Annotated in this window: 61 protein-coding genes and 2 tRNA genes (1 of these 63 cut by a window edge); 32 read left to right on the top strand and 31 right to left on the bottom strand. The window is 36.6% G+C overall.

Translation table 11 applies throughout. The annotated features are described in order from the left end of the window. Positions 1-77: 77 nt before the first annotated feature. The gene (locus tag BGO88_RS05500) at positions 78-329 is read left to right on the top strand and encodes a DUF7218 family protein (RefSeq protein ID WP_286706218.1); all 252 of its coding nucleotides are present in this window, start codon (positions 78-80) and stop codon (positions 327-329) included. Here BGO88_RS05500 and BGO88_RS05495 read toward each other — a convergent pair. Beyond that, entirely contained in the window at positions 326-1153 is an 828-nt protein-coding gene (locus BGO88_RS05495; protein ID WP_286706217.1) for an O-methyltransferase, read from the bottom strand. The two genes, BGO88_RS05500 and BGO88_RS05495, sit on opposite strands and share 4 nt — an antisense overlap. Before the next feature lie 10 nt (positions 1154-1163). After that, on the bottom strand, positions 1164-3023 hold the full coding sequence (locus BGO88_RS05490) for an ABC-F family ATP-binding cassette domain-containing protein (RefSeq protein ID WP_056069866.1): 1860 nt from the start codon (positions 3021-3023) through the stop codon (positions 1164-1166). A gap of 218 nt (positions 3024-3241) precedes the next feature. Here BGO88_RS05490 and BGO88_RS05485 point away from each other — a divergent pair, with 218 nt between their 5' ends. From BGO88_RS05485 to BGO88_RS05420, 14 genes are all read left to right on the top strand, one after another. Next, the gene (locus BGO88_RS05485; protein ID WP_056071396.1) at positions 3242-3619 is read left to right on the top strand and encodes a DUF1801 domain-containing protein; all 378 of its coding nucleotides are present in this window, start codon (positions 3242-3244) and stop codon (positions 3617-3619) included. A 59-nt stretch (positions 3620-3678) separates the two neighbouring features. Next, positions 3679-4194 carry a DUF4833 domain-containing protein gene (locus BGO88_RS05480; protein ID WP_286706216.1) on the top strand — a complete coding sequence of 172 codons (516 nt, stop codon included), beginning with the start codon at positions 3679-3681 and terminating at the stop codon, positions 4192-4194. Positions 4195-4265: 71 nt separating this feature from the next. Continuing rightward, positions 4266-5426, top strand: a complete 1161-nt coding sequence (locus tag BGO88_RS05475) for a glycosyltransferase family 2 protein (RefSeq protein ID WP_286706215.1) — start codon at positions 4266-4268, stop codon at positions 5424-5426. Between the two features lie 147 nt (positions 5427-5573). Beyond that, a complete protein-coding gene (locus tag BGO88_RS05470; RefSeq protein ID WP_286706214.1) occupies positions 5574-6884 on the top strand; it encodes a dihydrolipoamide acetyltransferase family protein in 1311 nt (436 codons plus the stop codon). 120 nt (positions 6885-7004) lie between these two features. Further along, positions 7005-7781, top strand: coding sequence for a 3'-5' exonuclease (locus tag BGO88_RS05465; RefSeq protein WP_056069881.1), 777 nt, complete (start codon positions 7005-7007; stop codon positions 7779-7781). A gap of 30 nt (positions 7782-7811) precedes the next feature. Continuing rightward, positions 7812-8423 (top strand): fumarylacetoacetate hydrolase family protein, encoded by a 612-nt coding sequence (locus BGO88_RS05460; protein WP_286706213.1) that lies wholly within the window; start codon positions 7812-7814, stop codon positions 8421-8423. Beyond that, complete coding sequence (locus BGO88_RS05455) at positions 8423-8767, top strand: Hpt domain-containing protein (protein WP_286706212.1); 345 nt, start codon at positions 8423-8425, stop codon at positions 8765-8767. Before BGO88_RS05460 ends, BGO88_RS05455 begins: the two co-directional genes overlap by 1 nt. Positions 8768-8798: 31 nt before the next feature. After that, positions 8799-10061 (top strand): CinA family nicotinamide mononucleotide deamidase-related protein, encoded by a 1263-nt coding sequence (locus BGO88_RS05450; RefSeq protein ID WP_286706211.1) that lies wholly within the window; start codon positions 8799-8801, stop codon positions 10059-10061. A 116-nt stretch (positions 10062-10177) separates the two neighbouring features. Beyond that, entirely contained in the window at positions 10178-11080 is a 903-nt protein-coding gene (locus BGO88_RS05445) for a proline and serine-rich protein 1 family protein (protein ID WP_286706210.1), read from the top strand. A 154-nt stretch (positions 11081-11234) separates the two neighbouring features. Then, the gene (gene rpmB, locus BGO88_RS05440; RefSeq protein ID WP_056069897.1) at positions 11235-11471 is read left to right on the top strand and encodes a 50S ribosomal protein L28; all 237 of its coding nucleotides are present in this window, start codon (positions 11235-11237) and stop codon (positions 11469-11471) included. A 27-nt stretch (positions 11472-11498) separates the two neighbouring features. Continuing rightward, complete coding sequence (rpmG, locus tag BGO88_RS05435) at positions 11499-11681, top strand: 50S ribosomal protein L33 (RefSeq protein WP_056069900.1); 183 nt, start codon at positions 11499-11501, stop codon at positions 11679-11681. Between the two features lie 9 nt (positions 11682-11690). Beyond that, the gene (locus BGO88_RS05430; protein ID WP_008238127.1) at positions 11691-11843 is read left to right on the top strand and encodes a DUF4295 domain-containing protein; all 153 of its coding nucleotides are present in this window, start codon (positions 11691-11693) and stop codon (positions 11841-11843) included. A gap of 168 nt (positions 11844-12011) precedes the next feature. Further along, positions 12012-12965, top strand: a complete 954-nt coding sequence (gene ftsY / locus BGO88_RS05425; protein WP_286706209.1) for a signal recognition particle-docking protein FtsY — start codon at positions 12012-12014, stop codon at positions 12963-12965. Between the two features lie 41 nt (positions 12966-13006). Continuing rightward, complete coding sequence (locus BGO88_RS05420; RefSeq protein ID WP_286706208.1) at positions 13007-14239, top strand: hypothetical protein; 1233 nt, start codon at positions 13007-13009, stop codon at positions 14237-14239. Between the two features lie 233 nt (positions 14240-14472). On the opposite strand, the gene BGO88_RS05415 is transcribed toward BGO88_RS05420, so the two are convergent. Beyond that, positions 14473-15549 (bottom strand): serine hydrolase domain-containing protein, encoded by a 1077-nt coding sequence (locus BGO88_RS05415; RefSeq protein ID WP_286706207.1) that lies wholly within the window; start codon positions 15547-15549, stop codon positions 14473-14475. A 107-nt stretch (positions 15550-15656) separates the two neighbouring features. On the opposite strand from BGO88_RS05415, the gene BGO88_RS05410 reads away from it, so the two are divergent. After that, positions 15657-16097, top strand: coding sequence for a hypothetical protein (locus BGO88_RS05410; protein ID WP_056069915.1), 441 nt, complete (start codon positions 15657-15659; stop codon positions 16095-16097). Then, positions 16078-16374, top strand: coding sequence for a DciA family protein (locus tag BGO88_RS05405; protein ID WP_056069918.1), 297 nt, complete (start codon positions 16078-16080; stop codon positions 16372-16374). Before BGO88_RS05410 ends, BGO88_RS05405 begins: the two co-directional genes overlap by 20 nt. Before the next feature lie 72 nt (positions 16375-16446). On the opposite strand, the gene BGO88_RS05400 is transcribed toward BGO88_RS05405, so the two are convergent. Both BGO88_RS05400 and bshC read right to left on the bottom strand, forming a co-directional pair. Then, entirely contained in the window at positions 16447-16866 is a 420-nt protein-coding gene (locus tag BGO88_RS05400; protein WP_056069921.1) for a nucleoside-diphosphate kinase, read from the bottom strand. 110 nt (positions 16867-16976) lie between these two features. Next, a complete protein-coding gene (gene bshC / locus BGO88_RS05395) occupies positions 16977-18572 on the bottom strand; it encodes a bacillithiol biosynthesis cysteine-adding enzyme BshC (protein ID WP_286706206.1) in 1596 nt (531 codons plus the stop codon). 652 nt (positions 18573-19224) lie between these two features. Between bshC and BGO88_RS05390 the strand changes: the two genes are divergently transcribed. The 5 genes from BGO88_RS05390 to BGO88_RS05370 all read left to right on the top strand — a co-directional run bounded on the left by BGO88_RS05390 (position 19225) and on the right by BGO88_RS05370 (position 25029). Continuing rightward, entirely contained in the window at positions 19225-20616 is a 1392-nt protein-coding gene (locus BGO88_RS05390; protein ID WP_286706205.1) for an RtcB family protein, read from the top strand. A 12-nt stretch (positions 20617-20628) separates the two neighbouring features. Continuing rightward, positions 20629-21318, top strand: a complete 690-nt coding sequence (gene prfH, locus BGO88_RS05385) for a peptide chain release factor H (RefSeq protein WP_286706204.1) — start codon at positions 20629-20631, stop codon at positions 21316-21318. Continuing rightward, the gene (locus BGO88_RS05380) at positions 21305-21814 is read left to right on the top strand and encodes a tetratricopeptide repeat protein (RefSeq protein WP_286706203.1); all 510 of its coding nucleotides are present in this window, start codon (positions 21305-21307) and stop codon (positions 21812-21814) included. The genes prfH and BGO88_RS05380 overlap by 14 nt, the downstream gene beginning before the upstream one ends. Before the next feature lie 238 nt (positions 21815-22052). Then, the gene (locus BGO88_RS05375) at positions 22053-22748 is read left to right on the top strand and encodes a hypothetical protein (RefSeq protein WP_286706202.1); all 696 of its coding nucleotides are present in this window, start codon (positions 22053-22055) and stop codon (positions 22746-22748) included. An 88-nt stretch (positions 22749-22836) separates the two neighbouring features. Continuing rightward, complete coding sequence (locus tag BGO88_RS05370; RefSeq protein WP_286706201.1) at positions 22837-25029, top strand: B12-binding domain-containing radical SAM protein; 2193 nt, start codon at positions 22837-22839, stop codon at positions 25027-25029. On the opposite strand, the gene BGO88_RS05365 is transcribed toward BGO88_RS05370, so the two are convergent. The 3 genes from BGO88_RS05365 to BGO88_RS05355 form a co-directional block, all read right to left on the bottom strand. Continuing rightward, positions 25026-25454 carry a hypothetical protein gene (locus BGO88_RS05365; RefSeq protein WP_286706200.1) on the bottom strand — a complete coding sequence of 143 codons (429 nt, stop codon included), beginning with the start codon at positions 25452-25454 and terminating at the stop codon, positions 25026-25028. The two genes, BGO88_RS05370 and BGO88_RS05365, sit on opposite strands and share 4 nt — an antisense overlap. 84 nt (positions 25455-25538) lie before the next feature. Then, positions 25539-25709, bottom strand: coding sequence for a Z-ring associated ZapG family protein (locus BGO88_RS05360; RefSeq protein WP_286706199.1), 171 nt, complete (start codon positions 25707-25709; stop codon positions 25539-25541). Positions 25710-25752: 43 nt separating this feature from the next. After that, positions 25753-26298: a GNAT family N-acetyltransferase gene (locus tag BGO88_RS05355; RefSeq protein ID WP_286706198.1), complete on the bottom strand. Its 546-nt coding sequence runs from the start codon at positions 26296-26298 to the stop codon at positions 25753-25755. A 198-nt stretch (positions 26299-26496) separates the two neighbouring features. On the opposite strand from BGO88_RS05355, the gene BGO88_RS05350 reads away from it, so the two are divergent. Beyond that, a complete protein-coding gene (locus BGO88_RS05350; protein WP_286706197.1) occupies positions 26497-27051 on the top strand; it encodes a DUF2975 domain-containing protein in 555 nt (184 codons plus the stop codon). 3 nt (positions 27052-27054) lie between these two features. Continuing rightward, positions 27055-27267 carry a helix-turn-helix domain-containing protein gene (locus tag BGO88_RS05345; RefSeq protein WP_056069955.1) on the top strand — a complete coding sequence of 71 codons (213 nt, stop codon included), beginning with the start codon at positions 27055-27057 and terminating at the stop codon, positions 27265-27267. A 61-nt stretch (positions 27268-27328) separates the two neighbouring features. On the opposite strand, the gene BGO88_RS05340 is transcribed toward BGO88_RS05345, so the two are convergent. Then, positions 27329-27676, bottom strand: coding sequence for a nuclear transport factor 2 family protein (locus tag BGO88_RS05340; protein WP_101471617.1), 348 nt, complete (start codon positions 27674-27676; stop codon positions 27329-27331). 183 nt (positions 27677-27859) lie between these two features. On the opposite strand from BGO88_RS05340, the gene BGO88_RS05335 reads away from it, so the two are divergent. Next, a complete protein-coding gene (locus BGO88_RS05335; RefSeq protein ID WP_286706196.1) occupies positions 27860-28630 on the top strand; it encodes a tetratricopeptide repeat protein in 771 nt (256 codons plus the stop codon). 67 nt (positions 28631-28697) lie between these two features. Here BGO88_RS05335 and rimO read toward each other — a convergent pair whose 3' ends face one another. Continuing rightward, positions 28698-30014: a 30S ribosomal protein S12 methylthiotransferase RimO gene (gene rimO / locus BGO88_RS05330; protein ID WP_286706195.1), complete on the bottom strand. Its 1317-nt coding sequence runs from the start codon at positions 30012-30014 to the stop codon at positions 28698-28700. A 183-nt stretch (positions 30015-30197) separates the two neighbouring features. Between rimO and BGO88_RS05325 the strand changes: the two genes are divergently transcribed. Beyond that, positions 30198-31016, top strand: coding sequence for a M23 family metallopeptidase (locus BGO88_RS05325; RefSeq protein ID WP_286706194.1), 819 nt, complete (start codon positions 30198-30200; stop codon positions 31014-31016). 51 nt (positions 31017-31067) lie between these two features. Here the strand turns inward: BGO88_RS05325 and BGO88_RS05320 are convergent, their stop codons facing one another. Beyond that, a complete protein-coding gene (locus tag BGO88_RS05320) occupies positions 31068-32564 on the bottom strand; it encodes an OmpP1/FadL family transporter (RefSeq protein ID WP_286706193.1) in 1497 nt (498 codons plus the stop codon). A gap of 91 nt (positions 32565-32655) precedes the next feature. Then, the gene (locus tag BGO88_RS05315; RefSeq protein WP_286706192.1) at positions 32656-33645 is read right to left on the bottom strand and encodes a hypothetical protein; all 990 of its coding nucleotides are present in this window, start codon (positions 33643-33645) and stop codon (positions 32656-32658) included. 112 nt (positions 33646-33757) lie between these two features. On the opposite strand from BGO88_RS05315, the gene proS reads away from it, so the two are divergent. From proS to rpsT, 4 genes are all read left to right on the top strand, one after another. Continuing rightward, positions 33758-35236, top strand: a complete 1479-nt coding sequence (gene proS, locus BGO88_RS05310) for a proline--tRNA ligase (RefSeq protein ID WP_286706191.1) — start codon at positions 33758-33760, stop codon at positions 35234-35236. A gap of 78 nt (positions 35237-35314) precedes the next feature. Beyond that, positions 35315-35386: transfer RNA gene (locus BGO88_RS05305), tRNA-Glu, on the top strand. Between the two features lie 47 nt (positions 35387-35433). Beyond that, positions 35434-35505, top strand: a tRNA-Glu gene (locus BGO88_RS05300). A 32-nt stretch (positions 35506-35537) separates the two neighbouring features. Continuing rightward, positions 35538-35789, top strand: coding sequence for a 30S ribosomal protein S20 (rpsT, locus tag BGO88_RS05295; protein ID WP_056071401.1), 252 nt, complete (start codon positions 35538-35540; stop codon positions 35787-35789). 138 nt (positions 35790-35927) lie between these two features. Here the strand turns inward: rpsT and BGO88_RS05290 are convergent, their stop codons facing one another. From BGO88_RS05290 to BGO88_RS05275, 4 genes are read right to left on the bottom strand one after another with little or no spacing between them, the layout of a single operon-like run. Beyond that, positions 35928-36326: a response regulator gene (locus BGO88_RS05290; protein ID WP_286706190.1), complete on the bottom strand. Its 399-nt coding sequence runs from the start codon at positions 36324-36326 to the stop codon at positions 35928-35930. 1 nt (position 36327) lies between these two features. Further along, a complete protein-coding gene (locus BGO88_RS05285; RefSeq protein WP_286706189.1) occupies positions 36328-39825 on the bottom strand; it encodes a PAS domain S-box protein in 3498 nt (1165 codons plus the stop codon). 6 nt (positions 39826-39831) lie between these two features. Further along, a complete protein-coding gene (locus BGO88_RS05280; RefSeq protein ID WP_056069980.1) occupies positions 39832-40260 on the bottom strand; it encodes a response regulator in 429 nt (142 codons plus the stop codon). A 43-nt stretch (positions 40261-40303) separates the two neighbouring features. Next, the gene (locus tag BGO88_RS05275; protein ID WP_286706188.1) at positions 40304-41647 is read right to left on the bottom strand and encodes a sensor histidine kinase; all 1344 of its coding nucleotides are present in this window, start codon (positions 41645-41647) and stop codon (positions 40304-40306) included. 190 nt (positions 41648-41837) lie between these two features. Between BGO88_RS05275 and typA the strand changes: the two genes are divergently transcribed. Beyond that, the gene (gene typA / locus BGO88_RS05270; protein WP_056069986.1) at positions 41838-43634 is read left to right on the top strand and encodes a translational GTPase TypA; all 1797 of its coding nucleotides are present in this window, start codon (positions 41838-41840) and stop codon (positions 43632-43634) included. An 84-nt stretch (positions 43635-43718) separates the two neighbouring features. Here typA and BGO88_RS05265 read toward each other — a convergent pair whose 3' ends face one another. From BGO88_RS05265 to BGO88_RS05205, 13 genes are all read right to left on the bottom strand, one after another. After that, the gene (locus tag BGO88_RS05265; RefSeq protein ID WP_286706187.1) at positions 43719-44534 is read right to left on the bottom strand and encodes a hypothetical protein; all 816 of its coding nucleotides are present in this window, start codon (positions 44532-44534) and stop codon (positions 43719-43721) included. A 28-nt stretch (positions 44535-44562) separates the two neighbouring features. Next, complete coding sequence (locus BGO88_RS05260; protein WP_286706186.1) at positions 44563-45108, bottom strand: dihydrofolate reductase family protein; 546 nt, start codon at positions 45106-45108, stop codon at positions 44563-44565. 52 nt (positions 45109-45160) lie between these two features. Next, complete coding sequence (locus BGO88_RS05255; RefSeq protein ID WP_286706185.1) at positions 45161-46141, bottom strand: alpha/beta hydrolase family protein; 981 nt, start codon at positions 46139-46141, stop codon at positions 45161-45163. A 101-nt stretch (positions 46142-46242) separates the two neighbouring features. Beyond that, positions 46243-46797, bottom strand: a complete 555-nt coding sequence (locus tag BGO88_RS05250) for a hypothetical protein (RefSeq protein ID WP_286706184.1) — start codon at positions 46795-46797, stop codon at positions 46243-46245. 84 nt (positions 46798-46881) lie between these two features. Beyond that, entirely contained in the window at positions 46882-47268 is a 387-nt protein-coding gene (locus BGO88_RS05245; RefSeq protein ID WP_286706183.1) for a VOC family protein, read from the bottom strand. Between the two features lie 237 nt (positions 47269-47505). Further along, the gene (locus BGO88_RS05240) at positions 47506-47868 is read right to left on the bottom strand and encodes a rhodanese-like domain-containing protein (protein ID WP_056069992.1); all 363 of its coding nucleotides are present in this window, start codon (positions 47866-47868) and stop codon (positions 47506-47508) included. Further along, on the bottom strand, positions 47865-48167 hold the full coding sequence (locus BGO88_RS05235) for a DUF3817 domain-containing protein (protein ID WP_286706182.1): 303 nt from the start codon (positions 48165-48167) through the stop codon (positions 47865-47867). The genes BGO88_RS05240 and BGO88_RS05235 overlap by 4 nt, the downstream gene beginning before the upstream one ends. A gap of 1 nt (position 48168) precedes the next feature. Further along, positions 48169-48627 carry a hypothetical protein gene (locus BGO88_RS05230; RefSeq protein ID WP_286706181.1) on the bottom strand — a complete coding sequence of 153 codons (459 nt, stop codon included), beginning with the start codon at positions 48625-48627 and terminating at the stop codon, positions 48169-48171. Positions 48628-48707: 80 nt separating this feature from the next. Continuing rightward, positions 48708-49298 carry a TetR family transcriptional regulator gene (locus BGO88_RS05225; protein WP_286706180.1) on the bottom strand — a complete coding sequence of 197 codons (591 nt, stop codon included), beginning with the start codon at positions 49296-49298 and terminating at the stop codon, positions 48708-48710. 200 nt (positions 49299-49498) lie between these two features. Then, positions 49499-50821: a hypothetical protein gene (locus BGO88_RS05220; RefSeq protein WP_286706179.1), complete on the bottom strand. Its 1323-nt coding sequence runs from the start codon at positions 50819-50821 to the stop codon at positions 49499-49501. Further along, the gene (locus BGO88_RS05215; RefSeq protein WP_286706178.1) at positions 50811-51200 is read right to left on the bottom strand and encodes a hypothetical protein; all 390 of its coding nucleotides are present in this window, start codon (positions 51198-51200) and stop codon (positions 50811-50813) included. Before BGO88_RS05215 ends, BGO88_RS05220 begins: the two co-directional genes overlap by 11 nt. A gap of 649 nt (positions 51201-51849) precedes the next feature. Then, positions 51850-52374 carry a GNAT family N-acetyltransferase gene (locus BGO88_RS05210; protein ID WP_286706177.1) on the bottom strand — a complete coding sequence of 175 codons (525 nt, stop codon included), beginning with the start codon at positions 52372-52374 and terminating at the stop codon, positions 51850-51852. 2 nt (positions 52375-52376) lie between these two features. After that, on the bottom strand, positions 52377-53774 hold the full coding sequence (locus BGO88_RS05205) for a hypothetical protein (RefSeq protein WP_286706176.1): 1398 nt from the start codon (positions 53772-53774) through the stop codon (positions 52377-52379). A gap of 171 nt (positions 53775-53945) precedes the next feature. On the opposite strand from BGO88_RS05205, the gene BGO88_RS05200 reads away from it, so the two are divergent. Beyond that, positions 53946-54425, top strand: coding sequence for a DUF4348 domain-containing protein (locus BGO88_RS05200; protein WP_101471639.1), 480 nt, complete (start codon positions 53946-53948; stop codon positions 54423-54425). 90 nt (positions 54426-54515) lie between these two features. Here the strand turns inward: BGO88_RS05200 and BGO88_RS05195 are convergent, their stop codons facing one another. Together BGO88_RS05195 and BGO88_RS05190 are read right to left on the bottom strand one after the other, a co-directional pair. Then, complete coding sequence (locus BGO88_RS05195; protein WP_056070017.1) at positions 54516-55394, bottom strand: tetratricopeptide repeat protein; 879 nt, start codon at positions 55392-55394, stop codon at positions 54516-54518. A gap of 382 nt (positions 55395-55776) precedes the next feature. Next, a protein-coding gene (locus tag BGO88_RS05190; RefSeq protein ID WP_286706175.1) for a T9SS type B sorting domain-containing protein crosses the window boundary here: on the bottom strand, positions 55777-56232 show its end. Its footprint extends 1956 nt past the window's final position; the window shows 456 of its 2412 coding nt (coding positions 1957-2412); its start codon lies beyond the right edge, outside the window; it ends in the stop codon at positions 55777-55779.

The following is a 56232-nucleotide window of genomic DNA, read 5'->3' as shown; positions in this document are numbered from 1 at the left end:
TTAACTGACGATTAACAGGTTGAAAATTAAATATTTGGTAAATTTATATAATGTCTAACCAATAAATAATAGAAACCATGCCCAACAAAAGCCCAGGTCCGCAAATTAAAGATAAGGACCAATATGAAGCATTGCGTGACAAAGGTTATAGTAAAGAAAAGTCCGCCCGGATTGCAAACAGCAAAGGAGCCGAAAAAAGAGGAGGCCATGCTAAAAAATATGAAGACCAGACAAAAAAGGAAATTTATGCCGAAGCTAAAAAAGTAGGAATCGAAGGCCGTTCAAAAATGACCAAAGGCGAACTGATTAAGGCGTTACGAACGAATTAAGGCAATAAGCCCCATAATTTACGGAAGCCCAGCACGCTGTTCAGGAAAAAAGAATTTGAGGTACGAAGTATGAAATGTTCTTTCTCCTGTTCTCTTCTAAAAAAAACAAGACCCCATTGGAATGTGTCAATTGTGACAGTAACCTTTGGGTGTTTTTTTATGATTTCCCAGGCTTCTTCCATATCTGCCGACCAATGAATGTCATCAAAAATCCAGACAGTTTCGTTATGCGCAGTTGATAATAGGGAATCAAAATACTGCAATGTGGCTTTTTTGGAATGGTTCCCGTCAAAATAAATGAGGTCATAGGTACCTGACTTTTCGTTTTGCAAATACGATTCAAATTTGCTGACAACAGAATCAATGTCCAAATCAAATTTATCAAATTGCTGTCGGGCAATTTTTGCGGTTTCAGAACATCCTTCTAAGCTTGTGATTTTTGCTTTCGGGTTTCCTAAAGCCAAAGCAGAAGTGGCCAGACCTAGCGAGGTGCCTATTTCCAAAATAGTTTTTGGCTCGAAATAGTTTACAATTCGAAACAAAAGTCGGGCATCTTTTCCGGAGATACCTGCGTTTTGACCTATCTTGTTTATTGCCCGTATGTTGGATTTGAAAACCCTTGAACCGGCTCCGAAATCGGTAACTTCAATCGTGTTTTTGTTTTGCAGTAACGATTCGCGATACTTTTTTAAAAAAGTATATTCTGTATATTCATTTTTATCATAAAAGCATTTACGGAGCAAATCAAACACAAACGGTGAATGAACACCGTGAGAATTGTTTGAATTCCATAGAAATTTCAGATATGATTTCAGAAGATGCATGTTGTTTTAATTATTCTTCCATCTTGGCAGAAAGTTCAAACCAACGTTCTTCTTTCGCTTCGATTTTTAGAATGATGCCCTGAAGCTCATTGGCTTTTTTCTCAATATCGGCATCGGCAACCTTTCCATCAGAAAATAGCTGTTCGATTTTTGCTTTCTCAATTTCCAGATCCTTGATTTCGCGTTCAATTTTCTGATATTCTTTCTGCTCATTAAAAGAAAGACCGGAAGAAACATTTTGCTGTTTCCAATTGTTTTTTTCTTTAACGGTTTCTTCTTTAACGGGCTCAACGCTATCTTCATAAGCACGGAAATCAGAATAGTTGCCCGGGAAATTTTCAATAACGCCTTCGCCGCGGAAAACAAACAAATGGTCTACGATTTTATCCATAAAATAACGGTCGTGCGAAACAACCAGCAAACAACCCGGATAATCCAGAAGGAAACTTTCGAGTACGTTTAAAGTCACGATATCCAAATCATTGGTTGGCTCATCCAGAATTAAAAAGTTCGGATTCTGAATCAATACTGTACAAAGGTAAAGTCGTTTCAGTTCGCCACCACTCAATTTTTCTACATAGTCGTATTGTTTTTTATTGTCAAAAAGGAAACGTTCGAGCAATTGTGAGGCCGAAATAATCTTGCCTTTTGTTAACGGAATATATTCACCAAATTCCTTGATAACATCGATTACACGCTGGCCGGGCTTAGGGTTAATCCCGCTTTGTGTGTAATATCCTATCTTAATGGTATCTCCTACGACTACTTTTCCGGAATCTAAAGGAATAGTTCCGGTCAGTACATTCAGGAAAGATGATTTGCCTGTTCCATTTTTACCAATAATCCCGATTCGTTCACCACGTTGGAAGTCAAAGCTGAAATTGTCCAGAATAATTTTGTCTCCAAAATGTTTTGTGACCTTATGGAGCTCAATAATCTTGCTTCCCATTCGTTCCATGTTGATTTCAAGTTCAACCTGGTTTTCCTTACGGCGACTTTCGGCCTTTTGTTTGATAACATAAAAGTCATCCTGACGCGATTTGGATTTGGTGGTTCGGGCTTTGGGCTGCCTGCGCATCCATTCCAATTCTTTTTTGAAAAGGTTTTGCGCCTTGTCTATACTTGAGTTTTCTGAAGCAATCCGCTCTTCTTTCTTTGCCAGATAATAAGAATAATTGCCTTTATATTGGTATAGCTTTCCATTGTCAAGCTCTATGATTTCGTTGCATACGCGTTCCAGGAAAAAACGGTCGTGCGTCACCATAAATAAGGTAATGTTTTCTTTGGCAAAATAACTTTCCAGCCATTCAATCATTTCCAGGTCCAAATGGTTGGTGGGTTCGTCCAGAATCAGCAGGTCGGGACGGTTAATAAGTACAATTGCCAGTGAAAGACGCTTTTTTTGTCCTCCGGAAAGATTTTTAACTTTCAGCTTAAAGTTTTCCAGTTTTAGCTTAAACAATATCTGCTTGAACTGTGTCTCGAAATCCCATGCATTGAATTGGTCCATGCGGTCAAAGGCTTTTTGGTAAGCTTCTTCATCTTCAGGATTCTCTAACGCTTTTTCATATTGGTGAATTACGTCCAAAACTTCATTGTCAGATGCGAAAATACTTTCTTCAATGGTCAGTTCGTCCTGAAGATTGTGGTCTTGTGACAGGAAAGCCATCTTGATGTCTTTTCGCATAATGACCTGTCCGGTATCCGGCTCGTCGTCTCCATTGATAATTCTCATGATGGATGTCTTGCCTGTACCGTTTTTGGCGATAAAAGCAATTTTTTGGTCCTTATTGATTCCAAATGAAATGTCCTTGAAGAGTGTGCGCTCTCCAAAAGATTTTGAGATATTTTCGACTGATAAGTAATTCACGGTAGAAATTTTTTGCAAAAGTAACTTTTTAAAACCAAAATAGAAGCGAAATTAATTTTCAAGCAAAGACGTAAAGAGAAAACAATTCGAAGTAAACTTTAGGGATTAATCTGTTTAATCATTTTAATCTGTGCCTAAAAAAAACGAAAGCTATGAATCGAAGAAAAACATATCTCCAAATTTGATACATTTATAAAGCAATGGGAAAACAGGAAACTATGGATATAGTAAACGAAATCGACAATTCTTATCTGAAACAGCCGGAGCCTTTTCGAAGCTGTCTGTTAGCTCTGAAAGATATTATACTTTCACAGGATACTGATATTACCAGTGTGTTGAAATATGGCATGCCTTTCTTTTGTTATAAAGGAAAAATGCTTTGCTATTTGTGGATACATAAAAAACAAAAGCAGCCTTATATTGGTTTTATGGAAGGGAGATATTTGGATTATCCGGAACTGGTTGTCGAAAATCGTTCGCGGATTAAAATATTGCTATTCGAGCCCGATCAAGACCTGCCGGTTGAAAAGATTGAAAACATTTTGAAAGGAGCATTGGATTTATATAAATCGGGGAAAATAGCGTTAAAGAAGTAGTTAGGCTATTTAAGGTTGGAAAAACTTTTGTTATATTCGTGAAACCTAAATATTTGGAAATGAAAAAAATATGGTTTTTGCTTTTTGTTTCGTTAAGCATGCAGGCTCAGAAAGGTTATCCCACTCCCAAAATAACAGACAATCATTTATTTTATATTCAGCATAGCAAAAACCACAATACGTTTGTTTATGAGGCTAATTTTGATGACAGCAAGTTTGATGATACTGAACCCATAAAAATCCACAGAGTAGCCTACACCAAAGGTGGCGTAAAAGAAGAACTTACCAAGATACAGCGAAAATTGGCTTATGGAGTAGATGTTCGGAAGCTCAAAGAAAATCATTATGAATTCACTTTGGTTTCCTATCCGGACAAGAAGCTTTATTTGGAGTTGGACCCAAAAGACAAACCGCAGGTAAAGACAGTCGTAAATGGTAAAAAGATGATACTGGTCAGGATGTATCTTTCCATGGAAGAATCAAAGAGCATAAAGCCAAAGGTTGAATATATTGATTTCTATGGTATCGACCCGGAAACCAAAAAAGAAATAAAAGAACGTTTTTTTATGAAATAAAAAGGGTGGTTAACAGCCTTTGGGAGTATCTTTCCATTGGAGCAATCTAAAAAACTGCTTATATTTGCTCAATGCAGTTATCCGTTATCATCCTTAACTACAATGTCCGTTATTTTCTTGAACAATGCCTGTTGAGCGTTCGTGAAGCCATTCGCGGACTCGATGCGGAAATTATTGTGGTAGATAATAATTCTCAGGACGATAGTTGCCGGATGGTAAAAGAGCGTTTTCCGGATGTAATCTTAATTGAGAATAAGGAAAATGTCGGTTTCCCTAAAGGAAATAATATTGGCGTAGAAAAAGCCAAAGGGAAATATGTATGTATTCTGAATCCCGACACAGTTGTTGCGGAAGATACGTTTACTAAAATTTTGGCTTTTGCCCAAAGTCAGGCGAATTTAGGAATAATAGGATGCAGGCTGATTGACGGAACGGGTAATTTTTTGCCGGAATCCAAAAGAAGCATCCCAACTCCCTGGATTTCTTTTACGAAAATATTCGGGTTGTATAAACTGGCACCAACTTCCAATTGGCTCGGACGTTATTATGCAGGTCATTTGCAAGAGAACCAGACAGGCAAAACAGATGTTTTGGTAGGCGCTTTTATGGTTTTGGAAAGAGCGCTTTATAATGAAGTTGACGGATTTGATGAGAGGTATTTTATGTATGGAGAAGACATTGATTTTTCCTATACCGTGCTTAAGAATGGAAGATCGAATTATTATTTTCCTGAAACCAGCATCATCCATTACAAAGGAGAAAGTACGGTAAAAGACGGAACTTATATGAAGCGATTCCAACAGGGAATGGAATTGTTTTATGAAAAGAATCTTAAAGCTTCGCCATTTTTTTCGTTGTTTATGAAATTGGGGACGCTTTTCTTTTCATTTATAAAGACGTTTCAGGGAAAGCCAAAACAAAAATCCAGGCCGGAAAGCTATATTTTTATTTCAGACAATTCTGCGGTCAAGGAAAAATTACAGAATAAGCTCAAAAAAAATATACAAATCCAGAAATTTGAAAACCAAAAAGCAGTATTTTCGCAAACGTTTTCGGGTCTGGGTCCGGTAGAAATGATTTTAGATGCTGATTATCTCACGTTTAAAGAATGCATTTCGATTATGGAAATGTATAAAAACAAAAATCTGACATTTAAAATTCTGCCCAAAAGTTCCAACTTTATTATTGGAAGTAACAGCAATAATGAGCGGGGAGAGTTTATCCTGTTTTAAAGAGTATAACAGGAAATTCCGGAGCTGTAGAATGTAAAAAGATGTGTTTAAAAAAAGTCTTGTAAAATTATATAATTCATGGCATAACCTGAAAATTATCACTAATTTTGCAAGCAGAAAATAAAAATTCACCATTAGGTTAACAATATGGCAAAATTTGAATTGAAACTTCCAAAAATGGGAGAAAGCGTTGCAGAAGCAACAATTACCAACTGGCTAAAAAAAGTAGGCGACCCAATCGAAGCTGACGAAGCGGTATTGGAAATTGCTACCGATAAAGTAGATTCAGAAGTGCCTTCTGAAGTCTCTGGAGTTTTGTCTGAAATTCTTTTTAACGTTGATGATGTTGTAAAAGTTGGTCAGACAATTGCTTATATTGAAGTTTCTGGAGGTGTTGCAGTAGAAGCACCAAAAGAAGAAGCCCCGGCGTCAGTAGCTGAAATTGAAAAAACAGTAGAAACTGCACAGCAAACCGTTGCTGCTCCGCAAGACTTTTCAGGTTCAGATAAATTCTTTTCTCCATTGGTGAAAAATATTGCCAAAGAAGAAGGAGTGACGGTTGCCGAGTTAGAATCAATTCAAGGCTCCGGAAAAGATGGAAGAGTAACCAAAGATGATATATTAGGCTATGTTGCCAATAGAAAAGAACCAAAAGCAATAAGTCAGCAAGTTCCGGCCCAGGCTCCTGTTGCCCAGGTGTCAAGCCCGGCTCCAAAAGCAACAGCGGCAGTTCCTGTTTCTGTAAATGGGGGTGATGAAATCGTGGAAATGGACAGAATGCGAAAGCTGATTTCCGGCTATATGGTAGCATCTGTACAGACTTCGGCTCACGTACAGTCGTTCATTGAAGTAGATGTAACCAACATCGTAAAATGGAGAGACAAAGTGAAAAATGCGTTCGAGAAGAGAGAAGGCGAAAAGCTGACTTTCACGCCAATTTTCATGGAAGCTGTTGCGAAAGCATTAAAAGATTTCCCTGGAATGAACATTTCTGTTGATGGGGAATTTATTATCAAGAGAAAAAATATCAATCTGGGTATGGCGGCAGCCCTGCCAAATGGAAACTTAATTGTTCCGGTAATCAAGAATGCAGACCAGCTAAACCTTGTTGGTATGGCAAAAGCAGTTAATGATTTAGGAAACAGAGCCAAAGCAGGCAAGTTGAAACCGGACGATACACAAGGCGGAACGTATACAGTAACTAACGTGGGTACTTTTGGTAGCGTTTTTGGAACGCCAATCATCAACCAGCCACAAGTGGGTATCCTGGCTTTGGGTGCTATCCGTAAAGTGCCGGCGGTAATTGAAACTCCTGAAGGTGATTTCATTGGAATCCGTCAAAAAATGTTCCTTTCTCACAGTTATGACCACCGTGTTGTTGACGGTGCTTTGGGAGGAAGCTTTGTAAAGCGTGTAGCAGATTATTTGGAAGCTTTTGATGTCAATAGAGATTTTTAATTGACTCATTTATATATAAAGAAACCTCTCGTTTGAGAGGTTTTTTTATGAAATAAAACCGGACCGATTCAAGGAGGTAATAAAAACCGCTATCTTTGCAGTCCATATAAAAATAAAAAGATGGAGCTTAAACTGACGAAACCAATCTGTTTTTTTGACCTCGAAACCACAGGAATCGATATCTGTAAAGACAGGATTGTAGAAATATCAATATTTAAAGTTTATCCTAACGGAAATAAAGAAAGCAGAACATGGCTGGTAAATCCGGAAATGCCAATTCCGCCACAAACAACAGCCGTTCATGGAATCACAAATGAAAAGGTAGCCAATGAGCCAGTCTTTAAAGAATTGGCAGCCACAATTCACAATATGATAAAAGATTCTGATTTGGCCGGATTTAACTCTGACCGGTTTGATATTCCTCTATTGGCAGAAGAAATGTTGAGAGCCGGGCTGGATTTTGATATGAAAAATCGCGTAGCTGTTGATATCCAGACTATTTTCCATAAAAAAGAAGAAAGAACTTTAAGTGCGGCTTATAAATTTTATTGTGGACTAAGTCTAGAAAATGCTCACTCTGCAGAAGCGGATACTCTTGCTACTTATGAAATCCTAAAGGCACAATTGGAGCGCTATGAAGACCTGCCAAAAGATATGAAGTCTCTTTCGGAATATACTACCAGAAAAAAATCGGTTGATTTTGCGGGATTCATTGCTCTGGATAAGGATAATGAAGAGATTTTTACGTTTGGAAAACACAAAGGTGCCAAAGTTGAAAAAGTTCTTGAGGCTGAACCCGGTTATTTCGGTTGGATACAAAATGCTGACTTCCCGTTATATACTAAAAAAGTACTGACAGCAATCAAGCTAAGGAAACTGAATAATAAATTGAACTAACATTTAAATGCCGAAAACAATATAGGACTTATGAAAATAATCTGTGTTGGAAGAAATTACGCCAAGCATATAGAAGAATTACAAAATGAAAGACCTGCGGAGCCGGTGATTTTTCTTAAACCGGATACCGCTATATTGCCAAAAAACTTTCCTTTTTTTATACCGGAATTTAGCAGTGATATCCATCATGAAGTCGAAATTCTTGTGAGAATAAATAGAGTTGGAAAATATATTGAGCCTAAATTTGCTCATAAATATTATGACGAAATTGGATTAGGGATTGATTTTACGGCTCGTGATGTTCAGTCTGCGCTTAAAGAAAAAGGGCTTCCCTGGGAAAAAGCAAAGGCATTTGATGGTTCGGCCGTGATTGGAGAATTTTTGCCAAAATCTCAATTCAATTCACTAGAAAATCTTACATTTGAATTGACCAATAACGGAAAACCAGCCCAAACCGGAAATACAAATCAGATGCTTTGGAAAATTGACGAATTGATTTCCTATGTTTCACAATACTTTACATTAAAAATAGGGGATATCATATTTACAGGTACTCCGGAAGGAGTCGCAAAAGTCAATCCGGACGATATTCTTGAAGGATATTTAGATGGGCATAAATTATTTAGAATACAGGTAAAATAATGGCGATACACTATAATCTGGCAAAAGTCTACGAGATTTCAGATAACGACAGCGAATTCGTTCAGGATATCATAAATCTTTTTGTGACTGAAGTTCCGGCCGACCTGAAAAATGTAAAAAAAGGAATAAAAGAAAAAGACTATAAGCTGGCCTACGGATTTGCCCATAAGATTAAACCTACTCTGGACTTGTTGGGGATGACCGTAGCTTTTGAAGAAATTCTTCTTGTGGAAGACTGGACAAAACGTGAAGGGAAGAAAAAAGAAATCAAGGATACTTATAAAAGTATTGCTGACAAAGTCGAAAAAGCAGTAAGGGAAATCAAGAAAGACTTTAACTTGTAATTCTGGCTGTAAGCTTCAAAAATCAAAATCCGTGAAAGCAACCGTAGTAACTATAGGAGATGAAATCCTTATTGGGCAAATCATCGATACCAATTCTGCTTTTATTGCAAAATCATTAGACAAAATAGGAATTGACATTCACGAAGTCATTTCTATCAGTGATAGCAGGGAACATATACTGGAAACGCTTAAGCGTCTTCAGAATCAGGTGGATTTGGTTATCCTGACCGGAGGTTTGGGGCCAACCAAAGACGATGTCACTAAAAAAACACTGTGCGAGTATTTTGAAGACCAATTAATTGTGGACGAAAAAGTTCTTGCTCATGTAACGGAACTGATAGAAGGTTTTTATAAACGTCCTATTTCACAGATGAATAAAGACCAGGCTCTTGTTCCGTCAAAAGCCGAAGTATTATTTAATAAGGTAGGGACAGCACCCGGAATGTGGCTTAAAAAAGAAAATACTGTTTTTGTTTCTTTGCCGGGAGTACCTTATGAGATGCAACATCTTATAGAAAATGGTGTAGTGCCAAAGGTAATCGAAGAATACAAGCGACCATTCATCATCCATAAAACAATCCTTACTTACGGACAAGGGGAAAGTCTTGTTGCCGAAAGGATTGAAAATTGGGAAAACAACCTTCCTGAATTTATAAAGCTTGCCTATTTGCCAAGTCCGGGAAGGGTGAGATTAAGAATGTCTGCGCGTGGAACAAATGAGCAGCTGCTACAAAAAGCGATAGAGGAAAATGTTGATTCGTTATCAAAAATCATTGGAGACATTATTGTAGGGTATGATGAGAATGAAACCTTAGAAGTGATTCTGGGCAGACTGCTGACTAAAAATAAAATGACAATCTCTACCGCTGAAAGTTGCACCGGTGGGAAAATTGCGCAATTGATGACTTCAATCCCGGGTTCATCGTCTTATTTCAAAGGAAGTATTGTGAGCTATGCTACAGAAGTCAAAGCAGAAGTACTCAAAGTCCCTCAAGTGCTTATTGATACCTATTCAGTCGTAAGCCGTGAAGTGGCAATCGAGATGGCATTAGGTGTTCAGAAACTGCTCAAAACAGATTATGCTATTGCTACTACCGGAAATGCAGGTCCTGAAAAAGGGGATTCTCCGGCAGAATTGGGTACTGTTTTTATTGCTCTTGCAACCCCTTATCCGGCTCCGGATAATATAATTTGTGAAGAATTTAATTTTGGTCAACCTAGGGAAAAAGTCATTGACAGAGCTGTAAATAAGGCTTTTGGTATGCTTCAAAATGAAATTTTGAAAATCAGATAAGATTATCTCATTTTTTTGGCATCGTTTTTGGTCTTTTCTTGGAAATTTATATTTTCGCCCGCAAATAATTTTTTAATCCCCCTTTTTTAACATATTAAAAAAATTAATTATTTTTTATGAGAAAACTTTACTTTGCTATTGCTGCAACTTTAACCACAGCATTTGCTTTCGCCCAGGCTCCAACAGGAAATTTGACCATTTTTTCAGAAGACGGAGATCGCTTCTTTCTGGTATTAAACGGAGAGTTGCAAAATGACATCCCCCAAACAAACATTCGTGTAGAAGAGTTGAACCAGCCGTATTATAATGCCAAAATACTTTTTGAAGATAAATCGCTTGTTGAAATAACAAAAAAGAATCTAGCGATTGCTGATATAGACGGAGAATATATGGATGTTACCTATAAGATAAAGAGAGATAAAAACAACAAGAACAAGCTGAAACTTAATTTTTTCTCTGAAATTCCGGTAGACCGCCAATATAGGGCTCCACAAAATGTTCATGTAGTGCATTATGGCGCTCCACAGCCTGTGAGTACGGTATCACAAACTACAACCACAACCACTGTTGGTAATACCGGAATGGGAGTGGGAGTAAATGTTGGGGGAGTAGGTGTGAATATCAATATAAAAGAGCCAAATGGCATTTATACAGAAACAACCACTACAACAGTAACGCATGGTCAGCCGCAGGTTAATTATGCCCCACCGCTAAAAGGATGCAACAATAAATATCCGATGGGTTCAACTGACTTTAATAGTGCCCTGACATCTGTAAAGAAACAAGGTTTTGACGAAACCAAGCTAAAAGTGGCTAAACAGATTGTTTCTGCAAATTGCTTGGATGTAAATCAAATAAAACAAATCGCTAATACGATCAGTTTTGAAGAAAACAAATTAGATTTTGTTAAGTTTGCCTATGATTATTGTACAGAAAAGAAAAATTATTTCAGACTGAATGATATATTTTCGTTCAGTACAAACGTAGATGATCTAACAGAATACATCCGAAATAAATAAAATCTATAATTTGAAATACAGGATTTTTGCCTTTTGCAGGCTGTATATGGAATCGAAAAAGATTTTAAAAAAAAGAAGTAGAATGTTTTGTAAATACAGTTTCTTTTTTGTTTCTTTGCACCCTGATTTTGAATAACGATAAAAGATAAGCATAATGTCAAGAGTTTGTGACCTTACAGGTAAAAGAGCGATGGTTGGAAATAATGTTTCCCACGCGATGAACAAGACTAAGAGAAAATTTTCTGTAAACTTAGTTAAGAAACGTTTTTATCTTCCTGAAGAAGATAGATGGATTACTCTTAGAGTAGCTGCATCTACAATAAAAACTATTAACAAAAACGGAATTGCTGCAGTTTTGAAAGAAGCTAAAGCTAACGGATTTATTAAATAATAATCCTTCCTCTAAATATATAGCAAGATGGCAAAGAAAGGTAATAGAATCCAGGTAATTTTAGAATGTACAGAGCACAAAACTAGTGGTCAGCCAGGTACATCAAGATACATAACAACAAAGAACAAAAAGAATACTCCGGACAGATTAGAGATTAAAAAATTCAATCCAATCCTGAAGAGAGTAACTGTTCATAAAGAAATTAAATAATTATTAGTCATGGCAAAGAAAACCGTAGCAACGTTACAGACAGCTTCTAAGAGATTAACAAAAGCTATCAAAATGGTAAAATCTCCTAAAACTGGTGCATACACTTTTGTTGAAAGCGTTATGGCTCCTGAATTAGTTGATGATTTTTTGAAAAAGAAATAATCGTTTAGACATTATATAGAAAAGCTACTTTCATTCGGAAGTAGCTTTTTTATTTTTATATTTGTTCAAAATTTAAAGAAAGTATGCCGTTGGGTTATTTTCTTGAATTTTTGGACCGTTAGGAAAACTTTATCTAATAATCCGAAAAAAATCTAACCGAATCACAAAATGAGTTTTTTTAAAAAAATATTTTCATCAGAAAAAAAAGAAAGCCTCGACAAAGGGCTAGAAAAAACAAAAACATCTTTCTTTTCAAAGCTTACTAAAGCCGTAGCCGGTAAATCAAAAGTAGACGATGAGGTTTTGGACAATCTGGAAGAAGTTCTGGTTTCATCGGATGTTGGCGTAAATACAACCTTGAAAATCATCGAACGTATCGAAGAACGTGTTGCTAATGACAAATACCTGGGTACGGATGAACTAAACCAGATTCTTCGTGAAGAAATTGCAGGGCTATTGTCTGAAACCAATTCAGGAGAAGCTACTGAATTTGAAGTACCTAAAGACAAAAAACCATATGTTTTGATGGTAGTTGGCGTAAATGGAGTAGGAAAAACAACAACCATTGGAAAATTGGCTTACCAATTCAACAAAGTAGGATATAAGGTGGTTCTTGGTGCGGCAGATACCTTTAGGGCAGCAGCAATAGATCAATTGCAAATCTGGGCAGACAGGGTTGGTGTTCCAATCGTAAAACAACAAATGGGAAGCGACCCGGCTTCCGTAGCATTTGACACTTTACAGTCGGCAGTAGCCCAAAATGCCGATGTTGTCATTATAGATACCGCAGGACGTCTGCACAATAAGGTGAATTTGATGAACGAATTGACTAAAGTAAAACGAGTTATGCAGAAAGTAGTAGCCGATGCTCCCCACGATGTACTTTTAGTACTAGACGGCTCTACCGGGCAAAATGCTTTTGAGCAGGCCAAACAGTTTACGGCGGCAACAGAGGTTTCTGCCCTGGCAGTAACTAAATTAGACGGAACTGCAAAAGGCGGTGTTGTCATCGGAATTTCCGACCAGTTCCAGATTCCTGTAAAATACATAGGGGTTGGAGAAGGTATAGAAGACTTGCAGGTATTTAACAAAATAGAATTTGTAGATTCTTTTTTTAAATAAATTCCTACATTTCATTTTTTTAACAACTTAACAAACTTAACATGAAATTAAACCATTATTTGGCTTTTTTAAGCCTGATTGTACCTTTTTGTGTTTCTGCACAAGATAAGAACGGATATCTGATTGATAGAAATAATCACAGAACGGAGGTTCTTTTTAAAGATGTAGATTTTACTGATAATGCTGCCATTAGGTATAGAGTGTCGGAAAATGAGGCTTACCAAGCAGTAGATATAAACGACATAATAGAATATGGCATTGGTGATAATTTCAAATTTGTTAAAAGAACCGTTAAGCATGATAAATTATTTACTGAAACTGCTACAGTGAAAGAGCCAATCTTAGAAAAAGAAACACTGTTTCTAAATGTAATCGAAGAAGGTGATATAAATCTATATGCTTATTTTGATAAAGGAAGAATGAAATTCTTTTATGAAATTAAAGACTCAAGTGGAGGAGCGGTACAATTTATTTACAGGAAATATTCGTCTGATAATCGTTATGTAAGAGAAAATAATTATTTTAGAAATCAATTAAATGACATATTAAAATGTGAATCCTTACAGGTAAGTGATTTTATCAATTTAAAATATAAAAAAGAAGACTTTTTAAAAATTTTCAAGCAATATAATTCTTGTAAAAGAAATGAGCCTTCCAAAATTTATGATAATAAAACAAATAAAAAGCTTAAACTTAAATATAGTGCCATAGCCGGAATTTATCAAAACGATTTTTCAGTAGAATTTTATAAAGGAGAAACGGAGAAGATATCTAAAACTACTTTTGGATTAGGAGGTGAAGTGGCTTTGGTTTTTCCTTCAGAAACTGTAGAGGTTTTTATAGGAATGGAATATAATAGTAGCTTTTCAGGGGAGTCTAAATTTGGGAAAATTTCAGGACCTTATGACTTAGGGCATAATTTTAAATTTGAATCAGCTTTTTTAAATGTAAATATTGGAGCCAGATATAATTTTATACTGAACAATAAGAATAAAATTTTTATTGATGGAGCAGTATTAATAAGTAATCCGCTTGATGATATTGAATATACTATCAGCTATCCAGAAGCATCTGGTGTGGAAAATAAAACTTATGCATATCCGTCCCAAACCAATACTTCTTTAAGTTTTGGTATAGGCTATACTTTTAATAATAAAATAAGTGCTTGTTTAAGGGTGGATACAAATAAGGATGTATTTAAATCAGGTGCGCCTGTAGAAGCCAAATCAAATTTTTCAAGAGCTGGTTTAAATCTTAAATACACATTTAATTAATAAAATTTTATAATGGCCTTTTCGATACATAATGTAAAACCGCTTCATCTGTATGTTTTATTTGTACTCATGATTTTCATTTCAACTTTTTTTGAAGGTAAAGTACAAATAGTGTATTATGTATTTGTCATTTTGGGTTGGGCTTCATTTTTTATGGCTGCTCGAAATTTTATAAAGCAAAGAAAAGGTAAGGCAAGAAAAGTCACTGCCAAAAAGAAATAAAAATAAATGCGCTAATTAATCAGCGCATTTATTTTTTCCCATAAAACTTCATCAAAATCAGATAAAGCTAAATTGACATTGTCTGCTGCTTCGCCCATTCGTACAATTACCATCTTTCGGCTGGGAATTACATAAATTTTCTGGTCATTTTTACCCAGCGCCATAAACATATCATTCGGACCTTCCAGAATTATGCTTCCCGGAAACTGTATTTGTGTTTGTGGTAAATGATAACTTGACTTTCCGTTTAGCCACCATAAATAACCATATCCCAAATTAATGTTTTGAGACGTATTTGTCGCAGCAGTACAATAACTTTCATTTACTATTACTTCATTATTCCATTTTCCTTTATTGAGCATAAGGAGGCCAAAACGGGCCATGCTTCGGGTAGTGCTCCAATAAACGCTATTGTTTCCCGATTGAATCCAGGCGCCATTCATTCCTATTTTGTTCCTTAGTTTTGTGTTGAAATAATTACTGTAGGTCGTTGAAACGGCAGAAGCTACAACATCTTGTAATTTAACATAAACGTTATGATAAGCCCAACGTGTTCCTGCATCTGCCTTATAGGTAAGACAATCAGGTTCCACGCAATCCCCATTGTCAATGTCTTCAAGCCCGGAGGTCATAGTAAGCAGATGTTTGTTTGTAATCAGGTTTTCTTTCGTAACGGGAAGGCTTGTCCATCCCTGGCCCAGATAATCTGAAACCCTACCATTACTATTCAGATGGCCTTCCTGTTCTGCAATTCCAACCATGGTTGCCGTTAATGTTTTGCCAGCACTTGCCCAATACCAATTGGATGTGACAGAATGGCCATTAAAATAATTTTCCATGACTATCTTGCCGTCGACCAAAATAATAAAGCCTTTAGTGTGCTTTTCTTCCAAATAGGAAAGGAGCGGAGTAACTGCATTTTCATTCCATCCTAATGAACTCAATGATTTTGTCTCCCACAAAGCGCTTTCTTCCAAAGGAGGAAAGTAGATTGTAGATTCCGGAGGATTAGAACTAGAACTGTCACTTTCAGAACTACAGCTAATTAAAGCTAAAATAAAGAGCAAAGAATAACCTATTTTTTTCATAAGGACAGGATTTATTATATATAGACTTTAAAAATACCAAATAGTTTAAAGCCGGAAACTTTTTTATCATAGCAAATAGTGGTAATTTTATTTTTTAAAATAATGAAATGAAAAAAGGAGTTTTATTGCTGTTTGCCGCAGTAGTTACCATAGCTTGCAACCAGAACGTATCAAAAGAGGATGCCAAAAAATTAAATGGCTATTGGGAAATTGAAAAGGTAATTTTGGCTGACGGTTCAGAAAAAGATTATAAAATCAATACAACCTATGACTTTTTTGAAATCGGGAACAATTACAAAGGGTTCCGTAAAAAAGTGAGTCCACAATTGGATGGAAAATTTTTGACAGATGATACTTCCGAAGCGGTTGAAATTGTAGAAAAAAACGGTAAGGTGTATTTAGATTATAAAACTGACTATGCAAAATGGGAAGAAGAATTGAAGTCAGTTTCTGAAAACCAGATGACGATTGTCAACCCACAAAAAATAGAATACCAATATAAAAGAGCAACCCCAATAAACCTGCTAGATGGCAAAGAGGCTAAATAATGAAAATTCAGTAGGCGATGTCCTGAAACACATCATAGAAGCAAACAAATTGCAACCCGGAATTGACCGTATTGCCGTAAAAGAAGCATGGATTTCTCTAATGGGAAATGGTGTGAACAGTTATACTAAAGATGTGGTTTTAAGAAACAATACGCTGTATGTCGAACTTACTTCAGCTGTATTGCGTCAGGAATTAAGCTATGGAAAAGAAAAAATCATAAAGATGATAAACGAGGAATTCCGTCGCGATATCGTTAAAGAGATTGTTTTTAGATAGGTTTTGTAAATTAAAAACATAAAAAAAATCCGTTTCAATTGGAAACGGATTTTTTTATTTATTGTATTTTGATTAAAACTGCTCTCTTCCTGAAAAGTGGAAAGCACCTTCAATAGCAGCGTTTTCATCGCTATCAGAACCGTGAACCGCATTCTCTCCGATTGATTTAGCATATTTCTTACGGATAGTTCCTTCAGCAGCATCTGCAGGATTCGTAGCACCAATAAGTGTTCTGAAATCTTCAACAGCATTTTCTTTTTCTAAAATTGCCGCTACAATCGGACCTCTTGTCATGAACTCAACCAATTCTCCAAAGAAAGGTCTTGCACTGTGAACTGCATAAAATTGCTGAGCATCAGCTACAGTCAATTGAGTCAATTTCAAAGAAACAATTTTAAAACCACCTTCAGTAATCATGTTCAAAATTCCACCGATGTGTCCGTTTTCAACCGCATCTGGCTTAATCATTGTGAATGTTCTATTCGTTGCCATTATATTTTTTGTTTAGATTTGGCGCAAAAGTAGTGTTTTTGACAGAAAACGAAAAACAATCGCAAGAATTAGCGACAGAAAATTTTGTATTCGGGTTATATGATACCCAACTAAAGAATGACGATTTTGAATTCCTGTTCCAGAGGATGTAATTCTGCGAATAATTTATCTAAAAGAACATCGCCATAACCTAAATAGAATTCAGAAAAATTTACAATTCTTTCCTGTAAGCTCTGGTTTGGGAATAATTCATTTTGTAAATCTGAAATCCGTTCCAATTCTTCCTGGTGTTTTTTCTTTTCTGCTTTTAGCAGGCGTTTTTCCAAATTTTCCAAGCCTTTCATCTGTTTGACTTCCTGAGCTTTAACTGCTCCTGTAAATGATTTGTCTGTTTGCTCGGCTATTTTGTTGAGATCGTCGAATTGCTGTCTTAAAAATGCCTTCTGTGCAGTAAAGTCAATTGAAAATTCCGAAAAAGTCTTCACTTTGAGATTCATTAATTCTTGCTGTTTTGAGAATAAGTCTTTCCAGGACAGGTTAAGCTTATCGGCTTTTTTGACTTGTTTTTCTGTAGCCAATAAAACAGAATTTCTTAGGAGTAGTATAGGAAAAGTAACATTTGCTGCTTCAAAGTATGATTTCAATTCCAGCCAATAAGCTAATTCACCGCCTCCTCCAATATAGCAAAGATTAGGAAGAATGACTTCCTGATACAAAGGACGCATGATAACGTTAGGGCTGAATTTTTCAGGATGGTTTTTCAGCAATTCTAGGATTTCTGCTTCTGTAAACTTTAATTCGGTATTGTTCACATAATAGAAACCGTTTTGCAGAATAATGCGTTCACGGAAATCATCTTCAATATAAAAGAGGTTGATTTCACGCGGATTGACCTGTATGTTGTAATTTTTTAGTTTTTCAGATGTTTCCAGAACCTTTTTATGAGCTGTCTGGTTTAAGAGTTCTTCTTTAACATAAGGAGCAAAATGCTTTTTGAGCTCTTTAGAATCGGCATCCAGAATGACCAATCCGGTTTTTCCGAATAATTCATTGGCTAAAAATCGGGTTGCATCTGCAAGATTATTGTGGCGGACATACGATTCTTCGAATAGTTTTTTTAAATATTCTGCATTTTTTCCGATGCCCAATTCCAATGAAAAAACTTCAAAAACTTCTTCAAGTCCTTTAGTTGAAAGCCGTCCAACAGGTCCACCGCTTTCCGTGTTCCAACGCACTTTTTTTCCATGGAGGTTGAAATAATTGATTTCTTCAAAGTCATGGTCTTCGGTAGCCATCCAATAAACCGGTACAAAATTGTATTCGGGATATTTTAATTTTAATTGTTTGGTAAGATTGATAGTAGAAACAATCTTATACAAAAAATATAATGGTCCGGTAAAAAGATTGAGCTGGTGTCCGGTCGTTACCGTAAATGTTTTTGGGTTTTCCAAAGCCAGAATGTTCCATTTTGTCAGGTCGGAAACAGAGAGTCCGGAATATTGTTTTTCCAAAACAGAAACTAAAGTTTTACGCTTTTCAATATCCGAATTGAAATTTTTCTCCTTTTCAAGAAGCTGTTTCTCAAAATTTTCTAAAGAAGGAAACCGATGATAAAGCGACTGTAGGTCTGATTTTTGATTTAAATAATCGTTGATTAAAGAAGTGAAGTAACCAGATTCTTGATAGCTGATACAGTCGGTTGGCATAGTTGGAATTTTTTTGTAAAAATAAATAAAATTACTGCATAAGTGATTAGTTTAACAAAGGCTTTAAGATAGTGGATAGTCGATAGTGAATAGTCGATAGAGGGTAGTGGATAGTTGGGAAATGCCGGAGTTAAAGTGAAAAAGATAAATAGTTAGAGTGGAGTTTTGGTTGAAAATAAAAAAATAAAGTTTTTCATTGTACATCTAAATTTTCTTTGCGAAATTTCACCTTAGCACCTTAGCACCTTAGCACCTTAGCACCTTAGCACCTTAGCACCTCAGAAACTTCAAAAAAATTTGCATAATTCAAAAAATATTCTAAATATTTGCACTCGAAAAATTAATAACACTTTTAAAACGAAGAAAAATGACTGTATTGGCATTATCATTTCAAAGCTACTCACCAACAGGATTTGGTGCTGTGCGTCTTCGTGGCTTATTTCAATCTTAGAAATTATTTTTTAGATATATAAAAAAGCCCGAAGCAATTTAGATTCGGGCTTTTTTTATTCTAGACACTTCAAAATTTTCCCGAAAAATAGTTCCATTATTTATCCCGAAAGGATAAAAGATTTGGCATGCTTATGTTTCATTTCCATAGTATTTGGAATTGACGTAAGTCTGCACAGAATAATTACAATTAATAAAATTTATGGGAAATAAATTATCCGGAAAAGACCTGATTAAATTAGGCTTTCCAAAAAATAATTCAATAAATATCGCCCTTGGGCAAATAAACAGATATAGAAAAAGAGAGAAAAAGGAATCCATTCTGTCAGAAGCGAAAGAGGTGTTGCTTCATCCGGAAAAATTCAACGGGCATGGAACCTGGGGAAAAGTGGCTGAAGGTCTGGTTAATCCCGTGCAAGTAAGAATGCATCAATTGAAAACAACAAGGGCTCCCTTTACGATTTTTGGAGAAAATGAAATCGATGAACAGGCCAAGTTTCAATTGTATGACTCGCTCAAACTGCCAATTTCAATAGCAGGAGCCTTAATGCCTGATGCGCATTCGGGATATGGTTTGCCAATTGGAGGCGTTTTGGCAACAGACAATGCTGTGATTCCATACGGAGTTGGTGTCGATATTGGTTGCCGTATGAGCCTTTCTGTTTTTGATCTTCCCGCATCATTCCTAAAAGGAAAAGACGACCAGCTACAGACCATATTGAAAGACCATACCAAATTTGGGATGTATGAGACACATGCGGTTAAGGCAGACCATGAAGTATTTTACAGAAAAGAGTTTCAGGACATTCCCCAGTTAAAACGTCTTCTAGATAAGGCCTACAAACAGCTTGGCACTTCAGGAGGAGGTAACCATTTTGTGGAATTTGGAATCGTCAAAATTGATAATCCACTACGCGAATGGAAAATAGAAGCAGGCGAGTATTTTGCCGTTCTTTCTCATAGCGGTTCGCGCGGATTAGGAGCCAATATTGCAAAACACTATACTTATTTGGCAACAAAACAATGTCCGTTGCCAAGGAATGTACAGCATTTGGCCTGGCTTGACCTCAATACGCATGACGGACAGGAATATTGGCTTGCAATGAATCTGGCGGGTGATTATGCCAAAGCTTGCCACGACGATATTCACAGGAGAATTGCCAAAATACTCGGAAAAAGAGTGGTAGTAACGATTGAAAACCATCACAATTTTGCATGGAAAGAGATGGTTGATGGCAAGGAGTGTATTGTCCATAGAAAAGGGGCGACTCCGGCTGCAGAAGGACAATTGGGGATTATTCCGGGTTCAATGACAGCACCGGGCTATATTGTTAGAGGAAAAGGAAATGCAGCAAGCCTGAATTCAGCCTCGCACGGAGCCGGGAGATTGTTTTCGAGAGCAAAGTGCAAAAGTACTTTCACGCAAAGCGAAATCAATAAAGTGCTGAAAGCAAATGAAGTTACACTTATTGGAGGCAATATTGACGAAGCGCCTATGGCCTACAAAGACATTACTAAAGTAATGGAAAACCAAAGCGATTTGGTAGAAGTATTGGGAACATTCACTCCAAAAATTGTCAGGATGGACCGATAAAAAACTTAAAAAATGGAAAAGATAATTCAGATAACAGCGGGCCGTGGGCCGGCAGAATGCACTTGGGTAGTTGCCCAGGTGCTTAAAAAAGTATTGGCAGAAGCGCAGGAGCTGCAGCTTGAAGCTGTTTTATTGCAACGTCAGGCAGGTTCTGAAAATGGAACAGTTGAAACCGCTACAGTTTCTGTAAAAGGAAAAGACGTGTCAATGTTTGTAGCCTCCTGGATTGGAACTATCCAATGGATAGGCCAAAGCCAGTTCAGGAAGATGCACAAGCGTAAAAACTGGTTTATTGGGATTTTTGAAATTGAAAAACAAAAAAACTGGACAATTTCAGAAAACGAAATCCAATATCAGGCAATGAGGAGTTCCGGAGCCGGCGGACAGCATGTAAACAAAGTCAGTTCTGCTATCAGGGCGACACATTTGCCAACAGGAATTACTGCGGTTGCGATGGACAGTCGGTCACAGCACCAAAACAAAAAACTGGCAACAGAAAGATTATTAAAAAAAATAGAAAACGAGACCTTACAGCAGCTCAAGGAACAGGTAGGCAAACAATGGGAAAACCAACTGAATATACAGCGCGGAAACCCGATAAGGATATTTGCCGGAACCGATTTCAAGAAGAATAAAATTGAGAAAAGCTATAAAGGAACCCGCAGAAAATTAAAAACAGATTTAAGAAATGAAAACAATTGATAAATACGTATTTCAGGCTTTAGATAGCTATCCATACTCACTCGAAGAAACCATTGAATCATTGGATTATGCTTTTTCCTATGATGCCAAGAATACAATGGTGCTTTGTCTTTATGGAAGAATCCAGGCGGAGCAATTACTGAATTATGAAGCCGCTAAAAATTATTTTGAAGAGGCTTTTACAATTAATATTCATGCACTTGAGGTTTATCCTTATTATATACAAACGCTTATCTTAAATGAAGATTATGAAGAAGCGATGCGATTAATTGATTTTGCACTTACAATCAAAGGCATAAGTAAAGCCGATATTTTTGTAAAGAAGGCCATACTTTTTGAAGTACAGCATAAATTCAAAAAGGCAATGAAAGAAATCAGAAATGCAAAGCTGTATTCAATTCATTATGATTCGGAGTCTGTGATTCGGGATGTTGAAAAAAGAATCAAGAGTAAGATGGAATTGATTAAAAAGAAAGCCAAAAAGAAATCAAATTAATTTTAAAAAGGCTGCCAAATAGGGCGGCCTTTTATATTCCTGCTTAAGAATGACGTTTTTATGTTTCCAATAAATTCCCCTAGTTTTGTGTTTGCGTGAGAAAACTTTTTTACATCTTTTTTTCATTTGTTAAACTATCCGAATACTAAAAACGTATAAAAAATCGGCTTAAAAATTTCTTAAATTTAACAAGAAGTGCTAAGTTTGGAAGGAAATATAAATAAACGACAAATCTAATATGAGAGCACTTAAAATCATTTCTGATTTACTTCCAATCCCAAGTTATACGGTAATATTAATTTGTTTTTTCTTCCCTTTTATTACTATCAAATGCGGCACGACAGAATTGGTTTCTGTGACTGGGTTTGATTATGTGGTTGGGACCGACATGAAGGAAAAGATGAAAGACAATGAATTTTCTAAAAAATTAGAAAAACAATTAGGTAAAGATTTGTTTGGTGCGGCTGGGGCCAATCTGGATTCTCTTGATGTTGATGAAGACGGCAATCCGATAAAAGCTGATAGTCTGCCGCTTCCTGAAGAAACACCAGATGAAAAAAGTAGTAGAATTGTTATGATGATTATGATGGGAATTCCATTCTTTATGGCAATAGCAGGATTGATTTTGAGTTTTGTCAAAGCCAGACGAAAAGGTCTGCTGCATATCATCTTTTCTTCTATTGGCTTCATAGTATTACTTATTTTTGGAATCATAATCAAAAGTTCTGACGAGCTAAATGCCGTTTCATCTATGGCAGATGGAATGGGAGGGGGAATGATTTCCATAGGTATGGGAACGGCTTATTATATGGCAACTATACTGTTTCTGTTGGTGATTATGTTTTTTGGTATGCTGAAGTACCTGAAAAACCTCTATAAAGAAGAACAGGCCATCCGCGAAGAAGCACTGGATGAATTTCTGACTAAAGAATAATTTATAAAACTCCCAAACGGGAGTTTTTTCGTTTTATACAGGCACTTTCATAAATAAGCAATATTTTTGCGACTTAATATAACCTGTTTTGAATCCGACCGTTTTTCTAATTACGCCACCTTTTACTCAGCTGAATACACCGTATCCGGCAACGGCCTATATTAAAGGTTTTTTGAACACAAAGAACATTTCTTCTTTTCAGGCTGATTTGGGCATTGAGGTTATATTAGAATTATTTTCCAGAAAAGGATTAACCGACCTGTTTTCGGAAGCTGAAAAAGCAACGGATAAATCGGATAATGCAAAACGGATTCTGGCATTACAGGAGGAGTATATTAAGACAATCGACTCGGTCATGCTTTTCCTGCAAGGCAAAAACCCAACCCTGTCGCATCTGATTTGTCAGGAAGATTTTCTTCCCGAAGCTTCCCGGTTTTTACAGCTTGAAGAATTGGACTGGGCTTTCGGAACTATGGGAACTCAGGACAAGGCTAAACATTTGGCGACTCTCTACCTTGAAGATATTTCTGATTTTATCGTTGAATGTGTCGATGAAAATTTCGGATTTAGCCGCTATGCAGAGAGAATGGGACGTTCTGCCAATTCTTTTGATGCGCTTTACGACATGCTGCATAGGGAGCCTACTTATATTGATAGACTATTACTCGGAAATTTGGATAGGAAAATGAAAGAATTGCAACCAAAGCTGGTCTGCTTTTCAGTTCCTTTTCCGGGAAATTTATACAGTGCCTTTAAAAGCGCCCAGTTTATCAAAAAACAGTATCCCGATACCAAGATTGCCATGGGGGGTGGATTTCCAAACACGGAATTACGCTCTTTGTCTGATATCAGGGTGATGGAATTTTTCGATTATATCACTCTCGATGACGGCGAAGCTCCTATTGAAGAGCTTATTCTGAATATTGAAAATCCGGAATATGATTCATGGAAGAGGACATTTCTTTTGGTAGACGGTAAAATTGCCTATAAGAATAATTCATCCAAAAAAGATTACAAGCAATCAGAAGTAGGAACACCTGATTATTCAGACCTGCTCTTAGACAGTTATATTTCGGTTATTGAAATTGTCAACCCTATGCACCGTATGTGGAGTGACGGGCGTTGGAATAAGCTTACCATGGCGCATGGATGCTATTGGGGTAAATGTACGTTTTGTGATATTTCACTGGATTACATAAAAGTATATGAGCCGGTGGCGGCCAGGTTGCTTTGTGACAGAATGGAGGAGCTTATTGCACAAACAGGGCAGAATGGTTTTCATTTTGTTGACGAAGCTGCACCTCCGGCATTGATGCGGGCTCTTGCATTGGAAATTTTACGCAGAAAATTGACGGTTACCTGGTGGACTAATATCCGTTTTGAAAAGAGTTTTACCCGTGATTTGTGCCTTTTGTTAAAGGTCTCAGGCTGCATTGCTGTTTCAGGTGGTTTGGAAGTAGCTTCAGACAGGCTGTTGGAGCTAATTCAAAAAGGTGTTACTGTAGCACAGGTTGCACGGGTGACGCGAAATTTTACGGAAGCGGGAATAATGGTACATGCTTATTTGATGTATGGTTTTCCAACACAAACGGCCCAGGAAACAATTGACTCCCTGGAAATGGTACGCCAGTTATTTGAAATGGGAGTCTTGCAATCCGGTTTTTGGCACCAATTTGCGATGACGGCTCATAGTCCTGTAGGAATGTATCCTGAAAAATTTGGCGTACTAAAAGAGACAGAAGTTTTGGGTAGCTTTGCTAACAACGATATTATACATATTGATAAAACAGGAACAGACCATGATGCCTTTAGTTATGGCTTAAAGAAATCGCTCTTCAACTATATGCATGGTATTTGTTTTGATTTTCCGCTGCAGGACTGGTTTGATTTTAAAGTACCCCGAACCAAAATTCCAGGCGACTATATCTATAATGCCATACATGAAGATGAAAACAGCTTCGCCAAACCAACTGCAAAAGTCATTTGGTTAGGCAATAAGCCTGTGATTTCAACCTATACTAAATCTAAAAAAGGAAATTCATGGGAAATGGTTTCTCTGGATTTTCATACTAAAAAAGAAGCTTTTGCCATTTCTGTAGGAAAAGAACAGGGAATATGGTTGGGAGCTATATTGGAGAAAATCGCGGTTTCAAACCTGAAAACGTACACCTATCAGGAGATTAAAACGGATTATGAAAACTCCGGGTTCGAAGATTTTGAACTGTTTTGGTATAGTAAACCCATTAATTCATTGAGAGAACAGGGCTTACTGGTACTCTAGTTGGTCATAGCTTTCTTTTCGCTATCTTCTTTCATTTTTAAATATTTGGCTGCCTGGTCTTTGGATAACAATTTTAAAATTTCTACGTCAATCTTGTCCATTATTTCACGCATTTTATCTTTTTTTTCCTGAACATGCAGATTGCTTTTGGAAATTTCCTCAATGCTGTTTTTATTGTCGTTTATAATTGCTTTTACGGCAGCAAATTGTAAACCGTCCAGTTTTATTTCCTTATCAAGATATGTAGCCCAGTTCTCTCCCATGTCTACTTTTTCATTGCTGTTTTTTTTAGGTTTGTTCTGTCTTACTTCAGAACCTATAGACCTGTCGACACCACCTCCGTATGGATTGTAGTATTGAGCAGAAGCAGTGTCAGGGCAAAGCATTAGGAAAAATATAGCGATAAAAAATAATCCGGTTTTCATAAATTAAAAATTTGAGTTCCAAACTTACTCATTTTTTAAGCCAAAGTATAATGAAATGATATATTTTAACAGGATGTAAACCGTTCAACGGTCATTATCATTGACTTCTGACTCATTTTCTGGTTTTGCCTTGTATTCTTCGTTGAAAAATTTTTCTACCTCTTTTTGGTCTTTCAAATTTCGCTTCATCAGAAATACAATTAAAATCAAGCCAATCAAAACTACAATTGCTATTGTTATCCAGTTGATTTTCATGGTTTTTTATATAAAGTTATGAAAATCCCAATACAGTTTTGTATTATTTTTTTTGGTGTTCTTCTTTTAACAACGAATAAATTTCTGAATTTTCAAATTGCCCTTCTTTTTGATAATGTTGTCTCATGACACCTTCTTTTACAAAGCCAAATTTTTTGACAAGTTGTATCGACGCATTGTTGGTTGGACTTATAAATGCTTCAACTCTATGGAGCTGCATTTTATCAAAACCATAGTCAAGAACAGGTTGCAACGCTTCGCTCATTAACCCCATTCTTTTGAAATTGTCATCTGTTAGTGCATATCCAATTTCGGCACGGGCATGGTCCAAATACCAGGTATGATAGCCGCATCCGCCAATAACCTTATTGTTTTTTTTGTCGAGTAATTGAAATAAAAGCATTGACTTGTTGTATGTGGTAATTCCCTTTTTGAATTTTTCTTTTTCTTTCTGCAGTTTTTCAGGAGTATTGATGCCTAAAAATTCAGAGAGTTCTTTTTCGGAAAAATGCTCATAAATATATTGGTAGGCTTCGAGATCAATTTTTCTTAAATGGAGCCTTTCTGTTTCAATAGTAAAAAAAGTCATATTAAAATAGTAAATAATACTAAGTATAAAAGTAATTAAAAAAATGTCTGAATTTTCAGGAAATAAAGGATAGTACATATCCTTTATCAATATAAATTAATCTATGTTCAAAAATTTTTTTATATTTTTCATTATAAATTTATTGTTTTTCAATAAAAATAAATACATTTGTCGGGTAATCATTAAAAATCAAACGATATGGAAATTAAAATTGGTACTAAGCTAATCCTTCAGGTATTGCATGTCTTATCCTGGATCATATTTCTCGGATTGTGTTTTGAAGCGGGTGCTCTTATAGTTAATGCTATTATGACACTCACGCTTGATGCTACAGAAATTAAACATTTATGGATGCTGATTGATTTGTCTGATTTGTACAAATACGGTTCTCATCATTATGTGGTAATAATGTCACAAATTATTATTGTGGCTGTACTGAAAGCACTGATGTTTTATTTGATCGTAAAAATTCTGTATGAGAATAAGTTGGATATGGCACAACCTTTCAACCAGGCAATGGGGCGTTTCATTTCGCTAATATCGTATCTGGCTTTAGGAATAGGTTTTTTTTCTGCCTGGGGAGAGAAATACACTAAGGGACTGATTCTGGAAGGTGTTTCTATGCCTGGTTTAGACGATATGCACTTTGACGGTTCTGATGTGTGGTTGTTTATGGGGATAATTCTTTTGATTATAGCACAAATTTTCAAAAGAGGTATCGAAATCCTAACTGAAAATGATCTAACAATATAGTTTATGCCGATAATAGTAAATTTAGATGTAATGATGGCAAAGCGAAAAATGTCGCTCAATGAGCTTTCTGAAAAGGTAGACATAACACTGTCGAATCTTTCCATCCTAAAAACAGGAAAAGCCAAAGCTGTCCGATTTAGTACACTGGAAGCTATATGTAAAGCCTTAGATTGCCAGCCGGCAGATATTCTGGAATATCAGCCTGATACGAAATAACTTTGTAATAGTTACTGATTTTTAAAAGTCCGCTGTGTTGACTACTTGCGGACTTTTTTTGTTATCGGGTCATTTGATAGCTTGTCAGTTTTTTAATCTTTCCGTTTTCCATTTGGAAGACATCACAAAATGCCGCATTAAGCAGGTCACCAGACCTGAAGTTACATTTGATCTTCCCTTCAACTACAACAGTATCGTTTTCTTCGGTGAGACTGATGATTTCAATTTCAGGATTTTCTATAAAATGGTTTTTTTCAATTTCTTTGTCAAAAGCTTCTTTTCCAATCAGGTGAAAAAATCCGGGCATATCCCAGACAATATCTTCTGCAAGACATGAAAGAATTTTTTTGTGGTCGTAAGTCCTAAAGCCTTCTATATACGAAACCACTGTATATTTATTCGAAGTCATGGCCTATAAGTTTTTCAAGCGACGTACTAAAATTACAAAATATTTGTCTGTTATTCAGTTTTTTAGATTTATTATAACTGCAATTTCGACATTAACGTTCTGTTAACAAAGAAGTAGTTTTCATTAACTCAGTCTCTTATATATAATGATACATTTGTGCAAATAACCAACCAAACTTCGCCTATGAAAACTGTTATTATATCGTTGCTCTTTGTAGTAGGTTTTACTGCCAGGGCACAAACAGAAGAAGAAATTGTAGAGAAACGTATCGATGAAGCCCGAAAGTTATTTCATTTTTCACAGGACTATCAGGCAGAAATGGATAAGATAGTAAAGGATTATCCGCGCTCTGCCTATGCCTGGCAACAAAAAGCCATGCCGCTTTTCAAACAAGGTAAATATGAATATGCTATGCCTTTTTTGGACAAAGCAGTTGCGCTGAACCCCAAATTATATATGGATTACAGAGCTTTTATGAAATGTATTTTTGGTAAACGTTATGTTGAAGCAATTGAGGATTTTAAAGCCGCCAAGAAACTTAGCGGCAATTCCTATGTCATGGACCATACGTATGATTTTTATATAGCACTTTCTTACTTGCAGTTGGGAAGATTTGCAGAAGCGGAACAGATACTCGAGGCGGATAGGGAGGCCCACCTTGCTACAAGTAGTGTTGAACCCCATTTTTTGGATGTGTTTTATATGGGTATAGCGAAGTATGAGCTGGGTAAATATGAGGAAGCGATAGCGCAATTTGATATCTCAATTGGAACTTACCGGGAGTTTTCCGATGCGGAATATTATAAAGCTTTATGTCTGATTAAGTTGGGAAGGAATAATGAAGCGGAGAAGTTGATGCAAAAAGCCATAACCGATTATAGAAATGGCTTCACCATCAACGAAGATAATGTAGTTTATGAACGTTATCCTTATCAGGTTTATTTTCTGAAATAAGTCAGGATAATAATGTAAAAGCCCCGGCAGGAACCGAGGCTTTTTATTTCAAAAGATTTGTTTTAAATTATAAAACAGCTTCACCATACAAGTCAAATTCGGCAGCATCAGTAATTCTTACATTTACGAATTCTCCGGTTTTTAAATAGGCTTTAGAAGCATCAATCAGAACCTCGTTATCAACGTCCGGACTGTCAAATTCTGTTCTTCCAACAAAATGGTTGCCTTCCTTGCGGTCAATGATACAACGGAAAACCTGTCCGATTTTTTTCTGGTTTAATTCCCATGAAATCTGAGACTGGAGTTCCATGATTTCGTTCGCACGCTGTTGTTTTACTTCGGCAGGAACATCGTCTTCCAGTAGATAGGCATGTGTGTTTTCTTCGTGAGAATACGCAAAACAACCCAATCTTTCAAATCGCATTTCTTCAACCCAGTTTTTCAAAATTTGGAAGTCTTCTTCGGTTTCTCCCGGATATCCTACAATCAAGGTCGTTCTGATAGTCATTCCAGGCACTGTGTTACGGAAATCTTCGATGAGTTTTGTCGTTTTGGCCTGAGTTGTTCCGCGACGCATTGATTTTAAAATGTTGTCGGATATATGCTGAAGCGGGATGTCAAGATAGTTGCAAATCTTTGGCTCTCTTTTCATCAGTTCCAGAACGTCCATTGGGAAACCTGTTGGAAAAGCATAATGCAGACGAATCCATTCAATGCCTTCAACTGCAGCTAAATTTTCCAGTAGCTCAGCCAGATTTCTCTTTTTGTATAAATCAAGACCATAGTAGGTCAAATCCTGAGCAATAAGTATCAGTTCCTTTACTCCGTTTTTGGCCAGTCCTTTTGCTTCGTTTACCAATTTTTCAATGGGCTGTGAAACGTGTTTGCCACGCATTAATGGAATGGCGCAGAAACTGCAAGGACGGTCACATCCTTCGGCAATTTTAAGGTAGGCATAATTTTTAGGCGTAGTTGTAAGACGCTCGCCCAATAATTCATGTCTGTAATCGGCACCTAAGGCTTTTAAAAGGCCCGGTAGTTCTGTAGTTCCAAAATATTGGTCTACGTTTGGTATTTCCTTAATCAAATCCGGTTTGTAACGTTCTGAAAGGCATCCGGTCACAAACACCTTGTCAACAAGGCCTTGCTCTTTTTTGTCAACATAGTTAAGGATCATGTTTACAGATTCTTCCTTTGCATTGTCAATAAAACCGCAAGTGTTGATTACAATGATATTTCCTTCTTCATGGGCAGGGGCTTCGTGGGTTACGTCTTTGCCGCTGGCACGGAGCTGACCCATCAGCACTTCGCTGTCATACACGTTTTTGGAACATCCCAATGTAATTACATTGATTTTGTTTTTCTTTAATGACTTGGTTCTCATAGAATTGTAAATTGGAGTGCAAAATTAAGCTTTTTATGAATAGTAGCACTATGGTTGGGTAAATTTTATGAGGTTGACTTTATGGTAAGAAAAATAGTTGGATGTAAAATAGATTCAGAAGAAAGCCGTTTTATATCGGTATTAGTTTTGATATATTGCGTTTTTATATTTTATGATGGTTTTATGAAGAAAATAGGAATGTTCTTTTTGTTGCTGGCTCCTTTGATGCTTTTGGCACAGCAACGGGATGTTAAGGTATATAGGGAGTTTATTGAAGGTAAGACGGTAGTTTTTGCTGACAATAATGAGTTTTGTCCGGTTTCTGTCTTGATACGGACAGAGCTTCTTAATATGAAAAGCAGCCTTAAAGCGCCTTATGTTTTAGTGCCGGCAAAAACAAAAAGATTTGTGCTGATGGAAATTTCAGTAATTAATCTTAAAAAGGAATTTAATTTTAAATACCAGAGCTCATTTTTCCTGGGTGATATCAATCTTAGGAAATATGATATCGATTTCCCTTATAGTCTGCCGTATAAAGAAGGAGAAGAATATAGTATTGGACAGGGGTATAATGGCAAGATTTCACATCAGGGTGAATTTGCCCTTGATTTCATCATGCCTATCGGTACTGAAATTACGGCTGCCAGAGATGGTATTGTTGTTGATGTTCAGGATAGCAATACGGAAACCTGTATGTCGAAAGACTGTGCAGAATTTAATAATTATATCGTGATTTATCACGAAGACGGAACAATGGCGGAATATACGCACATTGACACCAAAGGTTCTTTGGTCAAAAAAGGAGATGTTGTTAAAAGAGGAGATAAAATCGGACTTAGTGGCAATATTGGCTGGTCATCTGGGCCACATCTGCATTTTTTCAGTTTTGTTTCGGATATAGAGAAGGGCAGGAGGTCTATCCGTACAAAATTCAGGACGGAAGGAAATAAACTCGAATTCCTGCAGGAAAAGAAATCGTATAAAAAAGATTATGAGTTTTAATAAAAAAGCCTCTGCATTTGCAGAGGCTTTTTTATGTGTAAAAGATATATTTTATAAATCTATCAATAATGTAAGTGTTACATTGTTGCTGACAGTTTTGACTGTAGTTGGGTCAACAAGTCCTTGTGAAAAGAATGTCTGCTGTATGTCTCTTTTGGCATAAGAATATGCCGCGTCCAGCCTTGTTCCTCCAAAATTATAGCCAAGACCTGCTGAAAATCCTTGCAGATCTCCAACTGTTTTTCCATTTTTATAAGGGCTTTGCTCAAAACGGTAACCGCCTCTGAAACTCCATTGTTTTGCTTTTGCTTCAGCACCAATGCGTACTTCAGATGTTACGTCAAGCAGTGATTCTAATTGTGCATTTGTTTGGCGGTAGTCGTTGCTTGGTCTGAAGCGGATATTACTGTAATCTTTCATGGCGTAATCCACACTGATTAGTCCATATTTTCCAAAAACATAGGCTAAGCTTCCTGTGTATTTTCCAGGTGTTTGTAAACGATATGACGGATAAATCATGGTTACATTCGGGTCGACAATTACAGGGTTGCGGGTTCCGCAGTCCGGACAGTCTACAACCAGATTCTGACGCAATTCTTCATTCAGACGAAACCAGGTAGGTGATTCATAGGCAAGTCCAATGCGGAATTCAGGAGTCACTTTGGCAATGGCTCCAACCTGGAATGAAAATCCGTTACCGTAAGTGTATAATTCATTTCGGAAACGCAAAGCCTGAGGTCCTGAATTTGGATTATTGCCAGGCGTATCCAAATAATCTTCATAGAAGTTGGTTACGCGGGTATAGTCTGTGAAATGTGAATTCAGGCTAAGACCAAAATAAAACCGGTCTGTGTATTGCACTCCTCCATTAAAGGAAAGCTTTCCGTTATATCCGTTAGTCTCAATAAAATTCTCCTGAAAATAATTGCCGCCAACAGGTGCATTTGGAGTATAAACCGTATTGTTGTCTGTATTGGTAGCAGGATTGATAAGGTAGCCGTAATAACCAAAATAAGCCTGCTGTTCTCTGTATGTTAGTGCTTCAAAAGGCAGATTGGTAATATCGCCTAACGGAATTCCGTTGGCATGGCTTGAGAAATATTGCGACACGGAGTTCGTAGGATTAAATCCGGCAGTATGAAACTGATTGTCGAAATTGGAAACATTTTCATAGTTTGCCGCAACTGTAAATTTTTTCCAATTGCTTGAAGCATCTTCGTTTTCGAAAACCCAGATAGCTCCCAATTGGTTCAGGTCAAAACTATTGTCTCTTTCTTTAGTGGTGGTGCCAAAATAACGTGACTTGTTACTGATGCTGTAGTTGCTAAGTGTTATGGCAATCTGATTGGTCGTAAAAACTGCACTTCCGGCTGGATTAACGCCAATTGCCGAAAAATCGCCTCCAAGAGCACCAAAAGCACCACTCATCCCTCTAAAGCGGGCCGTACCGGTCAGGTTGTCCTGAGCATACCTCATGGCATCGGAAACTTCTTGTGCCTGAGCACTTAAAGCAAATCCCGCAATCATAAATAAAAAATACTTTTTCATAGGGTTAATTTTTTTCTTAGGGGTTCAAAAAAATACCTATGCTATAACTTTTACGTTTAGACATAGGCATTCTGTATCATTAAATTAAGTGTTATCCTCTTCGTCCGCCGCCACCGCCGCCAGATCTTCCGCCGCCGCCATAGGAACCTCCACCTGATGATCTTCCGCCGCCACTTGAGCTAGGGCTGCTGTATGATGGTCTTGATGGTGCCACATTTTGGCTTCTTGTAGAATTGCTTCGGCTTGGAGTACTGTAATTGTTGCTGTTATTTCTTGTGGTATTATAACTGTTTCGTGTTGTGTTATAATCTCTTGAGCTTGAATTATAGTCTCTTGAATTTGTAGTACTGTTGCTACGGGGTCCGGTTGTGTTATATCTTGTTGAATTTCGGTTGGAATAATAAGTTCCTTCCCCTCTTCTTGAAGTGTTGTATGCATTATTGCTTCTGTAGCTTCTTGTTGCAGAATTGCTTCTGTAATAATTGTTTCTTCCAAAGCTGTTGTTGGCGTAGTAGCTTCTTCTTCCGTTGGCATAAGCGTAGTTATTGTAGTAGTGACCTCCATGCCAGTGGTTCCAACCGCCGTAATAAGGATAGTACCAATTGTTCCAGCCCCAGCCCCAGCCAAGACCCCAACTTGGTCCGTACCAGCTATTCCAGCCCCAACCGCCATACCAGCCTCCCCAGCCAAGACCCCAGCCCCAGCCTGGTCCGTACCAATTATTCCAACCCCAACTATTGTCGTAAATGTTTACAGTTACATTATCAGAGTTGCTTCCCCAGGCAGGATAGGATGCTGCAGTAGCTACATAGGTAGTATCGTTATAAGCCGGTGATGCATAATTGTTTGAATCGGTAAAGATTTCAGGATCATCCTGAAGCGATCTGAAATATTCTCTGTAGCCGTTGCTACTTTCATTGTTTGCAGTAGTGTTAGATCTTCTTTCGTTATTGTTGTAAACTCCATCGGAATCATAATAAGATGAATTCTGGTATGACCCACAGGAAGTCATAAGAATTGCCAGCAATCCGATTAATGAATAAAGGGATGCTGATTTTGGGGAAATGTAATAAGTTTTCATATCTAGAGCAATTTTATTGTTGGACAATACAAAAGACAATACAAAAATAATTAGTTTTGCTGAATTATCTAGTTAAATAAAGTTAAACAATATTTGTGCCAAACTATTCAATATGAGTAAGAACCTTACAAAAAGATCAGAAGATTATTCCAAATGGTATAATGAACTGGTAGTAAAAGCAGATTTAGCCGAAAATTCAGGGGTTAGAGGCTGTATGGTTATCAAACCATACGGTTATGCCATCTGGGAAAAGATGCAGGCGGAGTTAGACAGAATGTTCAAAGAAACCGGACATCAGAATGCTTATTTCCCGCTATTTGTACCCAAAAGCATGTTTGAGGCTGAAGAGAAAAATGCAGAAGGTTTTGCTAAAGAATGCGCAATCGTTACTCATTATAGATTAAAAAATGATCCGGATAAACCGGGGAAATTAATGGTGGACCCTAATGCCAGGCTGGAAGAAGAACTGATTGTACGTCCAACGAGCGAGGCTATTATCTGGTCTACTTATAAAGGGTGGGTACAGTCTTATAGAGATTTGCCACTTCTGATTAACCAGTGGGCAAACGTAGTGCGCTGGGAAATGAGAACCCGTTTGTTTTTGAGAACAGCCGAATTTTTATGGCAGGAAGGACATACGGCTCATGCGACACAAAGCGAAGCGATAGCAGAATCAGAACAAATGATGAATGTGTATGCCGACTTTGTACAGAATTTTATGGCCATTCCGGTAATCAAAGGAGTAAAGACGGAAACGGAGCGCTTTGCCGGAGCAGTAGAAACCTATTGTATCGAAGCCTTGATGCAGGATGGAAAGGCCCTGCAGGCCGGTACATCCCATTTCTTAGGGCAAAATTTTGCGAAAGCTTTTGATGTTAAGTTTGCCAATGCAGAAGGAAAGCAAGAGCATGTTTGGGGAACTTCCTGGGGTGTTTCGACACGTCTGATGGGAGCTTTGGTTATGACGCACTCAGATGATAACGGATTGGTTTTGCCTCCAAATCTGGCGCCAATTCAAGTTGTGATTGTTCCTATCTACAAAACGGATGAAGAATTTGCAGCCATAACTGAAGCTGCAAATACATTAGTGTCACAATTGCGGAAACTAAGAATTTCTGTCAAGTTCGATGACAGGACGACCCAGAAGCCAGGATTTAAATTTGCAGAATGGGAATTAAAAGGTGTTCCTGTTAGGGTAGCAGTTGGTCCGAAAGATTTAGAGAACGGAACTTTTGAGGTGGCAAGAAGAGATACTTTGTCTAAAGAAGTCGTTTTAAAGGATAATATAGTAAATCATATTAACAGCCTGTTGGAAGAAATTCAGGACAGTTTGTTTAGTAAGGCATTGGAATACAGGGATACACATATCACCGAAGTGAATTCCTTTGATGAGTTTAAAGATGTTTTAGAGAATAAAGGTGGTTTTATTGCGGCTCATTGGGATGGAACCCCTGAGACGGAAGAGAAAATCAAAGACCTTACTAAAGCAACAATCAGGTGTATTGCTTTGGATAGGGTAGAAGAGTCCGGAAGCTGCGTGTTTACTGGAAAACCTTCTGTTGGGAGAGTGCTTTTCGCGAAGGCATACTAAAAAAAATAAAAAAAAATTGAGGTAGCTATTGTGCGAATAAAAAATAGTTGTATTTTTGCATCCGCATTAGAGAAGCAAGGCCCGTTCGTCTATCGGTTAGGACGCCAGGTTTTCATCCTGGTAAGGGGGGTTCGATTCCCCCACGGGCTACAAGTTCAAAGTTTATTGAAAGTATAAACTAACTTAGAAGGATTCAAGGTCCGTTCGTCTAGGGGTTAGGACGCCAGGTTTTCATCCTGGTAACAGGGGTTCGATTCCCCTACGGACTACAAAAAAACATTTAAAGAAAAAAAGGAAGAAAATGGCAAATCATAAGTCAGCTCTAAAAAGAATCAGAAGTAACGAAAAGAAAAGAGTATTAAACAGATACCAACACAAAACTACTCGTAATGCGATCAAAGCTTTGCGTTTGGCTACTGATAAATCTGATGCTGCTGCAAAACTATCAGGTGTTATTTCTATGATTGATAAATTGGCTAAGAAAAATATTATCCACAATAATAAAGCTGCCAATTTAAAATCTAAATTGACTAAACACGTTTCTGCTCTTTAATCAGGTGCTGAATCGCTAAAATATAAAATGCCCTCATCAGAGGGCTTTTTTTATATTCGTATTTCGAGTCACTAACGAGATATGGACCAAGTTTTAAAATTACCAAAATAAAAAAGCTCTCAATTTTGAGAGCTTTTTTTATAATTTGTCTTTGAGGTCTTCCAGCATTTCTTTTGTAATGGGCTTAGACAAGAAATCAATTACAATGGGATAGGTCTTTGATTTTTCAATATCTGTCGGGTCAATAGTAGATGAAAGTACAATAACCTTTGTTTTTGTATTGAATTCCTGATACTCCTTTTTAGTAAAATTGTCGAGAAATTCCCAACCACCCATAACCGGCATGTTCAGGTCTAAAAAGATAAGTTCAGGACAAAGGGTTTCATTATTAGCTTTAAGCTTTTCATAATAGTCCATAGCCTCCTGGCCATTTTTTGCAGTAATTATTTCTTCTGTAAAAGACGCTTTGGCAATTACCATCTTATAAAGCATTAGAGTAATTGGATCATCATCCACACATAAGATTTTATGTAGCATTTTATTCCTTTTTGAATGTTAATGTAAACTTAGTTCCTTTATTTACCTGGCTTTGAACATCAATTGTTCCGCCCATTGTTTCAACTTGAGATTTGACAAGATATAACCCAAGTCCTTTACTGTCCGGATAATTATGAAATCTTTGGTATAGCCCGAAAATCTTGTCTTTATTTCGTTCAATATCGATTCCTATTCCGTTGTCTTCAAAGGTAAGAATTGTCTTATCAACTTTCTCCTTTGTAGTGATAGTTATTTTTAATTTTTTTGCAGGATTCCTATATTTTATGGCATTTGTAAGCAAATTCAACATGATGCTTTCCAGATAAGCCTTGTTCATGTTTGAAAGCGAGTCGTTTTCAAGATTGATTTTCAGGATTGGCTGGTGCAGGTTTATAAGATAGCTTAGCTGGTCAAAAACAGTTTCAAATACTTCGCTGAAAAGAACTTCTTCCTTCTGGATAGACGGATTGTCTTTGATAATGACAACCTTGACAAGGTCATTTATGGTTTCGTTCAGAAGATGGGTAGACTTTGTAAAGCCATTGAGTATGAGTTTCAGGTCGTCGTTTTCTATAGGAATATCTTCAATCAGGTTCAAAAGCCCGGTTAGGTTGGATAACGGCGCCCTGAGATTGTGTGATGTTATATAAGAGAACTGTTTTAAATCCTTATTGTTTTGTGTTAATTCACGGATGAGCTGTTCCCGTTCTTTTTCCTGTCTTTTCAGAAGGGTAATGTCCCGCTGTATCGAAATCCAGTGTGAAAGCTGTCCTTCTTTGTTTGTAATCGGAATCATGGAAAAGCTGACCCAGTATTCCTCACCATTCTTTTTGTAGCTTATAGTTTCAATCTGTGTTTCCTCTTCATTTTTGATAGCCGTAACCAGTTTTTTCAATTCCGATTCGTCAGAATTTTTACCTCTGAAGAGTAATGGTGATTTTCCAATGACTTCAGATGCCTTGTAGCCGGACATTTCTGCAAATGCCTGATTGGCAAAGATAATTTTTGGAATAGAAGTTTCAGAAGTATCATTGTCTGTAATGATGACCGCATCTTTAGCTTGGGTAATAACGGTTTCCAGAAGCTTTAGTCGCTGTTCTTCCTCTTTCTGCTTGGTGACATCCTGCATGGAACCAATCATTCGTATTGGTTTTCCATTGCTGTTTTTAATCAGGAAGCCTCGGTCAAAAACGTGTTTGTAGGTACCGTCAATACATTTGAAACGGTATTCATCCTGCCATTTTTCGACTTTTTTCTCAAGAAAATTGTATAGTTTAACCGATACTCTAAGGCTGTCTTCCGGATGTATTCTGTCAAACCACCATTTTGATGTATCGCCAACATCTTCTTTTTTGTATCCAAAAACACTGCGGATTCCTTTGTTCCATTGAAAATCATCTTCCTGAATTTTCCAATCCCATATGGTGTCGCTGGTTGCTTTCGCAACAATGTCATAGCGGTCTATGGCTTCTTTTAATTCTTCGCCGGCTCGTCTGTTTTCAATCACTACGCCTACCAGATTGGCAATGCGGTCGAGCAGATAGATTTCATTAGGATTAGGCTCTCTGTTGGTCTTATAATAGGTTACGAAACTGGCCAGACTGGAACCGTCTGTTTTTCTAATCGGGATCGACCAACAGGATTTTAAGCCATTGGCTATGGCTGCCGGAGCAAAATTTTTGCAGAGCGGTTCTTTTTCAATATCGGAAATAAAAGCACTTTCGTTTTTAAAGATGCTTTTTTTCGAATCGATATCGTTTATGGAGTCGACATAGCTTTTTGGAAGCGAATTGCCTACAAAGTGTTTTATCTTATGGTTTTTGATTTCAATAATGGAGCATAAGGCATCCGGCATCAAAGTTTCGATGTTTTGGATTACTTTCTCCAAAACGTCCTTTAATGATTTGTTGGGTTCCGCATTAAGCCTGTAGGTGTCTTTTTCAAATGCGAGTATGGTTTCCTGGAACTTACGTGTCGTAATATCCTGAAGGGCACCTATTTTTTTAACCTGTTTGCCATCTTCCCATATCAGGTCAAAGCGGTCCAAAACATGGGCATAGGTGTCATCCTGTTTGCGGAAACGGTATTCTATTTCATGGTGCGAATCTGAAGAATCTTCTTTGATGGCGGCAATTTTTTCCCTGACTTCTTCTCTTTCGTCAGGATGCAGCCGCGATACCCAAAAATCTAAATCCAGATACTGTAGGTCTTTAAAATCAAATCCGAATAGTTTTTTGTAATTGGAGCCTGCAATGTATATTTTCTTTGTTTCGGCATCAAATTCATATATCGCATCACTTGTTGCCTTTGCGATAGCTTCATAGCGAAGGTTGCTTTCCTTGATTTTAAGTTCTTTTTCAATCCTTTCGGTTACATCACGCGCATTGAGTACAATTCCGTTAACTGCGGCATTGTCTCTCATGTCGATGACATTGGCTTCGAGCCATCGCCAATTGTCGTTTATTCCAATGTATCGGAACGGGCGGGTGGCGATGCGTTTTTCTGTTTTTAATCTGGAAAATTCCTGTTTGAAAATTTCCTTTTCGTCCGGATGAAGCTGGTCGAAGGCATTGAGACCGATGTAATCATCCGGATTTATTCCGTAATTGGTCTGAACATTCGGACTGATATAAGTAAATACGCCATCAGTGTCAAGAATGGAAATCAGTTCTGAACCGTCCTGAACCAGGGCTTTGAATCGTTGTTCGTTGAGTTCGTTCTCTTTTTCGGTTTTAAGTCTTTCGGTAACGTCTGTGACTAAAACAAGTCGGGCCCTTTTTCCATTGAAATTAATTTCATTGCCTTGGGTAATGACATCAATTGTTTCGCTGTTTTTTGTGGTATGTTTGAAAGACATTTCCACAAATTTTCCATTTTCCCTAAGTGATTTTACTAAAGCCATGGCTTTTTCAGTGTCATCTTTGGCTACAAGGGTGGAAGCTTTCAGATTTAGGAATTCTTCTCTGGTATAGCCGTATTTTCTTATAGCGGCATCATTGGCATCTAAGACATGAAGTGTTTCAATATCATAGACTAGTTTTGGTAGCGGACTGTATTGAAAAATATCTTTGTATTTTTTTTCTGAATCGCTCAGCTTCTGTGCTATTTTCTTGCGTTCGATATTGTAGAGTATCGTTTTGAAAAGCAAAGAAGCGTTCAGGTCTTCTTTCTGCAGGTAGTCGGAAACTCCATACGAAAGTGACTTGATGCTGAATTCCTTGTCAGAAAATCCGGTTAGTATGATTATCGGGATGTCTCTCGATATGGGGATGATTTCATTCAAAAGCCGTTCGCCTTCTCCGTCGGGAAGAATCAGGTCCAGAAAAATAATATCTATTTTTTCTTCCGTATTCAGAATGTTCCGGGCTTCTTTGAGATTCCTGGCCTCATAAAAAACGGGATGACGGAATTCTTCTCTTATATAATCTTTAATCAGTACCAGATCGCCCTGATTGTCTTCGATTATTAAAAAGTGAATACCTTCTTTTTGAAACGTCATCGGTTACTATTTTTTAGGCAGTTGAACCATTGATAGCCAGAACTCTTCAATTGCGGCTACCGTCTCCAAAAAATTATCGGCTTCGATGGGTTTTGTTATAAAGCAATTTACGTGGTTTTGATAGCTCTTCAGTATGTCGCTTTCAGATGACGATGTGGTTAGCATAATTACAGGTATATGTTGAATTTGGGGATTCGATTTAATTCTGGCCAAAACTTCATGGCCGTTTAGTTTTGGGAGGTTTATATCCAGAAGGATAAGGTCTGGCATTATAGCATTTTTATAAGCTCCCTTTTTTTCTAAAAACTGTATAGCCTCCCATCCATCTTTTACGACTGAGATTTCTTTTCGTATACTGCCATAGCCCAGGGCTTCTCTTGTTAGCAGGATATCGCCTTCATTGTCTTCAATCAGTAAAATAACAATTGATTCCATTGGGCACAGATTAGAATTTAACAAATATAATAAAACTATTCACTTATTTGCTTACAGTAAAATAAAATGTGCTGCCCTGACCTTCTTCTGATTCTACCCAGATTTTTCCACCTTGGGCTTCTATGATTTTTTTACAGATTGCCAAACCAATCCCGGTTCCTGAATATTCGTGTTTGGCATGAAGCCTTTGGAAAATGACGAATATTTTTTCACTGAACATAGGGTCTATTCCAATTCCGTTATCCTTAACCAGAAAAAGCCAGCGGTTATCCAAATCCTGATATGTTATTTCTATTAATGGTGGCTCTGATTCGCTGTGGTATTTTAGGGCATTGCTGATTAGGTTCTGAAAAACAAGCTGTATTGGTGTTTTACGGTTTTGGATAGTAGGCAGATGGCTCCATTTTATAACCGCCTTGCTTTCTTTTATAAAAGTTTCGTGATAATTGACAACTTCTTCAATTAGTGTATTGAGGTCGATTGTTTCGATGGTCTGGTCGAATTTCCCAACTCTGGAGTACTCCAGAAGGTCAAGTATAAGATTGCGCATCCTGTGAGAGCCGTCTACGGCGTAATGAATGTATTCTTTGCCTTTGTCATCCAGTTTGTCATTGTATTTTCTTTGGATTTCTGATAAAAATCTTGTTATCATGCGTAAAGGCTCCTGCAGGTCATGTGAAGCGATATAGGCAAATTGTTCCAGCTCTGCATTGGAAACAGCAAGCTCTTCCATTCTTTTGTTAAGTTGAAGATTAAGCTGTTTGAGTTGCTCTTCATTGATTTTCCTTTCTGTAATGTCTTCCAGAGAACCTATCATGCGGAGGGGTTTCCCTTTTTTGTTGAATAAGATATATCCTCTGTCATATATATACCGGATGTCTCCGGATTCTGTAATGATGCGGTATTCGTCTGACCATTTTTCTTTATTTGAAGTTTCGATAAACTTGTCGAATCTTTTTGCAACCCGTTCTTTGTCTTCCGGATGAATTTTGTTAGTCCACCAGGTACTGTGGTTTTCAAGTTCCGGATAGCCAAAGATTCTTGTAAGCGATTCGCCCCAGATAACCCTGCCTTTCTTAAAGTCCCAGTCCCAGATAATATTGTTGGTTGCTTTGGTTACTACGGTATATCTGTTATTGGAAAGGGTAAGTTCTTCTGTAATGTTTTTTAGCCTGTTGAGGTATTTCTGGTTTTTGTTTTCATATCTCCTTAGCATTACCCAGAAGAGAGCTCCCGAGGCTACAATAAAACCAATTCCTTTAAGCGTTTGGAAGAGAATGCTGTCGCCATTAAAACCAAAATAGGCAAATGAGCGGTCACTGACTAAAATCCATAGGATTCCAATCACAAGATAGATGGAGATTATTTTATTGGAAGGTTTGTACATGGGGTATGTTCTTCATTGTAAAGATAAAGGTAAAACTCTTTTTGTTCAGATTATTTATGTTAAAAAAACGGGTTAGGTGCTAATTATGGAATCTTGAGTTACTGGCTTATTATGAATAAGTTAAGTCCATAGGAAAAAACATTTTTTATGTCAAAATAATGTGTAAATTTGCACCTTCAAAAAAAATCAGATGGAATCTATCAGAAACATTGCAATTATTGCCCACGTCGATCACGGTAAGACTACTTTGGTTGATAAAATTATGTACCATTGCCAGCTTTTCCGCGAAAACGAAAATACGGGAGACCTGATTCTTGACAATAACGATTTGGAGCGTGAGAGAGGTATTACCATTACTTCTAAAAACGTTTCTGTTGTTTATAAAGGAACAAAAATCAATATTATCGATACTCCGGGTCACGCGGATTTTGGAGGCGAGGTTGAGCGTGTCCTGAATATGGCCGATGGTGTTTGCCTTTTGGTAGATGCTTTTGAAGGTCCTATGCCGCAAACGCGTTTCGTGTTGCAAAAAGCAATCGATCTTGGATTGAAACCTTGCGTGGTAATCAATAAAGTAGACAAGGAAAACTGTACTCCTGAGGAAGTACACGAAAAAGTTTTTGACCTGATGTTTGAACTTGGTGCTACTGAAGAGCAATTGGATTTCCCAACGGTTTATGGTTCTGCAAAAAACAACTGGATGTCTGAGGATTGGAAACAACAGACTCAAAACATTGAGCCTCTTTTGGATATGGTTATCCAGCATGTTCCTGCTCCAAAAGTTTCTGAAGGAACGCCACAAATGTTGATTACATCTTTAGACTTTTCATCTTTTACAGGACGTATTGCTATTGGACGTCTTGAAAGAGGGATATTGAAAGAAGGAATGCCTATTTCTTTGGTAAAAAGAGATGGTAAAGTTATAAAATCACGTATCAAGGAACTTCACACTTTTGAAGGACTTGGCCGTAAAAAAGTGGAGCAGGTAGTAGCAGGTGATATTTGTGCAATTGTTGGTGTTGAAGGTTTTGAAATTGGTGATACTATTGCCGATTTTGAAAATCCGGAAGCATTACAGACTATTGCTATTGATGAACCTACGATGAGTATGTTATTTACGATTAACGATTCTCCTTTCTTTGGAAAAGAAGGTAAGTTCGTAACTTCAAGACATATTCGTGAGCGTTTGACAAAAGAGTTGGAGAAAAACCTTGCAATGCGTGTTGGTGAGACTGATTCTGCTGATAAGTTCATGGTTTTTGGTCGTGGAGTTCTTCACTTGTCAGTTCTTATTGAAACAATGAGAAGAGAAGGTTATGAATTGCAGATTGGTCAGCCTCAGGTAATCATTAAAGAGGTTGATGGTGTGAAATGCGAGCCTATTGAAGAATTGACAATCGACCTTCCGGAAAATCTTTCAGGAAGAGCAGTAGAATTTGTGTCTGTACGTAAAGGCGAAATGCTTTCTATGGAAGGAAAAGGAGACAGGATGGTTGTGAAATTTAATATTCCTTCACGTGGAATCATCGGTTTGCGTAACCAGCTATTGACAGCTACGGCAGGTGAGGCCATCATGGCACACCGTTTCATAGGTTATGAACCATACAAAGGAGAGATTCCGGGAAGAAATAACGGTTCATTGATTTCTATGGAAAATGGTAAGGCGATTCCTTATTCTATCGATAAATTACAGGACCGAGGTAAATTCTTTGTGGATCCAAACGAAGATATCTATGAAGGTCAGGTAATTGGCGAGAATACGCGTAGCGATGATATGACTGTAAACGTAACTAAAACGAAAAAACTTTCTAACGTTCGTTCTTCAGGAGCGGATGAAAAGACAAGAATCGTTCCGGCTATCAAGTTCTCATTAGAAGAGGCGCTTGAATACATCCAGAAAGATGAGTATGTTGAGGTTACGCCAAAATCTTTACGTTTGAGAAAGATTTACTTAAATGAAAATGACAGAAAACGTTTTAAATTCTAATCCGTTTTCCTGATATACAAAAGCCATTCTTTTAAGAATGGCTTTTTTTATGATAGTTGTCTAACCCTTTTGAGTATTTTGTTCTTATATACATTCTTCGTCCAGATGAATCCATTTGCATTTCCATTGTCCTCTAACGTTGATGTATAATCTTTTATAAACAGCCATTTCTTCTACTGTTTCAATATAGGTGAAAATATCGGGAATACTGTCACCATTGATGTCATAACCTGTTCCCTGAATTGTTTTCCCGTTTTTGTCCTTTATTTCTGCTTCACTGCTTTTAATCCTGCTGTTTTCCTTATACGGAATTATGGCCAAACCGTTCGGATTAACTAAGCTGCTTTCAGTAACAGTGTTGATTTTTTGAAAGGATACGCTTGGAAAAGAGATTGTTCCCGGACAATCTGTATCTTCAATCACATACCAGTCAGTTATTGCCGACTTATAGGTTTTATTGTCCAGCCAGATAAGTCCGTCAATTGTTTGATTCCATATTATTTTGGTGCCCTTATAATCTTTGTCGGCTTTGATTCCTTTTTTTAAGGTTGTGTTGCTGTTTTGGGCAAGCAGGAAATCAACCAGAGCGAAATTGTCGTCCCAAACAAAAGGAATGTCCAGGCCACTAATTTGCAGAGGACAAATAAAATAACTGTTTTCATTTTCCTTCGTAAAGAAAGAAGGTTGGGTGGGTTCAAGCACAGGATTTTGCTTTACCCATTTGTTACCGATTATCTTTTTCAGGCTGTCCAGGGTTGGTTGCAGATTGACGGCTATTTCCTGCGGTTTTTCAACAGTCTTTTCCGAATTTTCTATTGGTATAGCTGTTTTTTGCTTTTGTTCACAGGAAAAAAGAGTTGCCAGTAATAGAGCCGTTGCAATAGTGGTTATCCGTTTCATTTGATTTTTTGATGATGATTGTTTTATGCTACCGAACCGGTTCGTAGATTAGCTGTACGACGCCAGACTGAAAAGTGTTGGTTTTGAGAAGTTTCAATTCTACCCGTTGTTTGAGGTCTTCAAATAAAGGTTTACCGCTACCTAAAGCCACCGGATGTACGGATATCCTGTAAATATCGATAAGCCCTGACTGTATGAAGGTTTTGATAAGTCCGGCACCACCATACAGCCAGATATCTTTTCCGTCCTGTTGCTTGATTTCGGCTACTTTTTCAACTATGTCAGAACTGATAAAGGTGGCGTTTGGGTCTTGCCGTTTCTGACCGGAGAAAACAAATTTGTTTTTTGAATGGACACCCTGCCATAGTTTTTGTTCTGCAATACCGACTCCTTCTTCCGGCTGATAGTTGCCCCAGGCATCATAACTCGCTCTTCCGTAGAATATGGTATCTATGCTGTCAAGGAAGCCGTCAAAATCCATATCTTCATCCATAATGCACCAATCGATTTCTCCGTTTGGTCCTTCAATAAATCCGTCGAGTGTTACGGCCAGGTCTAAAATTACTTTTTTCATTGATTATCTCTTTTGATTGGAGTAGTTTTAAAGGTATGTAATTTTTTTCTGTTTATTGGTTGAACCATTGGAGTGTTTTTTCAATAACCATTCTCCAGCCATCTGTTTGGGGCTGGTCTGATATATTAAAGGAATGGTCGGCATTGTTTATAAGTTCCAAACGTATATTTTTTCCTTTGGAGAGTAATGTAGTATAGGCTATTGTTGCCGATTCAGGATAAACGGCCTTGTCTGCTGTTCCTTGCAACAGGAGTATTTTTCCGTTGTATTTTTCCAGTTCGTCAATAACCGAAGTTTTTAACATACTCGACCATCGGAGATAGGAGAATCCCCAGAAATTTTTAGAGGTATTGTTGGGATCAGAGAGTATATCGTTCCAGATGGTTTTTACATATTCAATACGTTGTTCCGGTAACGGCATATTATGTTCTTCGGTATTAAAAAAAGTGCCGTCTTCTGCAAATTTATACAGGCTATACAATTGCGACGGCCCTTCACCGGCAAGTATGGCAACATGACTAACGGTATCTTTCATCAGGGAAGCGACTCTCGAAACAACAACACCTCCTTCAGAATGCCCGGCAATGAGCATTTTGCGATTGTCAATGTTTTCCTTCTTAAGGACGTAATTGATGGCATTTGTGATAGCATTGCTCCAGTTTTCTAAAGAAAATTTTTTATCAAAATTTTTAGACCCGTCTTGAAGATATTTTACACCCGGTTTTTCAATAATCAGTACCTTAAATTTTTCCTGTGTGGCCGTATACCATGAGCTGTGTCCGTTGGTAGGAATTACTTTTCCATTTCTCATGGCAAACAGTGAGTTTTTGCCAGAGCCCTGAACATATACCACCAAAGGTAATTTTTCTTTTGAAGCTGTTACAGAAAGATAGAATGTAAGTGTGTCCTTTTTGTTTTGGATTTCGTATTTGTCATACGGTAAGTCAGGCAGGTGTTCTATTTTGGCTTTTTGGGCATAAAGTGAGGAAACAGCCAGTAGGCAAAAAATAATAGTCTTGATTTTGATGTGCATTTTTGATTTATTGATGTTCACATTAACTATAAATACTATTGCAGGAAAATTTGCAATTATTTTCGCGATTTTAGAATAGAAATGAAATGTTTTATTTCCAATCAGTAAGCCCAATGTTTTAAATTGTTGATTACCTTCCATGAATTTTCAATTCGCATATAGAGTAAAATTCGACCTCCATTGTTTCCGCGGCTATAACCAATTACGGCATAGTTGCCATCTGCGGAGTAAATAGGTTTTGAAATTGATAAAGGAAAGCTTCTGTAAAACATTTCACCTGAATTGTATTTTTTAAAATCACGAATAAGTGACCTCCTTTTTTCTTTATCGTGAAACTGTAATATTGATTTAGCGGTTTCTATATCTATTGGCCGTTTTTTGGATACTATAATCCGATTGGGAAACTCTGAAGGCCTCCAGATTGTTGGTTTTTCTTTTTCGGCCTGTATTTTTAAATCATCTAATATTGCTTGGTCTATGGGAAATTCAAGTGATTGAACATCAATTTCTTTAAGCTTTGACTTTATCTCAAAAGCATCACAATCAATCACGATTTCATTTTCTTGTAAAACGGATTGAGGTAAATCCTGACCAAAACACGTAGCGCCAGTTAATAGCGCTGTAAAAATGTAGAGTATTTTTTTAGAAGTAAGCATTCGATAATATTTGAGTTTTATTTAAACCACAGATTTAGAATAATTATAGTGATTTCATAAAGTTTAATGATGTGGTTGCGTCTATTACATATAAAACACATTGAATTTATGTCCGTCAGGGTCAGAAAAAACAAACCCATAATATCCTTTTCCAAATTCTTGTGCTTCGGAAATAATTGTCCCGCCTGCATTTTTAACTGCTTCCTGCCATTGGTTTACTTCTTCTTTGCTTTCGGCAGAAAGGGTAAATATTATTTCGTTGCCCTGTTTTGGGTCGGTTAATTCTATTTTGGTATTGGATTTAAGGATTTCCTTTAAAAAGAAATGGATGATAAAATTGTCATCGCCAACCAAAAAACTGGTCAGTTCTTTAGAAACTCCATTTGGTTGAAAGCCTATTTGAGTATAGAATTCAGTTGTGCGTTCTAAATCTTCAACACCCAGATTGGCCCAGATTTTTCTTGTTTTCATAAAATGTTTTATGGTTTAATTTGCTGTCGGGGTATAACAAAGATAAGTAATGAATTGACTTTTTATTTGTTATAATCAGCTAACTTCGCCAGTAGTTTTTATTTTTAGCACTTATTCGGGTAGTTGAACAGATTTTAAAGTCACAATACCCAAATAAAAAGAATTGAAATAAGCATCTTTTAGTGCTGTCACTTTTAAGACAAAATAGATTAACTTAGGACTCAGAACCTCAGAATCTTAGTGCCTAAAAAAAACACTTTCCTGTAAATCATTCCACGCACCTCCGTTATATACTTTCTTAAATCCTTTTTCCTTCAGGATATTTTCTGCCTTGACACTGCGAAGACCATGCGAGCATACGGTGATATAGGTTTTTGCAGTGTCGAGTTCAGTATAGCGATTACGGATTTCACCTAAGGATATATTGAGCGAACCTTCGATATGGCCCATCTTATATTCATTTTCTGTGCGTACGTCGAGAATAATGGCTCCTTCAGATAATAACTTGTCCAATCCTTTGTCTAAAGTGTAAATTCTGTAAATACGATATCCGATATAGATTAGAAGCAATACACCAACAATAATAATTATCCGTTTCATATTTTGCTTAAAATTTTACGGTCTATATAAAAGGTGCCAAAAGGAATAATACACGACAATAGGACTTTGTAGGTCGTTTTTCGGAACTGCCATTGCTGCTCGACTCCAACGCTTAGGGTGTTTATTATAAAGAGCAGGAACAAGGCACCATGAGTGGGTCCTATTATTTTTGAAAGCGAAGGATTTTCCGCTGCATATTTTAAGGGTACGGCTATAAAAAGAAGTACGAGCAGGGAAAGTCCTTCGACATAGCCAAGAAGTCGGAGGCGACCAATAGGAGTTTTTAGTAGTGTAAGCATATTATCTGAAATAAGGTCGGTTTGCGAAAGGTGAGAATGGCCAGGGTATGGCAATGAAAATCAGGAATAGGGCTAAGCCATACCAGATAAGCATAGTCTTAAATTTTTCATTATCCAGAGTTTTTCTTTTTGCCATAGCCGAACCGATGGTAATAATAATTACGGCTATTAGCATAAGAGTGCTGTGTATGAGACCAAAAAATAATAAATTGAAATTTTCTTTAGCAGCACTGAAATTTTTGAGAAAGTACTTGATTATAGGGCTTTGAAAGTATAATGTCATCCCAATCATTAGCTGGAGATGTGCTATGGTAGCAGTCCAGTGTCTGATGGCATTGTCTGTTTTTGTAAATGTAGTTTTTAGAAAATAACCGCGATAAGCTTTATAAAGAGAAACAATCAGGCTGATTAAAACTAGCCAACGTAATGTAGAATGAAGAAAAGTAAGGGTTTGATACATAGCTGTGAAAGACTATTTTGTTTGATACGAACAAAAGTAAATAAAAAAACATACTAATTAGTATGTTTTTGGATAAAAAATTAATGCAATGTTTCGAGATAGTCTTTTAACTGTTGTAGATAGACAAGATAGACCGATTTGCTATTGCTGAGTTTGCCTATATTCCGGATGCCCCAATAGCCAGACATGATAAAAATAGCAACCTGCTCTGCTTTAACTTCCGGTCGTATATTTCCTTCTTTTTTACCATTTTCGATACAGCCAATAATAGCATCTTTCCATTCTAACGACAGGTCGTTTAGTGCTTTTGTAAATTCAGCGTTCCAGGGAGCCATTTCCTGGGTAAGATTAGAGGCCGGACAGCCATATTCTACTTTAAAAATGTCATTGTCCATAAGTATCTCACGCATCATGTTATAGATAGTCTGGATGGTATCGCCGCCTGATTGTAGTGGAGTTAGGAAAGTAGCCTTAAATGATGGTTTTAGTAATTCGTTGATGATAGCAATACCCATTTCGTCTTTGTTTTTGAAATGGTAGTAAAAAGCTCCTTTGGTGACAGCGGTTGTGGCCAGAATTTCATCAATACTGGTAGTCAGGTATCCTTTTTCATATATCAGCTCAAAAGCCTTTTGGAGAATATTCAGCCGTGTGATTGCCGCTTTTTTCATTTCTGGACTTGTGTTCTTTTAAACAGAGTAAGAGATAATTTGGGGTTTGTGAAATAGTTGTAAAAAAAGTGAAAAAGTTTTAAAAAAAATACGGCATTAATTTTTTTACATAGTTATGTGGCTTGTAATAAGGTAGATAAAAAGACTAGCTAATAAATAATATAAAACTATTTATAGCTTGTTACTATTAGTAAGAGTTTCTATTCTGTATTCAAAATATACTCATGAATTTTTGAAATAAGTTTCTTTGTTAATTCTTCAATTTTTCCAGTATGGTCATTAACTTCAAAAACTTCACCATTAAATTTAGCTGAAAGGCTTACAGTATCTTTGTTTGTAGAGATTTGAGCTGAAATTGAAACTTCTTTTTTCAAAGAAAAACCAAATTTTTCAAAATCTTTATCTGTTAATACAACATCTGTAGAATTGGTTGAATTGAATAGTGTGTTTTCAAGTTTAATGGTTTTACTTGAAAGGTTTTTATCTAATACAGTTGTAAATTGGACGATTTCAAAATCCTTTTTTTCTGTTTTTAAAACTTCAATTTTTGTAGGAATAATTTTTTCAATAACTTTCTTATCACGAATTTTTACAATAGAATAATTTGATTTTTTGGATTCTTTTACCTCAAGATTAAAATTGGGATTTTCTGTAATAGCAAAAATTGGGGTAAAAATTTTTCTTCTTTCTTCTTCATCGTAATTAGAAATAATTTCCTCAACAGTTGCTTCATCATAATCATCATCTAATACAAGCTTTTTATATTTATTACCAACTTCAATTGACCAATCTTTAATGTCATTATCTTCGATTGAACTTTTCATTATATGATCGATTGCTAATCCTACTTCAAAACTTCCGAATTTCAAATCAACCATCCTGAAATCTAGATCTGGAAGTAGTTTTTTAAAAATTTTTTGCAGTTTGTTTGTATTAGGTTTGATTTTTTTAAAACGTTGAAAAAAATCTGCTTTTAAAAAGTTTTCAAATGAGTCAGATAAATTTACTAAAAGTTCATTGGTCAATTCATTTAATCCAATTGTATCGGCATATTTGGAACTTGTAGATGAAAATTTTAAGTAAAATGCATGCTCTCTTAATGATAATGTATATGAGTTAGCTTTGTAAGAATTTATAAATTCATAATAATATGATTTGTCAGTTGGAAAGTATTCTAAAAATGAATCTACATCTGGGAGATAGTTTTCATCAATGTATATACCTTGAGTAACTTGAATATTTAAAGTATTTCCTTGAAAATCTTGTTTAATTAAATATTGAAAGTTTTTATTCTCTTTTATTAAATTGAATAATGAAATTTGATTTGTTAAATACTCAAAAATTGTTGCCTCGTCAATTTCTATTAACAAAAAATAATCGTATAACTCTTTTGTGTCAACTAAATATAAAAGAAAATCCTTTCCATTATACTTTAAATGAGACAAGATTGGCTCATCTAAATATATAATATCCTCAATCTTTTCGAATTGATTTATATCTAAGTGTATATTGTTATTTTCCATTTTCTTCAACTATTACAAACTTAGTTAATAAATCCAAATTTTTTTGTGGATAGAAAGTATAATGGCTTTTATTTTTTGAACAATGTTTAATGCCATCATTGTCTGTTAGATTTGTTCTTGCAATTTTTGAATAATTAACTTTTTTGCTTTTTGACAAATTTTGAAGTACCTGTTTTGCGGAATCGTATGAACTAAATAAGGATAAACCCCAAGCGAGACATTCTTTTTCAAATTTTGGTTTTAATAAAACGGCATTTGGTAAAAACGAATTTTCTGTCATAGATTCTTCAACGCATCTAAACAAGATTTTTTCTCCAGACAGGTTCTCTATAGGGCAATTTTCAATTGTACTTATTTCTTTCTGATATTTCAATTCCATTATGGATCTTTTAAACTTGCTATTAATCTTTTATTATTGACAGTAATTTTAAAAAAAAACGGACAGAGCTTTCAACCAACTTCAAAACTACTAACTAAAAACAAACATAAAGAAGTGAAAAAACAAAAACTTACGGTTTTCCGTAAAATTATTTAGTAAATATTTAAAGTGAATAATAATATCCATTTTTAAGAAGTATATGTTTTCCATCAAAACTAACAATTTCTCCTTTTAAGTCTTGGATGAAATGCATGTTGTCTTTTTGGCAAATTATTATAAATCTTTTAGATACGATTAATTCTTGGGTTTTATCGCTGTATATCGAAATGTGAACTATATTTCTATGTGAATATATGTGTTCGATATTCTACCAGTTTTCTCCATTCTGGCCTCTAATTAAAAAAGCTGTTTCTGGAATTTTAGGTATTTCTTTAGGCTGCGGAATTCTATTTGAAGATTCGCATGAGATTAAGATAAACAGTATTAGACCTGATATCAGTTTTATATAGTTACTTATCCGATATTATTAGTTCTCTAATTTATAATTATACTTAGCGTCTTTGCGTGAAAATTGCCCGCAAAGACGCAAAGTCGCAAAGTTCACATGAAAAAACGATTAAAAGTAAACATTTTTAGCATGTCCTTTTAACTAACGCTTTAACTGCAATTTCATCATTATATCAGTTTGTTCGTCATTGCCTAATCTAAAAATATGTTTGTCAAATTCGACAAAACCGTTCTTTTTATAGAAAGCAAGAGCGCGATGGTTTTCTTCCCATACGCCAAGCCAGACATAATCGGATTTTGTTTCTTTTGCTATCTGTATTGCTTTTTCATAGAGCAGTTGGCCGACTTTCTTTCCATGAAACTCTTTAAGTACATAAATCCTTTCAATTTCAAGCGCCTTATCATCTTTTAATTCGGTTTGCGATGCTCCGAAGTTAATTTTCAGATATCCGATAACGATATCTTCTTCCACCGCAAAATAGAATTCTGAGTTGGTATTGCTGAGTTCTGAATGTAGTTTTTCGGTTGAAAAACTGTTCTCAAGATACTTCTTCATATTTTCCTCGGTATTGCTTTCGGCAAAAGTTTCGAAAAAAGTCTGCCTGCCAATTTTTTGCAATTGGTCGATATCGATTAAGGTGACCTTTTTTAGTTGAATGTCCTCCATTATTATTTGATGAGTTTGTTTGGAAAGCGTTTATTCATCATGTCTTCTACCGTTGATTTATGGCGGTTGATGATAAACAGTTTGGTGTTGTCCGGGAGGTTAAAAATTTCAATAAATTCAGCCTTCGGATTTAGTTTTTTGTTTTTAAGTACGTCGAAGTAGTCTTTTAGCAGGTTGAGTTTTTGTTCATGCTTTTGCGAAATGACAACTACTTTTGTTATAGGCATAGCCATTGTTTTTTCCACTTCAGTCGCACTAACCGGAGCCCCCATTCTGTTATTCGAATATTTACGGAAATTTCTTCTGAAATAAGTCCAGTCGTTAGGAGTATCGGCAACAATGTAACGGTAAGCAAACAGATGTGAAAGTTCATTATTCCACTGCGGAAACTGAGTGTCATAAGTGTTTACATAGGCTTTTACAAATGCTTCATCCATTGGTTTTTTGTCTTCAATATATTTTTTCAGTACCGGATAAATTGCTTTTGCCATTTCAGATACATATTTATTGGCATACCATTCGCCTTCATCTGCCTTTTTATTGATTTGCTCAATTACATAGCCATTGCCTAATGCGGTAGCCAACACTTCATTCATCAGCAATAAAGCATATTGGCTGTTAGGCGATTTGGTTTCGTTAAACCATTTTTGGATATTTTCTTTCATTTGCAACGACTGGTTGTCATAAACAATATGGTATATTTCGTGCATGGCAACGCTAAAAAAAGAAACATGGTCTTTTAAATCCAAAGGAGCTTCACAAACAGCAACATTAATAAAAGCTCTTGCTCCCAGATTGCCTTTGTCTAAAGAAGGAAGAAGGTTGAGTTCAAACGGAATGTTTTTGTCCCAGTTGGTGTTATAGAAAGTGAGTCCTGTCTGGAAAAAGTTGGAAAACTGATTGTTTTTGATATAGTTCTGTAGGTTGTTTTTCTGGACTTCAAAGGCTGTTTTGTTGGGTTCAAAAACAAGTTCGCGGTATATGGGCAGGAAATTTTCCAGAGTTTCAGAAAATACAGATAAGTACTCGTTGGGTATAAGTCCTAAGGATTTGTTCCTGAAATCGGCAATTGTTTGACTGATAGCCAGATTTCTTTCCAACATATCGCGTGACATCAGTCCTGTTTTTAGAGGAGATGGATATTGCGTAAAAGCATAGGTGTAATCAATTGGCAACTGTTCAAAGTCTGCAATCTGTTTTTTAAACGCCTCGGTATTGTATTTTGAATTTGAAAAAATTGACTTTAATTCGTTATCAGGATAGTTGTCTGATATTTTGGTAATAAAGTCATAAACGGCATAAGGCTCTGAACAGCTTAGCTTAAATTCTACGGGTTGTTGTGCGAAAACGGAGGATGTGCTTGTTGCCAAAACAAGAAGCAGGGTGATGATTTTTTTCATTCGATAAGTTTTTTGATTGATGATGATACACTACCGTGATAGTGCATTTGCTAAGATAAAAGTTTTTTCAAATGAAAATAGTTGAGGTTGAAAAATTAAGAGAAGATTAGGTTTTTTCTGAATTTGCCTCAGATTAATAAATCAATATCTTTGTTTCTTAAAGTATAAAAAATGGGCAAAAAGATTAGTTGTGTTTGTATAAGACTCCTATTAATCTGCGGTTTTCTTTCCTGCAAGCAGAAACAGGCACCGGAAATCCACAAGATTCCGGAATCAAAAACAGAAAAGCAAGCAGAAAATGGAACTGCTGAAATTGAGAACTTTGATGCTTTTTTCGAACGGTTTTCTAAAGATAGTGTCTTTCAAAAAGAAAGAACTAAATATCCTTTAAAAATAGCCTATTATGAAGATATAGACGAAGACTTATCTGTGCGTTATGCTAAGGAAACGGAAAGTGCATATACTGATTTTACTGCGGATACTTTGGCTATGAATAAAAAAACAGACAGGTTTACTTTTAAGATAGAAAAGACCGATACTAAAATTATATACAAAAGGGTAGGGTATGATAATGGAATTTACATATCCTATATATTTTCGCTTTTTGGAAACTCCTGGTTTTTATCTGAAATCAGAGACGAATCTACCTAAAGTTTGCATTACAGGCTAACAGCCTGATGAGACATTTCCAAGGATTTGGAATTAATAAAAATGCCTGTCCAAATCGGACAGGCATTTTTATTATTTATTTTCGTTTATTATTTGTTTTGCATTACCGTTATCCGGATTTAATGCCAGCGATTTTTTATAAGCTTTTATGGCTTTTTCTTTTTGCCCCAATTTCATCAGGCATTCACCATAGCTGTCATAGGTGTTGTAACCATTTGGATAAAGTTCTGTGTTTAGTTTGAAAACTTTCAGGGCTTCTTCGTTCTTGTTTTGGTTGAGCAGGTTGTAGCCAAATTCGTTGACCGCTTCTTCAGAAATATCATATTCTGATTTTGTCCCTTTTTTGAATTCCTGTTTTATCAATTTAATTGTCTTGTCTGCCAAATTGCCGGAATTGTAATAAGAGGAAATGGTTTTTAAATTCATCTTCCTTTCTTTTTCGATTTGTTGCGCTAAAGTTTCTACAGCGTAATATTGGCGTTCTTCGTCGGTTACTTTGGTTGGGTCTATTTTATAGCGCACCCATTTGCCGTTTGTGGACTTATTTTTTGTAAACTGTGTTCCATAAATCTGCGGTTCTCCTTTTCTCATAAGATCTCTGTCTACGGCTGCGGCATACCACCATCTGTTGAGTGACGGGTCAAGTTCTAAAGCTTTTTTAAAAGTTTTTACTGCCATGCCGGAAGCAATGGTGTCGTTTCCGTGTTGAAAAACGATGCCTGAATTGAAGTAATCTTTAGCCGTTTGTACTTTGTTTTCTTTTAGTAATTCAAAAACGCGGACACGTCGCAAGCTGTCTTCCTTGTTTAAAATCATCCAGTTGATATCGGATTTCATTCTGGAATTCTGGTCGTCGTCGGCCATTTTTTGTAATTCAACATTGTCGGTTTGCGAAAAAGCCTTGATTGAGCAAAGCATCAGGAATAATGCCTGAAAGATTGTTTTTTTCATGTGATTTGATTGATAATTGATGATTTTTGATTGATGATTTTAGATTTTTGCCTACTGCCTACTGCCTACTGCCTACTGCCTACTGCCTACTGCCTACTGCCTTCAAAAGATAAAATTACCTATAAAAGGAATAAGAAAATTGTATAATTGGAACATGCCCGGAAAAATTATAAATATTTCCAGGCATGTTCATTATAGGATGATATGTTGTTACTCTTGCCTACGCGATTTTTCAAGTTCCACTGCTTTTTGGAACATAGGGTCGTTGTTTAATAAAAACTGTTTGCCAAAGATGTCCTCTTTTGTTGTGATACGGGAATAGAGCTCTTTTATGGAATAGCTTACAGGATATTCTACGTTGTTCTGTAAAGTTTATAGTTTATTATCGCAATAAACTAAAATGTCCGCGTATGGTTCTGCCGGTTTCCAGTTTTACCAGATACCAATAATCATTGGCAGGTAGTGGATGTCCGTTAAAGTTTCCATCCCATCCGGTACCTTTCGGGTCCACATCAGCAAGAAGCTTTCCAAAACGGTCAAAAATATAGATTTTGGAATTGGCAAAGAAGTTCGGGCTAATACCGATGATGTCCCACGTGTCATTAGTGCCGTCTGCGTTAGGCGTAAAAAAGGCCGGGATTTTCAGTACGGAAATTTTCTTTGATACAATGCCACAGCCATGGGTTTCGTATACATAAACAGTATGTACGCCAGGAGCTACATTTTCAAAATAATTGGAATCCTGGAAAGGTCCGTTTGGCAGGTCAAGGCTGTATTCGTAGCCGCCAATGCTTGTAGGGTCAAGGATTACAGTTACGGTATTATTCTGTGTTAAATC

The sequence above is a fragment of the Flavobacterium sp. 38-13 genome (assembly GCF_001899155.1).
GTDB lineage: Bacteria > Bacteroidota > Bacteroidia > Flavobacteriales > Flavobacteriaceae > Flavobacterium > Flavobacterium lindanitolerans.
Note: the sequence above shows the minus strand (reverse complement) of the source record. Positions and strands in the feature narration are given on the sequence as shown.

Coding starts and splice junctions, on each gene's coding strand:
- BGO88_RS05500 (WP_286706218.1), top strand. CDS start 78: ATGCCCAACAAAAGCCCAGGTCCGCAAATTAAAGATAAGGACCAATAT.
- BGO88_RS05495 (WP_286706217.1), bottom strand. CDS start 1,153: ATGCATCTTCTGAAATCATATCTGAAATTTCTATGGAATTCAAACAAT.
- BGO88_RS05485 (WP_056071396.1), top strand. CDS start 3,242: ATGGATATAGTAAACGAAATCGACAATTCTTATCTGAAACAGCCGGAG.
- BGO88_RS05480 (WP_286706216.1), top strand. CDS start 3,679: ATGAAAAAAATATGGTTTTTGCTTTTTGTTTCGTTAAGCATGCAGGCT.
- BGO88_RS05475 (WP_286706215.1), top strand. CDS start 4,266: ATGCAGTTATCCGTTATCATCCTTAACTACAATGTCCGTTATTTTCTT.
- BGO88_RS05470 (WP_286706214.1), top strand. CDS start 5,574: ATGGCAAAATTTGAATTGAAACTTCCAAAAATGGGAGAAAGCGTTGCA.
- BGO88_RS05465 (WP_056069881.1), top strand. CDS start 7,005: ATGGAGCTTAAACTGACGAAACCAATCTGTTTTTTTGACCTCGAAACC.
- BGO88_RS05460 (WP_286706213.1), top strand. CDS start 7,812: ATGAAAATAATCTGTGTTGGAAGAAATTACGCCAAGCATATAGAAGAA.
- BGO88_RS05455 (WP_286706212.1), top strand. CDS start 8,423: ATGGCGATACACTATAATCTGGCAAAAGTCTACGAGATTTCAGATAAC.
- BGO88_RS05445 (WP_286706210.1), top strand. CDS start 10,178: ATGAGAAAACTTTACTTTGCTATTGCTGCAACTTTAACCACAGCATTT.
- rpmB (WP_056069897.1), top strand. CDS start 11,235: ATGTCAAGAGTTTGTGACCTTACAGGTAAAAGAGCGATGGTTGGAAAT.
- rpmG (WP_056069900.1), top strand. CDS start 11,499: ATGGCAAAGAAAGGTAATAGAATCCAGGTAATTTTAGAATGTACAGAG.
- BGO88_RS05430 (WP_008238127.1), top strand. CDS start 11,691: ATGGCAAAGAAAACCGTAGCAACGTTACAGACAGCTTCTAAGAGATTA.
- ftsY (WP_286706209.1), top strand. CDS start 12,012: ATGAGTTTTTTTAAAAAAATATTTTCATCAGAAAAAAAAGAAAGCCTC.
- BGO88_RS05420 (WP_286706208.1), top strand. CDS start 13,007: ATGAAATTAAACCATTATTTGGCTTTTTTAAGCCTGATTGTACCTTTT.
- BGO88_RS05415 (WP_286706207.1), bottom strand. CDS start 15,549: ATGAAAAAAATAGGTTATTCTTTGCTCTTTATTTTAGCTTTAATTAGC.
- BGO88_RS05410 (WP_056069915.1), top strand. CDS start 15,657: ATGAAAAAAGGAGTTTTATTGCTGTTTGCCGCAGTAGTTACCATAGCT.
- BGO88_RS05405 (WP_056069918.1), top strand. CDS start 16,078: ATGGCAAAGAGGCTAAATAATGAAAATTCAGTAGGCGATGTCCTGAAA.
- BGO88_RS05400 (WP_056069921.1), bottom strand. CDS start 16,866: ATGGCAACGAATAGAACATTCACAATGATTAAGCCAGATGCGGTTGAA.
- bshC (WP_286706206.1), bottom strand. CDS start 18,572: ATGCCAACCGACTGTATCAGCTATCAAGAATCTGGTTACTTCACTTCT.
- BGO88_RS05390 (WP_286706205.1), top strand. CDS start 19,225: ATGGGAAATAAATTATCCGGAAAAGACCTGATTAAATTAGGCTTTCCA.
- prfH (WP_286706204.1), top strand. CDS start 20,629: ATGGAAAAGATAATTCAGATAACAGCGGGCCGTGGGCCGGCAGAATGC.
- BGO88_RS05380 (WP_286706203.1), top strand. CDS start 21,305: ATGAAAACAATTGATAAATACGTATTTCAGGCTTTAGATAGCTATCCA.
- BGO88_RS05375 (WP_286706202.1), top strand. CDS start 22,053: ATGAGAGCACTTAAAATCATTTCTGATTTACTTCCAATCCCAAGTTAT.
- BGO88_RS05365 (WP_286706200.1), bottom strand. CDS start 25,454: ATGAAAACCGGATTATTTTTTATCGCTATATTTTTCCTAATGCTTTGC.
- BGO88_RS05360 (WP_286706199.1), bottom strand. CDS start 25,709: ATGAAAATCAACTGGATAACAATAGCAATTGTAGTTTTGATTGGCTTG.
- BGO88_RS05355 (WP_286706198.1), bottom strand. CDS start 26,298: ATGACTTTTTTTACTATTGAAACAGAAAGGCTCCATTTAAGAAAAATT.
- BGO88_RS05350 (WP_286706197.1), top strand. CDS start 26,497: ATGGAAATTAAAATTGGTACTAAGCTAATCCTTCAGGTATTGCATGTC.
- BGO88_RS05345 (WP_056069955.1), top strand. CDS start 27,055: ATGCCGATAATAGTAAATTTAGATGTAATGATGGCAAAGCGAAAAATG.
- BGO88_RS05340 (WP_101471617.1), bottom strand. CDS start 27,676: ATGACTTCGAATAAATATACAGTGGTTTCGTATATAGAAGGCTTTAGG.
- BGO88_RS05335 (WP_286706196.1), top strand. CDS start 27,860: ATGAAAACTGTTATTATATCGTTGCTCTTTGTAGTAGGTTTTACTGCC.
- rimO (WP_286706195.1), bottom strand. CDS start 30,014: ATGAGAACCAAGTCATTAAAGAAAAACAAAATCAATGTAATTACATTG.
- BGO88_RS05325 (WP_286706194.1), top strand. CDS start 30,198: ATGAAGAAAATAGGAATGTTCTTTTTGTTGCTGGCTCCTTTGATGCTT.
- BGO88_RS05320 (WP_286706193.1), bottom strand. CDS start 32,564: ATGAAAAAGTATTTTTTATTTATGATTGCGGGATTTGCTTTAAGTGCT.
- BGO88_RS05315 (WP_286706192.1), bottom strand. CDS start 33,645: ATGAAAACTTATTACATTTCCCCAAAATCAGCATCCCTTTATTCATTA.
- proS (WP_286706191.1), top strand. CDS start 33,758: ATGAGTAAGAACCTTACAAAAAGATCAGAAGATTATTCCAAATGGTAT.
- rpsT (WP_056071401.1), top strand. CDS start 35,538: ATGGCAAATCATAAGTCAGCTCTAAAAAGAATCAGAAGTAACGAAAAG.
- BGO88_RS05290 (WP_286706190.1), bottom strand. CDS start 36,326: ATGCTACATAAAATCTTATGTGTGGATGATGATCCAATTACTCTAATG.
- BGO88_RS05285 (WP_286706189.1), bottom strand. CDS start 39,825: ATGACGTTTCAAAAAGAAGGTATTCACTTTTTAATAATCGAAGACAAT.
- BGO88_RS05280 (WP_056069980.1), bottom strand. CDS start 40,260: ATGGAATCAATTGTTATTTTACTGATTGAAGACAATGAAGGCGATATC.
- BGO88_RS05275 (WP_286706188.1), bottom strand. CDS start 41,647: ATGTACAAACCTTCCAATAAAATAATCTCCATCTATCTTGTGATTGGA.
- typA (WP_056069986.1), top strand. CDS start 41,838: ATGGAATCTATCAGAAACATTGCAATTATTGCCCACGTCGATCACGGT.
- BGO88_RS05265 (WP_286706187.1), bottom strand. CDS start 44,534: ATGAAACGGATAACCACTATTGCAACGGCTCTATTACTGGCAACTCTT.
- BGO88_RS05260 (WP_286706186.1), bottom strand. CDS start 45,108: ATGAAAAAAGTAATTTTAGACCTGGCCGTAACACTCGACGGATTTATT.
- BGO88_RS05255 (WP_286706185.1), bottom strand. CDS start 46,141: ATGCACATCAAAATCAAGACTATTATTTTTTGCCTACTGGCTGTTTCC.
- BGO88_RS05250 (WP_286706184.1), bottom strand. CDS start 46,797: ATGCTTACTTCTAAAAAAATACTCTACATTTTTACAGCGCTATTAACT.
- BGO88_RS05245 (WP_286706183.1), bottom strand. CDS start 47,268: ATGAAAACAAGAAAAATCTGGGCCAATCTGGGTGTTGAAGATTTAGAA.
- BGO88_RS05240 (WP_056069992.1), bottom strand. CDS start 47,868: ATGAAACGGATAATTATTATTGTTGGTGTATTGCTTCTAATCTATATC.
- BGO88_RS05235 (WP_286706182.1), bottom strand. CDS start 48,167: ATGCTTACACTACTAAAAACTCCTATTGGTCGCCTCCGACTTCTTGGC.
- BGO88_RS05230 (WP_286706181.1), bottom strand. CDS start 48,627: ATGTATCAAACCCTTACTTTTCTTCATTCTACATTACGTTGGCTAGTT.
- BGO88_RS05225 (WP_286706180.1), bottom strand. CDS start 49,298: ATGAAAAAAGCGGCAATCACACGGCTGAATATTCTCCAAAAGGCTTTT.
- BGO88_RS05220 (WP_286706179.1), bottom strand. CDS start 50,821: ATGGAAAATAACAATATACACTTAGATATAAATCAATTCGAAAAGATT.
- BGO88_RS05215 (WP_286706178.1), bottom strand. CDS start 51,200: ATGGAATTGAAATATCAGAAAGAAATAAGTACAATTGAAAATTGCCCT.
- BGO88_RS05210 (WP_286706177.1), bottom strand. CDS start 52,374: ATGGAGGACATTCAACTAAAAAAGGTCACCTTAATCGATATCGACCAA.
- BGO88_RS05205 (WP_286706176.1), bottom strand. CDS start 53,774: ATGAAAAAAATCATCACCCTGCTTCTTGTTTTGGCAACAAGCACATCC.
- BGO88_RS05200 (WP_101471639.1), top strand. CDS start 53,946: ATGGGCAAAAAGATTAGTTGTGTTTGTATAAGACTCCTATTAATCTGC.
- BGO88_RS05195 (WP_056070017.1), bottom strand. CDS start 55,394: ATGAAAAAAACAATCTTTCAGGCATTATTCCTGATGCTTTGCTCAATC.